The organism is Paenibacillus vulneris (assembly GCF_039543185.1).
GTDB classification, from domain to species: Bacteria; Bacillota; Bacilli; order Paenibacillales; family NBRC-103111; genus Paenibacillus_S; species Paenibacillus_S vulneris.
Genome location: NZ_BAABJG010000021.1, coordinates 115,344 through 173,014, shown reverse-complemented (window position 1 = coordinate 173,014; position 57,671 = coordinate 115,344). Strand labels below are relative to the sequence as shown.

Here is a 57,671-nt window from a genome sequence, read left to right as displayed (position 1 = left end):
CACCCCAGATAGCACCCGCCGGATGTTTCTCATTCCACATCTTGCTGGGTTGATTTGCGGATGATGAGCTGCGAGGGCAGGAGCACCTTGCGTTTGGCGGCAGGAGCCTTGCCTTCAATGCGTTCAATGAGCATCTGCATACCGATGAATCCCATGTCGTAAGCAGGCTGAGCGGCTACCGTCAAAAACGGGTTATAGTCGGGAATAGGCTCCGGATCATCGAAACAGGCTACCGCGATATCCTCGGGTACCCGGAGATTCATTTCCCTTAGAGCCCGCAGGGTATTGACGCCAATGAAATTATTGGCGGCAAGGATAGCCGTAGGACGCCCGGACAGAGTTAAGCTCATCAAGGAACGGACGATATCCGGAAAATTGTCCTGCCGGAAATGAGTTTCAATGATGTCCTCCGGGGCCCACTGAAGCCCGTTCAGAATAAGCGCATCCGTAAACGCCTGGCGCCTCTCGCGGGCGTTCGACGCCGTATCGGGCCCGTTAATAAGGGCGATTTTGCGATGCCCCTGCTCCACGAGATGCGCGACCAGCTTGCGGGTCGTCTCCGCATTATCGCCCATGACGAGGTCGGCGGCTATGCCATCCACATGCCTGTCTGCGAATACGAACGGGACCTTCCGTTTGGCCAGCTTGCGCAGATGGACAAGGGAAGGCTCGCCTGTCGGCGCGATCAGCACTCCATCCACCTGCGCGGATAGCAGCATATCTATATAACGGGACTCTTTATCCGCCTGCTCGTCAGTATTCCCAAGCAGCAGCTGATAACCGAACTGATGCGCCTTATCCTCCGCGCCGCGCGCAATGGTAGTGAAGAAGGGGTTGGAAATATCCGGTATGACAAGAGAGACAATCTTTGTTTCCTTGGAGGTTAGGCTGCGGGCCTGCTTATTGGGAATATAGTCGAGCTCTTGAATGATAGCCTCGACTTTGCGGCGGGTTGCTTCGCTGATCGAAGGGGCATGGTTTATCACCCTCGATACGGTCATGGGAGATACGTTTGCTTTTTTGGCAATGTCATAAATGGTGACCATGGTGCGGAAATTCCTTTCACGAATCTGGCTGTAGTAAAATGTCGACAACGAGCTAAAACGATTGACGCAGATAGCTTGAGCTGTTATGTTAATGTTACCGATAACATAAAAGTATCACAACGAGAGTCCTCATTCAACGTTTCGGCAGCGAATAATAAGCCGCACCCAGGATGAAAAGGACCAGCCGGATTCGGCATTAAAAGGCGAGCTTCATGGAAGCGTATTCATCTGAGATGTAACAGTCAAAGGTTATAGCTAGAAAGCGATGGATTACAAAGGAGGCGTACTTTTCTTTATGAAAGCGATTGTTTGTGAAGAGCCGAATCATTTTGCAATGAAGGAAATCGAGCTGCCCTCGGCAGCCAAGGGAGAAGCCTTGCTTCGCATTCGCCGTGTGGGCATTTGCGGAACGGACTTGCATGCGTACAGGGGGAATCAGCCATATTTCGTTTATCCCCGTATTCTGGGTCATGAGCTGGCGGCGGAGATCGTCGATATTGGAAACAACCCACAGGGGCTAAAGCAAGGGGATCGGGTCACGATTATCCCCTATATGGAATGCGGCACTTGTATCGCCTGCCGAAACGGCAAAACCAATTGCTGTACGTCGATGAGTGTCCTGGGCGTCCATCAAGACGGAGGGATGCGGGAGTACATGACCGTGTCTTCCGACCATCTGCTGGCTGTTGACGGGCTAAGCCTCGATCAGACTGCGATTGTGGAATGCTTCAGCATCGGGGCCCATGCCGTACGCAGGGCAGCCGTTGAGAAGGGAGAATTCGCTCTAGTCATTGGTGCGGGTCCGATCGGTCTGGGCGTTATGAAATTTGCCAAGCTGGCAGGGGCTAAGGTGATTGCTCTGGATATGAATGAGGAGCGGCTAAGCTTCTGCAAAGACTGGGTGGCGGCGGACTATACCGTGAACGTGAAGAACGATCCGGTGAAGGCCATCGAGTCGATTACCGGAGGCGATCTCCCGACTGTGGTGTTCGATGCGACGGGGAATGCCCGTTCCATGGAGGGAGCGATGCAGTACGTGTCCCATGGCGGCAGGCTCGTCTATGTCGGCCTGGTCAAAAGCGATATCTCGTTCAGCGACCCGGAATTCCATAAAAAGGAGATGACGCTCCTGAGCAGCCGCAACGCCAACCGCGTTGATTTCGAGCACGTGATCGAGAGCATGCGCAGCGGTCAGATCGATACGGATGCTTTTATTACCCATCGGGCCTCCTTCGACGGGATGATTGATGCATATGAGAGCTGGCTCAAGCCTGAAACAGGCGTCATCAAGGCGATAGTTGAGCTGTAATAGCCATAGGCATCCTCGCAGGAGGATGCCTAGTTTTGTTTTTCGGGCTCGAAGCGAAGCCCGCGCTTATTACTTATTACTATACACGGACCCCATAATGAGGCGTTACGGCAAAGCCTTGACTGCGCCGGAGCTCATGGCTGGCCAACGGCCTGAGGTGCAGGGCGCCGCCGTAATCGCGATTACTGGTCAGCGCGAGACCCGTTGCGCGGTGCAGGATGCTGCACCAACCGCTGTGTTCGGCGTCATCGACGAGAGTCCATTGCTGTGTGGAGCGGCCGGATGCCTCTCGCAGCCGAACGGTCAGGCACATGTCGGCATCGGAATCCGTCTCTGCCTCAGAGACATCGTCAGCATCCAAATACTTGCCGTTATGCTTATTCCTAATCAGGACAGCTCCATCCTCCAGATCCTCTATAATCCAATGCTGTGCGGCAGAGCCATAAGCCAATTTCCCGGCTGTAACCGTGTCTCCCTGCGATTCGCCGACGGCTGGACTTGCCGAATCATCACCCGAGACTGCCGCCAAATATCGGTGCGACCGGTTCAGGATACGGGAGAAGCTGCCACCTTCGCGGGATGGCACGATGCTGGCTTCCTCCGAAAGCACGCTCACCGCATCCGTCCATTCAAGCTTCATTGACTTGTCGTCCGGAAACCGGAGCGGCAGGAAGACGTAGGAGGAGCCATGATAGTCCGAAGGGTCCCACCGGTCGCCGACATAGAGATAACGCGTTTCCCCTTCTCGGCTAACCGGAAGGATGAAGGTGGGCTGCGTATCGTATGTGGTCGGTCCACCCAGGTCGTAAAGCTGTGACCAGTTGCCGGTCAAGCTGTCCGAATAAGCATACTTGCCTTGATTCGGCTCCCAGCCGGTGCAGCCGGACGAAACCATAAAGTAGACGCCGTTTCGCTTCATGACGGCAGGAGCTTCCCGGTACTGGCCCGGCCACAAGGTTCTGACATGCTCGTCAATCGACAAATAATCGTCGCTCAGACGGTACATGTGCAGGTCGGCATTTTCTCTCGCGGCCGAAATGAAATAGGCGGTCCCGTCATCATCGACGAACAAGGTGCAGTCCCGCGACATGAATCCGCAAGGATTGAAGCTGCCGTGATACGTATATTCCCCGTCAACCGTATCGCAGCTGGCGACAGCACAGCGGGCGGCTGAATAGTCGGAGCCGTTCTCCCAATGCATCCACATGACGTAGCGGTTGGCAGGGGCATGATAAATGACCTTCGGTCTTTCGATATTGGCGCCCCGTCCCGTTGCGGCGTCCGTAACGAGCTCCGGTGCGGTCCGAACATCAATCGGCCGGTAAGGGGAATCCAGGGTAAGCACATCACCGCGGAACTCCCAGTCCCTCAGATTGTTCGAGCGGTAGCAGGATACGCGCTTGCGTCCCTGCCTGTTTTCCCCGAACCAGTAGTAATAGTCTCCGGATTGGAGTAATCCTCCCCCATGGGCATGAATCGGCTGACCGGATGTGTCCCGCCATTGCGTACCGTTGTACAGCATCGTTCTTCCTCCTGTTCTGGATAGGCTTGATACACTTGACGAAGATTATTTGCCTGAACCAATATCGATTTGCCGGATATGGTTTTGGATAGCTTCATCGGCGGCGCGCAGCGTAGTATTCACATCCTGCTCGTCATTCAAGTATTTGGTCACTTGCTCGCTTATCAATTTACTGGCATCGGGATATTTGCTTGTTGACGTATAAGCCGGAATATAGGTGCCTTTAAATATCGCATCCAGATGCTTGCCCTGCAGCACGGGCATATCGGCTCCCAGCTCACGGCGGATGCTGGCATCCTTGAGGACTGACAGCTTCCCGGAGGCTCTCGTCATTTTTTTCTGAATCGCGTCCGACGTTAATATTTCGATCACCTTGAACGCTTCGTCCTTGTGCTTGCTCGTTTTGGTCACGAAGGCGACGTGCTCATCCACCATACCGGCCATATTCGGTTTATCCGGGTAGCTTGGATATTGAGCGATGTCCCAGTTCAAGCCTTTGGCTGCATCCGATTGGAGCAGATTGAAATTGTTGCCCGTCGCAAACATCGCCAAATTGCGGTCCTTCATAAATTGATTCCGCTGGTGAACATTTGGAACCGGTTCGTTCGAAGGGATCGTATGGATCTTCTTGGACAGCTCCAGAATTTGCTTCCAGGACTCATTATTGAAGTTCGACTTGCCGTCCTTGATGGAAGGGAGCGCGATTTGCAGTGCCAGCTTCCCGTATCCTTCGGCCTCCAAGCCCCGATAGCGGACGCCCTGCTCCTCCCGGCTCACGCGCTTGGCCAGCTCGATGGTTTCATCCCATGTCATGCCGTCCTTCGGATAATCGACGCCGAACTTATCAAAAATGTCTTTATTGTAGTAAATGACGTTGAAATTCGAATCATAGGGCAGGGCGACCAGTCCGCTTTTATCATAGCCCCGAATGGTATCCACGTATGTGGCCTCGAAGCGGTTCAGATCCAGGTTATGCTTCTTGATGAGAGGCGTCATATCTTCAACCAGCCCCAGCTCCTGATAATCCGGGATCAGATTGACCCATGTCGCGATAAGGTCCGGCACAGTGCCTGCGGCTACCATTTCCTTAATGTTGTCGCCCTTGAGCATTTCGATTTCGATATGGGGATATTTTTGCCGGAGCGGCTCGACAATAAGCGATTGGAAATCGGCGTCGTTGATTTCAGACCATTTTTGCGCCATCAACAGCTTCACAGGCTCTTGCTTGGCAGGGGCCTGGGTACCCTGATCGGGTGTTGGTGCAGCGGTTTGCCCGCTACCTCCGTTGCTGCAGCCGATAAGAGCACCGATAGCCAGCAATGCTGCCATAGCTGCCGCGTAAGAACGAATTACCATTTTGCAATCCCCCTTTTAGTTTCCTTTTGAAAGCGGTTTAGTGTTATCCTATCACGGGTTTTCGGGGGCCAGCAATTCACAAAAGAATGCTAAAATAACACTTTTGCACTGACACCGCAGCGATATTGAAAAGGGGTCGTACCTACCTGGGCGCGAAAAAATTTACAGAAATAGGCGGCCGACGAAAAGTTCAGCTTCAAGGCGATGTCCTCCACAGACAACGTGGATTCCTGCAGCAGCTTCTTGGCCTTCTCGATCTTCACTTTATTGAGATAGTGCTTCGGGGACATCCCGTACACCTGCTTAAAGCAGTCCGTAATATAATTGCGGTGCACGTGCAAGCGCTCCGACAGCTCCGAAATTTTCAATCCTTCCGCTCCTCCGTATGTCTCCAGCAAATAGGCCGCTTCCGCAGCAATCGTATGCTTCGATTTGGGGGCAGAGGGTTCATCCCGGATATCGGGGATTACAATTTTTTCAATTAAAAAAGCCAAAAATTGCATCATCATGGACTGCACCATCATTTTCTGGGTGAAGGCCGGCTCCTCCAGCGACTTGAACAATTGGATCAGCCGGTTCATGGAATGCCGGATCTCGCTTTGAATTTCGGGTGGCTGCTGCGTGCTGACAATCGGCTGTCTCCTGCGGTGGAACAACGAATGGACCTCCCGGGGCTCCACATCGAAGTGAAAATTGAAAAACCGGCTTTCCTCATGCGCTTGCGGATAGTGCAGCTCGCCGGAATTGACGAGAATAAAATCCCCTGCTCTCAGCTCGTACTCAATCCCGTTAATCCATTCGCTCATGAAACCGGATTCAATATATAAAATTTCAAACATCGGATGTTTATGGTTCGGATATACGGAGCCTTTCTCTGCATTTTTATATAAAATGCTCCAAACATGAAACGATGTAAAAAAACCGGGGAAGTAAAAATGATCCTTCATCTTTTGCACCGCCCTTTTCCAGTAAATGCCTTTGGTTTCAGAGTATCATAACGAATCCGTTGGGTAAATGTCCCTGTGTATGCAAAAAAGTACAATCGAAAAAACGGGCGTAAAACAAAAAAATGCAAGGTAATCAAAAATATACAATTGTTAGCCGGAGGGAGAATCCCTTATGGTTAGGGGGTAGTACAGGCTTGCTGGCAGGACTAGAAGAGAGGATAGGCAGGAGGTGAAATGACATTTTGTAACCGTATACATTTTGTAGCGGTGTGATGGAAACAGGCAGCAGGGGAGATACGGATGAAGCACAACCAAATGATGGAAGTACATTAGGAGGCGAAATAACGGATGAATAAGAAGCTCAATCGGAGATTCAAGAAAACAAGCCATGTACTTGCAGGTGCCATATTATTAGGCGCATTGGCCGCGCCGCTGCAGGCAAGTGCGGCTGCCGGTTCGGCAGGCATACCAGGCGCTTCTTCTATACAAAGGCAAATGGAATACTTAGACCGAGGTCTTGTAGCGGTAAAAACAGACAGCGGTGTGTTCGTCAGCTGGAGGCTGCTCGGCAATGAGCCTGACGGTATTGCTTTCAATCTGTATCGCGACGGGGTGAAGGTCAACCCGTCCCCGATAACGAATAGTACGAATTATCAGGACAATTCCGGCTCAAGTGAATCGAAGTACACGGTCAGAGCTGTTCTGAACGGCAAGGAGCAGCCGGCTTCGGCCGAAGCAGGCGTTTGGGATACGAATTACTTGTCGGTTCCTCTGCAAAAGCCGGCTGACGGCGTCAACCCGGACGGCTCCACCTTTACATACAGTGCTAATGATGCAAGTGTCGGGGATCTGGATGGGGACGGCCAGTATGAAATCGTGCTTAAATGGGACCCGTCCAACTCCAAGGATAACTCGCAGGACGGGGTTACCGGAGAGGTGTTTATTGACGCTTACAAGCTGGATGGCACCTTGTTATGGCGCATTGGTCTCGGGAAAAACATCCGCGCGGGTGCGCATTATACGCAATTTATGGTATACGACCTCGACGGGGACGGCAAAGCGGAGATCGCGTTCAAAACGGCTGACGGAACGACGGATGGAACCGGCAAAGTCATTGGAGATGCGAATGCGGACTATCGCGATCTGACAGGCAGTCGCCCTGGACGTGTGCTATCGGGGCCGGAGTATTTGTCGATATTCGAAGGGAAAACCGGCAAGGAGCTAGTAACGGCGCCTTATGATCCGCCGAGAGGCAAGGTGACGGACTGGGGGGATAATTACGGCAACCGGGTTGACCGTTTCCTTGCATGTATCGCCTATCTGGACGGCAAAAGACCGAGTCTTGTGATGGCACGAGGTTACTATACCAGAACCGTACTTGTTGCGTACAACTGGCGTGACGGGGAGCTGACCAAGCTCTGGACCTTCGACAGCAATGAACCCGGCAATGAGACCTACGCAGGGCAGGGGAATCACAATTTAAGCGTGGCCGATGTTGACGGTGACGGCAAGGATGAGATCATCTACGGGGCCGTGACGATCGACGATAACGGAAAAGGGCTCTACAATACCCGATTAGGTCATGGCGATGCCCTGCATGTCGGTGATTTGGACCCTGGCAGACCGGGACTTGAAGTGTTCAAGGTCAATGAAGACAAAAATTCCCCGTACGGCGCAGCCATGTGGGATGCGGCTACAGGAGAAGTTCTATGGGGTGTCCATACAGGGAAGGATACGGGCCGCGGCATGTCGGCGGACATCGATCCGAACTATGAGGGTGAGGAAGTATGGGCATCGACAGGAGTCGGGTTGTACTCGAACAAAGGGCAGAAAATCAGCAGCTCCACGCCTTCGATCAATTTCGGCATTTGGTGGGACGGTGACCTTCTTCGTGAGCTGTTGGATAACAACCACATCGACAAATGGGATTACAACAATTACAAAACCGTGAATCTGCTGACCGCAACGGAGGCAGCCTCCAATAACGGCACCAAAGCGAATCCGGCTCTGCAGGCTGACTTGTTCGGCGACTGGAGGGAGGAAGCGGTGTGGAGAACGGAGGACAGCACGGCCTTGCATATTTACACAACGACGGATTTGACGGACCATCGGATTTATACGCTGATGCATGATCCGGTCTATCGACTGGGTATTGCATGGCAAAATGTCGCGTACAACCAGCCGCCGCATACCGGGTTCTACCTCGGAGTTGGAATGGAGACACCTCCCGCGCCGAATATGTATGTCGTACTTCCGGCCGAGGTGAAGGTTGAGCCGCAAACCTTGAATCTGAAAAGCCAAGGGGGCCAGAATTCCGTCACCGTATCTATTCAGCTTCCTGCAGGTTATGATGCCTCCGCCATCGATGCTTCGACGGTACAGATGAGCGTCTATGGAAGCAAGCCTATAGCAGCCCAAGCCGCTTCAGGCAATAAAGCTGCGCTCAAATTTGACCGGCAGCAGCTTATCGGGGCGCTTCAGGGACAAAATGGCAATGTGGAGGTTACGATCACAGGGGCATTGAGAAACGGTCATACGTTCCGGGGGACCGATATCATTAAGGTTAATCATTAGTTCATGCTTGTACGAGGGAGAGCAGCTCTGACACAGGGGTTGCTCTCCCTTGCTTTATAAGGAACTTAAGATGCGATTGAGGGTTCCGCATGGAGATGTTTATCCATTTAGGGCAATATGCTACGATAATGTTATCGTTTATGCAAGTGAATAGTACAGCCTTATTCAGCATCCCATAAAAGGAGTGATCGAATTGAAGCCGACTTATACGGATCATGCTGCCTTCCGGTTAGAAGCGGGGCATTTGCCTGCCGGCGAGCCGCTCTATATTCGCGGGGACGTAAGACTAAAGCGGGAGGAGGGCTCCGCCAGCGAGGCACTAAAGCCTGTGTTGCTAATCAGCCACGGCTTTAAAGGCTTCAAGGATTGGGGGTTCTTCCCTTATATTGCGGAAAGGTTCGCCGAAGCCGGTTTCTTCGTGGTGACCTATAATTTCTCGTGCAACGGTGTCAATGAAACGGACTTTGACGAGCTGGACAAATTCGGCGTAAACACATTCTCGCGCGAGCAGCAGGATCTCGATATTGTGCTTAAGGCATTGCTCGGGCGAAAGCTGCCGCTTGCCGAGAAGGCCGATACGGAGCGCATCTATTTGCTCGGCCACAGCCGCGGAGGCGGCGGGGGAATCGTCTTTGCGGCCGAGCATCCCGAGATTCGGGCTCTTGTCACGTGGAACGGAAGCGCCTACGCCGATTTATTCGACGAAGCCTTCAAGGCTCGGGTGCTGGAGGATGGAGTCGGCTATGTGACCAATGCGCGCACGAAGCAGGAGATGCCGATCCGGGCTGAATTTTATGCCGACCTGGAGGCTAACGGGGAACGGTTTGATATCATTCGCCGTCTGGCGGAGCTCACCATTCCGGTGCTGCAGGTGCAGGGGGATCAGGACTCGCCGCGTCTGCTTGCGGGTTTTGAGGCGCTTCGTGCAGGAGCCCCCCAGCATAAGCCAACCGTGATCCAAGGCGGGAACCATACGTTCGGCGCGGTGCATCCGTTCGTCTCCACGACCCCTCATCTCGAGGAGGCCATTCAGGCGACGCTTCAATTTTTGCAGGAAGTAGACTCTAAACGAGTACATAGCTAGAAAATAACCAGGTCCTTCATGGTCATGCATGCTTCATGCCTGACTGTGGAGGATTTTTTTGTGCCAATCGCCTGTTGAAGTGTGTGGTGAGTCGTGATACAATACACACATATTGTATGGTGTGTAACCATACACTTCTAACATTGGAGTGGAACGAATGGACGATTTTAGATGGAAGCCGGATCAAGTGCGAATCGACCCGTCGCGTCCTCTGTATGAACAGTTCGTTGAGCAGCTGCGTGCCGATATAGCGCGCGGCGAATTGGCTCCCGGTACCCGTTTGCCGTCTGTCAGGGAGTTGGCTGCAGGCATTCGCGTCAACCCGACAACGGTAATGAAGACATACCAGGAGCTGGAAAGAGAGCAATTGATCGTAACTTACCGCGGTCAAGGCACTTTCGTTACGAAAGACGAAGCCATCATTCAACAGAGCAAGGAAACGCTTGCTGCTCAAGCCGTACGCAAGCTGCGCGAGGTCGCCGAATCGCTCAACATGACGGTGGAAGAGCTGCTGTTATTAGGAGGATACAAAGGGGGAACAAGAGAATGATCGCTCAAGGCAATGATAATGCGCCGGTCATCGAGTGCCGGCAGGTTAGCGTAACCATAGGGAAAACGAGAGTGCTGCAGGACGCTACGTTTACCCTGGAGAAAGGACGCATAGCCGGTCTGCTCGGTCCTAACGGGGCGGGTAAATCCACTTTACTGAAGGTTTGCTCAGGAATATTGGAGCCAACAGCAGGAACGGTTGCTGTATTCGGGGAAAAGGCAGGCATAGCGACATTAAGAAGCATGGCTGTGCTGCCGGATCGGGGCAAACTCCCCGGATGGCTTACGTCCGGTGAGTGGCTCCAGTATGCCGAATCGATTTATCCGGATTGGGACTCCCTTTACGCCGAACAGCTGACAGAAACATTGAAGCTGGATTTGGCGCTGCGCATTGCTTCCTTGTCCAGGGGAGAGGAAGCCAGATTGCAGCTATTGAGCTGTCTAGCCCGCAAGTCTCCGCTCATCATGCTGGATGAACCGTTCACCGGCGTCGATATGATATCGCGTGAGCGGATAGCATCTACAGTCGTTGGTGATCTGGCGGATGGGGAACGAACCTTCCTTATTGCAACACATGATATTCGCGAGATGGAGCAATTATTTGATACACTGATTTTGATTGATCAAGGGACAATCCGGGCGACAGATGAGGTAGATGCATTAAGAGAGCAGGGACTATCGGTTGAAGCTCGCTATAGGGAAGTGTTCTCATGAAAATCATCAAGCTGCTTGCCGATATGGAAACAAGCCGATTCGGCTCTTTTATGCTTGGAACCCGCAGAAGTAACTACAAATGGATCGGTCTCGGTATGCTGGTCCTGCTAGCTGTCAGCATAGTATTGATGAGAGGCTTTACTACGGTCAATGGCTTGCTGAGCACTGCAGTACTGAATGTTTTCACAGTGATGATCTTTTTTGTCCTGATAGATGGAATCCACCTCTCCACCAAGCAGGAAAGAGCATGGTGGCTTCTGCTTCCTCATCCCCGTCTGACCCTCGTATTGGGCAAAGCGCTGGCATTATGGCGAATAGGGATGCAGCTGTTTTTGTATTTTGTGCTGATACGAATGGCACAATATGCCCTTTTATTAGGACTGCATCAAATAGAGGCTGCCGCATGGACTGACGTGCTATTGACCTTGGGAGCGGGGGCGCTTCTTTTGATTGCAGCCTTGCCGGTGATAGTCAGTCTAGGGATTCTCGTATCGGTATTTCCGTTGTGGTGGGTGCGCAGTCTTGTGATCCTGGTGATGATGTATTTATTTACGCTAAGCCTTATATTTACCTTTATGGCGGGGGACACTGGCTTCGCTTCAACTACTCTTACGCCGTTATCTGTTAGCCGATTTGCCGGCATCGCTTTGTTGATCGGATGGCCCTTTTCCATCCTATGTTTAGGGTTTACCGCGACAGTCGGGATGAGGTATTTGGTGAAAGCAAGCTCTTGGACCGGCAGTGCTGCCGTTAGACGACATCCTGAACGACAGGCAGCCTTGCCAGTAACAAGGTCTAGACCGAGCGTTAGCCGGAACAGCAATCCATTTTGGTCGCTAGTTGCGATGGAGAGACGCAGATATCTCTGGTTCGGGCTGCAAAATCATCGTCAAGGAAAAACTATTGCTGGCGTGTTAATGATGGTTATTGCCTTCATTGCGTACCAAAACGCCGGGGAAGTGTTTGAATTGGTCTCGTTCTTTTCTTTAGTGTTCATTGGCTTTTATATGTTTACGATCATATATTACTTTAATCGGCAAACTGAATTTATGAAAGGGACTGCCTCGTGGTGGGTTGCGATGCCGCATTCACGGCGATTGCTGCTTGGGAGCCGCGCCATGGCTTATTTATCCGTTGTGCTGCCTTACTTGGCGGTTCTGCTGCTAAGTACGGTTATCGGCACGGCTGTGCGACAGTGGATAGACCCGATGCCGAAAGAGGAGCTGAAGGTCGCGCTGAGTTACTTCTCCCACTATGCTTTAGTGTTTATTCCGCTCATCATTTTGTATATTATTGCTTTACAAGGGTTTCCCGCTTTTCTGAAACGCTCCTGGCAGATGATTTTTACGGCGCCGCTATATGGCGGATACATTCTCAGCTTTCAATTGGCCAATGCTGTTATTATGCCGCATCGACTGGATGGGGCAACGTTTCGATCAGGTCCGGCGCCTGATTTTGGTTACCACCTGCTGTTGATTTATGGGATTGCAGTGCCTTATGCCTTATTCTGCTTTTGGCTTGGCTGCAAATATATGAACCGGTACGCGTTAGCCCGGGATACCATTTGGCTCGGCAAGCTGAATAAATAACTAAGACATGCCGACAGCCTTCCACCAAATGACAATACCTGCCAATAACCTGCATGAGATGAAGGGGATATTGGACATCCTAGCCTTAGGTCCAGGGAATTCCCAGCCTGCGGACTATTGAGACGCAAATCCATTATCTGTAATCTATAGATAAAAGATGACGAGACCATGAAGCAGGGAGTTGCTCAATAGATGATCAATATTGGAACGATGGTGCAGGAAAAATTCCTTTTTCTTAATAAATTTATTCAATCCCCTAAAGATGTGGGGAGTATTACCCCCAGCTCGAAATATTTGGCCAGAGCCATGACGCGAAGCATTCCTTGGGATGGAATAGAAGCTGCCGCAGAATTGGGAGCAGGGACCGGTGCGATTACCGAATCTATGAAACAAGTTGCAGGGAAGCATACAAGAATCCTTTTATTTGAAAAGGATACCGCGCTCAGAAACCAGCTGGCCGAAAAATACACGGACATGGCCTGTTATCCGGATGCCTGTCAGATCCGCAAAGCGATGAGCAAGGAAGGAATCGAATCGTTAGACCTGATATTGAGCGGACTGCCTTTCTTTAATTTCCCGCAGCCGATCCGCGATGCCATCCTGCAGGAAGTATTGCTGTCGCTGAAGCCGGGCGGATGGTTCGTGGCCTTCCAGTATTCGCTGCAGATGAAGCAGCAATTAAGCCGCTATTTTGAAGTAGAAAGCATTCGATTCGTCCCTCTGAACCTGCCGCCTGCTTTTGTTTATGTTTGCCGCAAGAGAGGTGCCGGGGAAGATGGGCTATGATACGTTAATCAGCATGATCGGCGACTACGGCTATGCGGCATTATTTTTTGCCTTGTGGCTCGGTATCGTGGGAATGCCGATTCCCGACGAAGTGATCGTAATGACCGGTGGAGCGGCTGCCGCAAGCGGGCTGCTGCATGAGATTCCGGCTTTCTTGTTAACGTATCTCGGCGTTATCTCGGGACTGTCCTTGGGCTATTTTCTGGGCCGCTTTATGGGGACAAGGGTCATTGAAAAATGGAAGCGTCAGAAGAAGATGGAGAGGTACTTGTCCATGTCGGAGAAGCTGGTGGAGAAATACGGCCCCTATGCTCTAGTAGTAAGCTACTTTTTCCCGGTAGTCAGACATGTTACCCCCTATATCGTCGGGATCAATAAGATGGGCTTCCGAAAGTATGCGCTGCTGTCCTACTCCACAGGCTTTGTGTGGACATTGATTTTTTTCGCCGCAGGCAAAATGGCTGGAAATCACGTTGAGCAGGTTGGGCTGCTGATTCACAGCTACGGACTCAAGCTGCTATGGATTCCGATTGCAGCGGCGGGGATCTGGATGGTCTATAAAATAACCCGGGGGAAGCGTTCGAACTTGGATGCCGGGAACTAGTCGGCAAAATAGGAAGGGGCAGAATGCGGATCTAATGCAGCTGCTCTCTTTTGGGTTCGGTGGTAAAAAAAGGGTTGACATCTGACGGCAATGGATTTAGTATACAAATAACCATTAAAACCAACTAAGTATATAGGAATAATAAAAGTATCATTCGCCGGACGGCCGGAGATGAGGCGCTCTTTAAGAGAAGAGCTGCAGCATCTCCTTTTTTTATGTTCTAGGCAAAGGAGGATGGATATGTTCACTAACGGATTCAAGGTGTTTGACATTCATGCGCATCTGCCCTATCCGCTGCCGTTTCTGAAGCGCAGCGAGATTATTAACGAGCATAACGCCAAGCGGTCGGAGCGAATGCGGCTGACGTGGGACTTTCCCCGCAGGGACCAGGAGGAGGAGAGGGAGGCAGGCAAGCCTGTCATTGAGCGTTGGAAGGAGGAGCTCGAAAAGTATGACATCGGGGGCATCAACTTCTTGACCGCATGGAATAACGATAATTTGGCGGAGCAGATTCGGGTCAGTCCCGACCGGTTTACCGGCTTCGCCCACCATTCCATTGAACAGCCGGATGCGGCCGAGGAGTTGAAGAGAGCGGTCGATGAGCTGGGACTAAGAGGCTACAAGCTGTTCGGCCCGCTGGTGCAAGTCGCCTTCGACTCAGCCTCCTTGACACCGGTTTGGACCTTCGCAGCGGAGAGAAGGCTGCCCGTGCTGATTCATTTCGGTATCCTGGGCCATACGGGCGGCATTGTGCATCACCCTAATATCAGCCCGCTATCGATCTTTAATGTAGCCCGGGAATATCCGGAGATTCCGTTCATCATTCCGCATTTCGGCGCCGGCTATTTCCAGGAGCTGCTGCATTTGTGCTGGAGCTGTCCGAACATTTACATCGATACTTCAGGCTCCAATCAATGGATGCGCTGGACCCCATATGAGCTAACCCTGGAGACGCTCTTTCGTAAGACCTATGAGCTGATCGGACCGGAGCGGATCATCTACGGTTCGGATTCCAGCAGCTTTCCAAGAGGCTATGTATACCGCTATTTACAGGATCAGGTCCGGGTTTGCCGGGAATTGAACTGGAGCGAGCGGGATATCGAGAACGTGTTCGGCAACAATGCGAGGCGATTGCTGAATGTTCCAACGAAGCTAACTGAATAGGAGAGAGGAAGGAAGAGCATGAAGAGAAGAAGGAACAGCCAATCCATAGACAGGATGAGAGCCGCTTTGCTGCTATCCGGCTTACTTATCGCTTTATCCGGCTGCTCGGGAGGGGCGGCCCAGCATGCTTCCGGGAAAGGAGACACACCCAAGGACCAGGAAGCAGCCAAATCGTCCGCCGATGCCGCTCAGTCCAAGGACGAGAAAGTGACCATCGAATATTGGCAGTATCAGTACCCGGCCAAGGTCGATTTGATCCATGCGCTCATCGAGGATTTTCAGAAGAAGCATCCTAACATTATTGTAAAGCAAACCAATTTTCCCTATGACCAATATAACGAGAAGGTGGCGGCGCTTGTTCCTGCGGGAAAAGGACCCGATGTCATCAACCTGTACTACGGCTGGCTGCCCAAATATGTCTCCTCGGGGTACTTGCAGCCGCTGCCGGACAGCGCCTTTTCGGAGGCGGCCATTAAGCAGGAGTTTTTCCCCTTCGTGGATACCGCCAAGCTGAACGGCAAATATTACGCCATTCCGACGGCTGTCCGTACCCTCGCGCTTTTTTATAACAAGGAGCTGTTCGCCAAGGCCGGGCTGGATCCCGCCAAACCGCCGGCAACATGGGATGAGCTGGTGGATTACGCCAAGAAGCTGACCCAGAAGGATAAGAACGGCCAGTACGTCATCGAGGGGCTGGCTTGGCAGCCGAACGCGCAGCTGCATCATTGGTACCGGGATGCGCTGGTGTATCAGGCGGGGGGCAAAGACATCAGTGACGATAGACGCAAAATTTTGTGGAACCAATCCCCGGCAGGGCTTGAGGCCTTCAAATATTTGATAGATTTGTCGCTTGTACATAAGGTGGGCACGAACAATTTTTATAATGATGACATTACGGCCTTCAAGGGCGGTCATGCGGCGATGAATATCGACGGTTCGTTCCAGCTCGGCGGCTTGAAAAAGGATGTGCCGGATTTGCCGTACGCGATCGCCCCGCTGCCTGCATATAAGGAGAAAGCGACGCAGGTATCGTTCTGGGCCAATGCCATTACGAAAAACGTGCAGGGCAAAAAGCTTGAAGCCGCCGCGGAGTGGCTGAAATATTTGACAAGCAAGGAAGTGCAGGAGCAATGGGTGGAGAAGGTCGGTGAGCTTCCGGCCAAGAAGGAGGTCGCTTTGCAGGAGAAATATGCCAAGGATGAGAAGCTGGGGCCGTTCATTCAACAGCTTGGCGTGGCACATGCCCATTTCTTCGTTGATGAGAAGCTGGAGCGGGACTACTTCACAGAGGCGGTCGATCAGGTCGTGCTGAACAAGGTGCCTTACGAGAAAGCTTTCGAGGAGCTTGTATCGAAGACGCAGAAGCTGTATGACGATTATTGGGCGAAGCAGGATAAGAAATGAGGCGGGAGTCAGGGGGAGTGTCTATGGAACAAGTAAATAAGCTTGCACTCCGTAAAAAGCCAATTTCCTTTAAAAGCGGGCTCAGCTATAAAAAGCAGCGCTATCTGTTTATTTACAGCTGCCTTCTGCTGCCCCTTCTTTTTTTTGTCATCGTACGTATTCTTCCTATTGCCTATGCATTCAACATTGGCTTCCGGGAGTGGGATTTATTGTCGGAGGAGAAGCCCTTCGTCGGATTCGACAACTATGCAGCGCTCTTTCAGGATACGAAGTTCATCAGGTCGCTCGGCAATACGTTCGTATATGTTCTGATCGGCGTGCCGGGGCAGTTGATCGCCGGTTTGGCGGTTGCGCTCCTTCTTCATAAGCTCCATGTATCCAGAGGCTTGTACCGGACCCTTTACTTTATCCCCTATATCACCAGTGTAGTGGCGGTAAGCTGGGTGTTTCGCTGGATTTTTATGAAAAACGGAGTTATCAATGCGCTGCTCCTGAAGCTGGGTCTCGAGCCGCAGCTATTCCTGGGCTCTCCGTCTCAAGCGATCTTTATTGTTATTGCCGCAATGATATGGCAGAGCATCGGGTTTCAGATGATTGTCTTTTTGAGCGGGCTGGAGAATATCCCGACCTTGTATTACGATGCAGCTTCCATCGACGGAGCGAACCGCTGGCAAAGGTTTCGTTATATTACCTTACCGCTGCTCAACCCGGTTCTAGTGTTCTCCGTCATTATTGCCAGCATCAGCTATCTGCAATCGTTCACCCAGGTGTTGAATATGACCTTGGGAGGTCCGCTGAACTCGACGGTTTCCCTGGTATTGTATATCTACGATATGGCCTTTAAGCATTTCAATATGGGAGAGGCGGCTGCGGCGACCGTGGTGCTGTTTGTCATTATTTTATTGCTGTCTCTGCTGCAGATGAAGATATTAAGCAGCAAAACAGAGTATTAGGCCCTAGGGGGTGAAGGCAGTGAAGGTTACAGGAAACGCCGGTGGAACGAACAAGAGGCGCCGGTTCGGGGCTACTATAGTTCTGCTTCATATCGTACTCATCATCGGAGCTGCGGGAATGGTATTTCCTTTTGTGTGGATGATCGCCACCTCCTTGAAGCTGCCGAAGGACGTATTCTCCTTGCAGCTGATTCCGGAGACGATGACCCTTGATAATTATGCGGCCTTGTTCGTCCAATCCCCGTTCGCCGATTGGATGCTGAACAGCCTGATCGTAGCCTGCATAACGACGGCAAGCGTGGCGCTGTTTGATACGGTAGCAGGCTATATTCTGGCCCGATTTTCATTTCACGGCAAGCAGGTTATCTTTATCGCCATCTTAAGCACGATGATGGTGCCTACGGAGATGCTGATCATCCCCTGGTATATCGCCTCTGTTCAACTGGATTGGGTAGATACGTATACGGGGATTTTGTTTCCCGGGATCATGTCGGCTTTCGGCATTTTCCTGATGAAGCAATTTATGGAGCAGGTTCCTCAAGAGCTGCTGGACGCAGCCAGAGTCGATGGTTTGAATGAATGGAGCATCATGGTGCGTATTGCGGTGCCTCTTGTTCGTCCCGCGCTGGCTGCATTAGGAATACTTACTTTTTTATCCAGCTGGAACGCTTTTATTTGGCCGCTTATTGTGACCCAGTCGCCCGAACGATTAACCATTCCGGTGGGCATATCCTTCTTCTCGAGCGAACAGAAGGACAGCAGCGGCTGGGCGATGATTATGACAGGAGCAAGTGTCTCGGTGCTTCCGCTAATCGCCGTATTCCTGTTGTTTCAAAAGCATATTATCCGCGGCATTGCATTAACGGGACTGAAATAGGTTCTTCACCACTTGGCGGGTACTTATATGAATTTGGCCTCTTTACAAATAGCCGGATATAGTAGTAAAGTCATGGAGATGCGGTTGGTGCTATAGGAAAACAAGTACTATTTTGCCAGCTTGTATGCTACAATGGATGTAGTTTGGCTATATAATCACCATGACAAATCGATAATGGCAAACTTGCCGAAAGGCAGGGACGCAAAGCCACAGGCCTAAAGGAGCATTCCTATGGCGGCTGGGTTACCGAAAACGGCGCATAGGTTCTAAGTTTTGCAAAAACAAGACTGCCCAATTTCGGGCAGTTTTTTTTAATTCTTATAACTTTCTTTGTAAAGGGGCTGTATCATGTGCAAGCAAACTTCGTGAACCCGTTCTTAACTTCATCACTTCATGTCATTGAAACGCTGATCCAAATTAAACCCATTGTCGGGCAGCTTAGTATGAGAACGATCCAATACACGGAGGATTACGTTTGGCTCAAAATCGGGATTCTAGGCCAGCTGCAAAAGGATATTATTTTTGGTATTCCCGAGACGGTTGCTTTACGGATGGTATCCGGGATGATGGGCGGTTACCCCCTCACGCATTTTGATGAGATGTGCCAGAGCGCGGTCGGCGAGCTGGGGAATATGATTAGCGGAAATGCCAGCACCTTGCTGTTTCAGCAGGGGATCGAAGTCGATATTACACCGCCGAGCCTCATTAATGGAGCTGCAAACCATTGGGGTGGCGAAGTGTTCAGTATTCCTCTTAGTCTGGAATCCATCGGAGAATTTCATATTTATATTTCCGCATAATAATGTATACTATTCCTATGAGACAAAATGTATATAAAGTCCTATAGTTTTGAGCATTGGACTTCCGATCTCTTTATGATATGTTATGTAATATCACACTCCTATATATAGGCGGGTTTTCTTTTATGGATGCAGAGCCTTTGTTAAAGCATGTAAGGGATAAGAAGTCACAGGTTATTGAGCAGTGGCAGAAGCTGATGGAGGAGCAGATTTTACGCGGGTATAATGTATCCAATATGATGCGCAGGGGCGACATCTATTTTGATTATATTACCGATCTTCATATTCCCCCGGAGCAGCATCCGATTCGGCAATTGGTTGACGATTGGTGCGGAAGGTTCGAGGAATTGGGGCTTCAAATTATTGATATTATTCAATGCTCTCACTCATGGCGCCGCGCCTTGCTGGATGTACTCGGAGATTCGCTGCCGGCAACCTTGTATCACCAAATTTGTCTTCGAATCGACGATTTCGAGGGAATCCTATGCAAGCATTATTGGCAGATTACATTGGCTTCAATGATAGAAAAAGATACGGCTATTCACCAGCTTCACGACGACCTGATGAATCTGATCGGGAAAATGGCCGCCAGCATGGCGCACGAAATTCGCAACCCTTTAACTTCTATTAAAGGGTTTATTAAACTGCTTCGTTCTAATATCCATTCTCTGCCAAAAGAGAAGATAGACTCCTATTTGGAGTTCATAGAGGATGAATGCAACAATATGCATATGCAGGTGACCGGATTTCTCAGCTTCTCCAAGAAGCCTATGGTGGAAGAAGAGAAGGAGCCGATCTCCGTCAAGCAGATGCTGGAATACAACCTGTCGTTGCTGCGCCCTCGACTAATTAATGAAAATGTCAATCTGTGCGTTAAAATTCCGGAGCATATGACCCTTCGCGTTCAGAGGCTGGGAATCCAACAGGTGCTGAACAATTTGATTAATAATGGTATCGATGCGCTCTCTCAAGCGAAGTATGATAAAAAAATGAAGATATCCGCCTTCGAGGACCAGCGTAAAGCCTATATTCACATTACGAATAACGGTCCTCCTATTCCGGCGGAGCTCGCCAAGTCGCTGTTTGTTCCATTTGTTACCAACAAAACGAATGGAACGGGTTTAGGTCTTACGATTTGCAAGCAAATTATGCATAAAAATGACGGGGAGATCTCGTTCTCCAGCACGGATAAGGAAACTGTATTTATGCTGACCTTTCCCAAGTCGGCTTCCTGAATAACTGAATCCATAATAGAGGAACTGCAAGCGATTAAGCTTGCGGTTTTTTTGTATGCACATATACCTGCAATAACTTACCAACGGTTAAATAAGGAGCCGGGAGGGGTTTGTTCATGCTCCGTTCATATTCGTGGTGTACTTTAATCGAAGAAATCGAATGTGCCCTGTCGTCATTCGTCCGGGCATAACGTGGATGCCGACGCTGATAAAGCAAAGCTCAGTACCGCTTACGAAGAAAGCTTTGCTCCGCAAAGCTCTTAGGAGGGGAACCCAATGAACAAACTGACCAGCTTCTCCATGAAAAATGTAGCTGCGGTGTTCATCATGATAGCCATATTGATGGGCGGAGGCTTGTACTCAGCATCTACATTGAAAGTGGAGAACATGCCGGACGTATCCTTTCCGGTAGTCTTAATTTCCACCACCTACCAAGGTCCGCCTAAGGATGTGATGGAAGAGGTCACGAAGCCTATAGAGGATAAGGTGGCCAATATCGAGGATCTTGATTCGCTGACGTCTACCTCAAGCGATAACGTATCCACTATCATCGTCCAATTCAAGCAAAATGTAGACACGGATAAGAAGAAGCAGGACTTGGAAAGTCTGGTGCAGGAAGTGAAGCTCCCTGCGACGGCAGATAGACCCAAGGTATCCACCTTCGGCTTTGCTTCGATACCTGCCTATTACTTGGCGATCAATGCCGACAACGGCATGAGCCAGACCGAGCTGGATCAGCTCTATGAGGACAAAATCAAGCCAGGCTTTGAAGCGATGCCAGGCATTGACCATCTGGACTCCATCGGCGCTAGAGAAACGACCATGGATATTCAGCTGGATGCGGATGCATTGAACAGCTTTGGCTTGACCCCGGCGCAAGTGACGGCCTCGCTGCGCAGCGCTTTGTCCAACGGGCCAATCGGCTCCGTCGAGTTTGACGGCAACACGAAGATGGCGCGGGTCACCGGCAATCTCGACAGCCTGTTTGGCTTGGAGCAGATGGAGCTGACCACAGGCAGCGGCAGCACGATTACGCTGAAGGAGATCGCCAAGATTAAGGCGGTAACCGAATCTACCTTTAACGCCCGCCTGGATGGGAAGCCGGCTATCGGCGTTCATTTGTACAAGACGAAGAGCGCGAATGCCGTTGATTTCTCCAACGATACGGACAAGCTGATCGCAGAGTGGCAGCAATCGATGCCTGGCGTGACCTTCAAAGCCGTATACAACAGTGCGGACGAAGTCAAAGAATCCGTAACCGGCATGCTGAAGGAAGGCATATCCGGGGCGCTGCTCGCCTCCTTGATGATTCTGTTGTTCCTGCGAAATGTTCGTATGACGTTGATCGTTCTAGTATCCATCCCGTTGTCCATATTAATCACCTTGCTCGCGATGTCTCAGCTTAATATTACTCTTAACATCATGACGCTTGGCGGTATGTTTATAGCGGTCGGGCGTGTCGTCGACGATAGTATCGTGGTCATCGAGAACATATATGCCGCGCTGCAAAAAGCGCATGAGCGCAACGAATCGGTAATCAAGCTTGCAACCAAGCAAGTGTCTATGGCTATCACATCATCCACGCTGGCAACCGTCGGGGTATTTGCTCCGATCGGGATGGTAAGCGGCATAGCCGGTGAATTTTTCAGACCATTTGCCATTACGCTCGCCTGCGCCCTGCTTGCATCCCTTCTGGTGGCGCTGACGGTGATCCCGATGATGGCCAAGCTGCTGGTGATCCGCGGCGGAAGCATCAAGCATCATGATGAGAACAAGCGTGGTCCGGTCCAAGCTTTTTATGAAAAAGTGTTGAAATGGAGCCTGACCCACCGGATCAAAACGCTGGTTATCTCAGGCCTTTTGCTGGTCGTCACATTGGCGGCCGTCATGCCTAATTTGGCCGTCAGCTTTATGCCGAACAGTCAGGCAGAACGCCAAATGTATTTTCAAATCAAGCTGCCTTACGAGACTTCCTTTGAGAGCAACGACCAGCAGACGAAGCAGATTGAAGCGATGCTGCGAGAAGCCAAGGACAGCTCGGGCGAACCGCTTTTCACCTATGTTGAGGCCTTGGTTGGCTACGGCGGCAAAACCGATCAGGTAGCTTATGAATCCGAGGTGTATACCGAGGTGAATGAGAAGGCCGACCCGGACAAAGTGAAGGATGATTACAAAACGTTAATTCTGAACGAGCTGCCAAAAGGCTCGGAGGTAACTCCTAAGACATTGGCGGGCGGTGGCGGCGGCGTTTCCTCGACCGACTTCTCCTACTCCCTGAAGGGAGATGATCAGAAGCAGCTGGAGAACGCATCAGCTATCGTGAAAGAGAAAATGAAGGAATTCCCTGAGCTGACGGAAGTGGAAGACAGCTTGAGCGATTCGAAGACGGAAGTCGAAATCAATGTCGATCAGCAAAAAGCTCGTACGTTCGGCTTGAGCGCTTCGACGATACGCGATACGGCACGCAGCTGGATTCAAAAGGATCAGCTCGGCGATCTTCATTTTGACAACTTGCTGTACAAAACAACGGTCGAGCTAGCCAAAGAGGATAAAAATTCGCTTGATAAAATCGGGAAAATCCCTTTGAAGGCTTCGAACGGAAATACGGTCTATTTGAATGAAGTAGCTAAAATTACGGAAAAGCAGGCTCCTGCTTCCTTACAGCGCGATAGTCGTGTTCAGGTTGTGACGATTACCGCCAAAATCAATGATGTGAACAAATCCGGCGTCAGCAACAAGGTATCTGCCGCGTTGAATGCAACGGAACTGCCTGACGGCGTATCCCGCGAGGTCAAAGGGGTAACCGCCGATATTCAGGAAAGCTTCTCACAGTTGTTCGTAGCAATGGGTGCCGCTGTGTGTATCGTGTATCTGGTCATGGTGCTTGCCTTCGGTAACGCCGGTGCGCCGTTTGCGATTCTGTTCTCGCTTCCTTTTGCCGCCATCGGGGGGTTAATAGCGTTATTGTTGACGGGAGAGTCGTTGAATATTACATCCTTGATCGGCTTTATGATGCTGATCGGCATCGTAGTTACCAATGCCATAGTGCTCATCGACCGCGCACAGCAGTTAAGAGATGAAGGCTACACGGTCCGTCACGCGTTGGTAGAAGCCGGCATGGTGCGGTTAAGACCGATCATTATGACGGCGGGTGCTACCGTCGTTGCGTTGATTCCATTGGCTCTTGGTCTGACCAAAGGCACCTTGATTTCCAAAGGCTTGGCTGTCGTGGTCATCGGCGGGCTGACGACTTCAACGATACTGACTCTGGTTGTCGTACCGGTCGTGTATGAGCTGATTGAAGCCATCAAGAGTAAAGTCGGACAATGGCTGCACCGTAAGCAAAAACCTAATGAAACTATGGACATGTAAGGGGAGAGGATAGGATGAATCAGCGGAAAAGAAAAAGTCAGTACCGGCGCTTGTCGATGACGGCAGGATCGTTTCTTCTTGTCGCTGCGTTGGCTGCCGGCTGCGCATCACCCAAAACAACGGACACGGTGGCGTCAACGCAATCGGATACCAAATCCGTCAAGGTAGCAGCCGTCACTAAGCAAAGCATGGGGGATCCGAAGGAGCAAATAGCGGATGTCGTTGCGGCTTCACAGGTGGACGTTAGCCCCAAAGTGGACGGCCAGGTGCTGCAGGTACTGAAAAAACGGGGCGATGTGGTTCAGCAAGGGGAGGTGATCTTTAAGCTGGACACCAAGGATGCGATCCTTCAAAAGCAAAAAAGCGTGGTAGCTCTGAAAAGTGCGGAGGATGCTTTGCAAAAAACATCGGAGGACCTGAACAACAGCCGTACCGAGCTTCAAAACTCGATCACGAAGGCACAGCAGCAGCTGGATAATGTGACGAAGGATTACAATAAAATGCATAACGATTATGATGCGGGACTTGTAACGAAGCATCAGCTCGAGCAGAGCGAAATGCAGGTGAACAATGCCCAGCTTGATTTGCAAAATTTGCAGAACAAGTTAGATGCGATGGATAAAACGAATGGACTGGCCAGCGCTCAGTCGCAGGTAGATTCGGCAAGAATCAGTATCCAGGACATTGATAACACGCTGGACAATTATGAAGTAAAAGCTCCGACCAGCGGTGTATTGACGGATTTGAGCATTGAAGTGGGCCAAACCTTAGCACGCGGCAGCAAGGTAGGGCAAGTTCAGCAAATCGACCCGATTAAAATTAAGGCCGACTTAAGCGAGACGGCAGCCCAGCTGGCAAGAGGCAAGCAGGAGCTGAGCTTCTATAGCGCGGATAACCCGGGCCGGATCTTGAAGGGCCGTGTCACTTATTTGGCTGATGTGATGAATTCGCAGACGAAGTCATTTCCTTTGGAGCTGGAAGTGTCAAATACGGACGGGTATTTGAAGCCAGGTACCCGCGTCCAGGTTCAGCTGACCACGCAGGAGGAGCAGCAGGTGATTGCTGTGCCTAGCCTGAGCATTGTACGTGAAGGCAGCGACGCCTTTGTATTTTTGCTCAAAGGAGGACAGGCAGTTAAAACTCCTGTGAAGCTGGGGCGCATTAACGAGACGTACCAGGAAGTGCTGGAAGGCGTGAAGGCTGGCGATGAGCTGATCGTTTCCGGGCAGCATCAGCTTAAGGATGGACAGAAGATTACAGCCGTTAAAGAACAGACTACAGATATGAAAAAGGATACGGCGAACGAACCGGCAAAAACAACGACACCGTAAGGAATGCTAAAAAAGGAGGTTTTTCTCAATATGAAAACCAATTGGAAAACGGCTATGGCAGCAGCTGTGCTGTCCTTAACGCTAGTGGCCTCAGCCATTCCGGTAATGGCCGACGATGCGGTGCCGAGCGCTTCGATAAGCACTCTCTCCTATGCTTTGAATGATTCGATAACCGCATCGGTGAAGCGTGTTGCCGTTAATCGAACGACGGGTGGCTTGCAAATCGGCGCTGTTGTCAGATTGACGAATAACGGGAACGGTATGCTGCGTGTTCCCGATTATGAAATTCGCGTGAAGACGAAGGAAGGAATCGAATACAAGCTGCAGCCTAGCGCATCCAACATGAAATCCATTATGGCTAAGGAGAGCGGGGAGCTGTCCTACATGGTAACCGTGGATCGTCCTGATGATATCGAAGTCACGGACCTCTCCTTTGTTGAGGTAGACGAATATACCTATCCTAAGACGGAAAAGGTGCTGCTGTCGGTCCCTGTAGCATTGAATGTCTGGTATGGAACTAAGGGGCAGCTGACAGATCCTTATGCCAATATGGCTTGGGGACAGCCGTTTCAAATTCCGGGTTCAAGCTCTCCGATTCGCTATACACCGGTAGAACTGACCAAGCAGAACGATGCGAACGGCTTCTCCTATTTAGTTACCCTGATGGCCGAAAATCCGGGTACAGGCAATGAGACTGTCTCGAATTTCCGTATGGACGGCAAGACACCGGACAAGTTGTACACCGGGAAGAAGGTTGAGCAGGAACCCGTTACTCTCGCACCCGGCGAAAAGAAATATGTCCATTTCGCCATAACGTCGGATAAGGACATCAATCTGATCGGCTTGATGCTGATGACCACGGAGGGATTCGTTCCTGCGGGCGGTCAAGCTGGACAAGGAGCAGGGACCGCCGGAGCGGGCTCAGGTACAGGAGCGAGTGCCGGTACTGCTGCAGGTCCGGTAACGACCTCTGCGACAGGGTCCGGATTTGATGTTGGCCGTCTGGTCATTGCAGCACCGACTCCAGAGCAGATGAATAACACGGCTAACTATACTATGGGCACGCCTATCGCTTTGGATCCGATGAATCATCTGGTTGATTCCAAAACGGAGGTTTCCTTAGTCGAGCTGCATTTGCATGATAATGACGGACAAGGCTTCAAATCGGTCGTCGCCAAATTCAAGGTTTCGAATAAAGGCGATATGACGGTTGCCTTCCCGCAATTCCAGGCGCAGCTTGTCGGCGGGGACGGAGCAAGCTATGCCGGTACGAGACAGACAACTACGGCAGCCGAAATCATGCCGAACCTGGGTTACGTGGTCAGCTATTCCTTTATGATCCCTGCTTCAGAGAAAGGGGACAATCTGACCATGAAGCTGTTGGATAACCAAACCGCGGCGCCGTACAGCAGCACGATTGCCAACTTTAGCGCTCCGGTACAGAAAGAGGCGGACGATTCGGTTATGTCCTTGTATCCGTTTAATGCGAAGCTGGACAACTGGACGATACAGGCCTACACCAATCCCGGCGGCAACGGCCTCGGCCTGTCCTACTCCTATAATTTGAAGCTCTGGCTGACCATTGACCGCCTTGAGGATGTTGTTGTCGACCAAAACTTCTCCAAAATGAAGTTCGAAATTGTAGATAGCGCAGGCCGTATTCTTGGCTCGCAGACGGCTTCCTTAACGGGAGAAAACAAATTGGTCAGCGGCGAACAGATGATTCAATTCAGCAATATCAAGACAGACCAGTTCAGCTATCCGCTAACCCTCCATATTTATGAAGCAATCGATACGCCGAATGGAGAAGCAACCCGTTTGGTTAAGAGCGTGACGCAATAATTCCGATAGCGGGCTGTAACATTGGCTGCAGGGCAAGGAGCCTAGGTAAGAAATTATGACAATGGTTTAAGGTTGCATATGTTTCTCAACAGACGCCATTGGACCGATAAGGTCCAATGGTTTTTTGCCATTCTAGAGTTTACCAATCTCCCTCCGTAATCAACGGCAACAAACATCATAGCAGGAAGTCAGAAGGTACATAAACAAAAGTACGTGCCCAAAAGGATAAAAAGGGGCGACTTAGGCGAAAATGGATAAAAAATAGTGAAAGAGGATGCTCAGTGGACCTGTTTCAATTTTTATCCAGAAAAATGTTCAATTCGAGCCGGCGCGGACAGCAGATGAATGAAACGCCGATCAATGAGGAGCAGCCGCGTCTATTATCTCCGGAATTGGCCGTGAATCAGGATGTCATCACTTCTTTGTACGAGGATTGCACGGACATTATTCTTCATCCCTTTAAAATTGGGGAAGCCACGGATGCTTTACTGGTTTACATAGATAACTTGTCGGATACCGATCTTTTGGATCAGCAGGTGCTGTCCCCGTTGATGCAGGCAAGTCCAACAGGAATAACAAGAGCGGAGCTGAAGAACCGCATTCAGGTGTCCGCTTCTCAGGAAATAACTACATACGACGATGCTATCAAAAGCATTTCGAGAGGGGATCCGGTTCTGTTCATTGACAAGATGAACATCGCCATGTCCTTAGGCTTAGGCAAGTGGGAGAAGCGTTCCATTGAAGAGCCTATAGCGGAATCTGTTGTAAGAGGGCCGCGTCTCGGGTTCACAGAAACATTGGGCGTGAACACGTCCATGCTAAGGAGAAGCATTCGCAGCCCCTCTCTGAAAATGAAATCTCTCACGGTAGGACGGTACAGCCAGACGGAAGTGGTAGTCACCTATATCAAAGGAATTGCCGATCCTGCTCTGATCGAAGAAGTGTGTCAGCGGCTGCATCGGATAGATATTGATGGCATCTTGGATAGCGCTTATATCGAGGAGCTAATTACGGATAATCCGTATACGCCTTTTCCTACCATGCTGTCTACGGAACGCCCGGATGTAGTCAGTGCCAACTTATTGGAGGGACGCGTAGGTATCATTGTGGACGGATCGCCGTTTGTTCTGCTGGCTCCGGTCACTATGTTCTCCTTGCTTCAATCGCCCGAAGATTATTACCAAACCTATTGGGCGGGTTCTATGATCCGATGGCTCCGCTATTTATTTTTTTTAGTTGCGCTTACGATTCCATCGGCTTATGTCGCCATATTGACGTATCATCAGGAGATGATACCGACGACGCTCCTGCTCAGTGTCGCCAAATCACGGGAAGAAATTCCTTTCCCCGCACTGGTTGAAGCGCTGCTGATGGAAGTGACCTTTGAGGCGCTGCGCGAAGCGGGTCTGCGCCTGCCCAAACAGGTCGGTGCCGCCGTAAGTATCGTAGGGGCGCTGGTTATTGGTCAGGCTGCCATCTCGGCAGGACTGGTGTCCTCTCCCATGGTCATGGTCGTAGCCTTTACTGGAGTGGCTTCCTTTACCTTCCCGCGTTATACGCTGGGGGTTACCGTCAGGCTGCTTCGCTTCCCGCTTATGTTTCTTGCAGGCTTTCTGGGTCTGCTTGGTTTGATGCTCGGCATTATTACGATTGTTATTCATTTGTGTACGCTGCGTTCATTCGGGGTCATCTATTTGTCGACCGTAGCACCTTTGAAAAAAAGGGCTCTCAAAGACGTATTGTTTAGAAATCCGCTTTGGACAAGGGATATGCGGCCGCACCTTAGCGAATATTACAATGAACGCCGGCAGTCGCCTCATTTGAAACCGCGGCCTCCAAAGTCCTAATGCAATCGAACTTAGAGCATCCATGTGAAAGGGCAGGATACGATGGGCATACTCACTCGCTGTATTACGGCAATAAGCGGCTTCGTTATGGTTCTGCTGCTTACCGGCTGCTGGGACCGGGTCGAAGTGAATGACTTGACGCTGGTTATGGCCGCAGGGCTGGATAAAAAAGGTGATAAAATATCGCTTTCCGTCCAGGTATTCGTTCCTCAGCCTTCCGGCGGTGGGGGTGGTGGCGGTGGCGGTGGCGGTGGAGGAGGCGAATCCGGCAAGGGAACGAGCGGCGCTACCGCCCAGACTATCGTCAGAGCGGCGGAGGGAGTGACGCTGGCGGATGCCATGTCCAAGCTGCAGGAGGGATTCCCGCGCCGTATTTTTTGGGGGCATTGTGAAATATTTATTTTTGGCGAGGAGCTTGCCAAGGACGGGTTTAGAGACAACATCGATTTTATTATGAGGGAGTCCGGTCCGCGGGAGAGAGCGGATGTCTTCGTCAGCAAAGGCGATGCCAAAAGTATTTTGCGGTTAATCCCTCCCATTGAACGGAGCTCCGCCGAGGTGCTTCGGGAGATGGCCAAGCTTCAAACCGGAATGAAGGTAACCGTGAAGGATTTTGCCGAGATGCTGAACGGAGATGCGGGCGCAGCCGCACTGCCTTGGGTTGAGTCTCTTCCGCCCGAGGCTGGTAAAGAGTCCCAAAATACGGTAGGCTTTATCAACGGAACGGCTATTATCAGAGGGGATAAAATGGTCGGCCGGTTGAACGATAAGCTGACACGGGGACTTTTATGGCTGAGAAATGAGGTCGAATCCTCCATCGTGACGATAGAACCTAAGGAGTCCGCGGGGCACGTATCCATGAAGCTTCTGCGCAGCAGCACCAATCTGGTTCCTCACATTGAGGGAGATCAGTGGAGCGTAACGGTTATAATCAAGACGGAGGACGATGTGATCCAGAATACGACGAATCTGGATTTAAGTGATCCGGTTGTGACCAAGAAATTGGAGAAGGAGCTGGCTGAGGATATTGAGGAGCGAATCAAAGCGGCTCTCGTACGGCCGCAAAAACAGCTGAACGCGGATATTTTTAACTTTGCCGAAGCCTTTCGACGCAAGTATCCGAAGGAATGGCATCAGGTCAAGGACCGGTGGGGGGAAGTATTCCCGTCAGTTAAAGTAAACATCGAGGCTTCCGCCAAAATCCTCCGGACCGGAATGGCGACGATAGATTCCAAGAAACAAAATAAAGAGGTGGAGCAATAATGGGCTGGGGCTCTGCGGTTTTCGCTACCGTCGTCACCTTACTGATGGTTTTATACGAGTGGCCAAGAATGAAGCAGCATACCAGAAGGGAAAAAGCAGCGTTTATCGTCATTACATTGACAGGCTGGATATTAGCGGTTCTTCTCGTCTTATTCCCGGACATGAAGGGACCGACGCAGTGGGTGGATGCTTTGTACAAGCCGCTCGGCAAGCTGCTGGAGCCTTAATGCTTCGGGTCGCTGTATATGAAAATAGGAACCTGTTGGGGTTCCTGAGTTGGTTGAAAAACCTATGGAGATGAACTATTGCCAATATACTCCGATGGGGTATACCCCTCCATCCAGGCTTCCGAAGCAGGCTTTGCTACGCAAAGTCCCTAGCTATTGAAACCCGTGAAAGGTGATTAGATTTGGCGGTATTTTCCCGGGTTTCAAAGGCGGACGTAAACTCCTTCGAGGCATACCCCACCTCCCTATGCAGCATAGTTCACGCAAAACTAGGTTTTTCAACACTATCAAGGTTCCTTTTTCCGCTTGGTTATGTGCTATGTCCCAAAGCTTAGATTTTTCATTTCCTCAGGACGCATCGCCTTCAATTGCTTCTCATACAGGTCGCGGTACAGCCCGCCTTGCTGAAGCAGCTGCTGATGCGTGCCGCTCTCCACGATTTCTCCCTGATCAAAGACGAGAATTTGATCCGCTCTTACTACAGTGGCTAACCGGTGGGCGATAATGAAGGTGGTTCGGTCCTTCATTAAATGCTCCAGCGCTTCGGTCACAAGCGCCTCGGATTCCGCGTCCAGCGCAGAGGTTGCCTCATCCAATATCAGGATGCGAGGATTTTTGAGCAGCGCCCGTGCAATGGCGATACGCTGCTTTTGACCGCCCGACAGACGAACTCCCCGTTCTCCGACAACCGTATCATAGCCAAGCTCCATATCGCTGATAAAGCCGTGGGCATTTGCCGCGCGGGCCGCTTGAATAACCTGCTTTTTGTCTGCCTTCGGGTTGCCGTAGGCAATGTTATCGAAGATAGTTCCGGAGAACAGCATATTATCCTGCAGCACGATAGCGATATGTTTACGCACATCATATACGTCGTAGTCCTTAAGGTCGACGCCGTCCAAGTACACGGTGCCTTCATCCGGATCATAGAACCGGGGAATGAGATTGATCAAGGTCGATTTTCCGGCTCCGCTTGGCCCTACGAGCGCGATGACTTCGCCCGGACGGGCGGTAAAGCTGATATGCTGTAGGGCAATGCGTTGCTCGGTCACCATGGGAGGCGGGTCAGGCCTTGTTTTTGGCGGAATAATATAAAATTTTTTGGGTGGCTCGGCCATATCCACGAGATCCGGGTCCGACGATTTACCGGGCTCTTTTTTTATGTCCGGACGCTCGGTAACGTAGGTGAAGGAAACATTTTTGAATACAATGCCGCCCTTGCAATGCTTGAGGGGAACCGGGTTCTCTTTAACTTTGATTTCCGGCTCGATATCGAACACCTCGAAGATGCGCTCGATATTGCTCATGGAATTTTGTATCGTGACATTGGCTTCGGCGAACCGCTGGATAGGACCGTACAGCTGGCTCAAATAGGCTTGAAACGCGATAAGCGATCCTATGGATAATTGTCCCTTCAACACGAGCAGGCCGCCGGTGAACCAGATAATGATGCCTCCCGTTTGGGTAAACGTCTGGCTGAGCCGTCCTAACGAATTTCCGAGGAGCTGCGCTTTGTTGGCGTGGTTAATATGATTTTTGGCCTGCTTTTCGAACCGCTCCATCTCCGTTTGTTCCTGATTGAACGATTGAACGACCTTCATGCCGGAGATTTTTTCGACCAGAACCCCGTTAATACGCTCCATCTGTCTGTGGACAGAGCGCCAGGAGAGACGTATCCGGACATTGAGATTGGTGAAGGTCAAGTAATAGAGCGGCAGCAGCCACAGGGACAATAAGGCAAGCTTCCAATGCAGGCTGAACAGCATAAAGCCGGCAAACAGGACGAGGAACATATCGATGATCAGATTGATAACCCCGCCGTTGACCAGGTTTTGCGCTCCGTTGACGTCATTCATAATTCTCGAGACGATACTGCCGACCTGCCTGTTATCATAAAAGCGCTGCGACAGCTTCTGCATATGTTCGTACAGCTGGTGACGAATATCATAAACCATCCGGTTACCAAGCCGGAAGGTGATCGTATTTCGCAAAAAATTGATCCAAATGCCGAACGCATACACGATGGCCAGAAAAGTCACGGCATTGGTCAAATTCCAGAAGCCTTCCTTTTGGGGAAGCACGTCGTCAATCAATATTTTGGTCATCCAAGGGCCGATCATCGGCACGGCAAATTGAAAAATACCGAGGACCAATATGAGCAAGAGGGTGAGACGGTAAGGCTTTAAGAAGGTTAAATACCGTTGAACAAGCTTCTTTTTTTCAGCGGACTGATTTGGATTTTGATCGGACGCATTCATGCCAATCCTCCCTGCTTCTGTCGTAAATTTCCAACAAATTAGACATTAACATAGTCGGAATGAAATAAAAATGAATGATTCCTTCAATAAACATGGACTATTTTGCTCTGTGAAGCGGCTCTTTCTTCTATTAAAAATGAATCCGCCAGGAGACAAAAAGTTCCTCCTCTAACTAATTATTCACACCATCTTCACACGGAATTCATTACAATAGTTTCTAAGATTAAGTAAATTTGCACGTGGAGGCGGTAATATGGCGAGAATTCTGATCAATCATCTCTATAAGCGATACGGTAAGGACAAACAACCGGTCGTGAAGGATTTCCATCTGGAAATCAAGGATAAAGAGTTTCTGGTCTTCGTAGGTCCATCCGGGTGCGGGAAGTCTACCACGCTCAGGATGATTGCCGGCTTGGAGGATATCTCCGAAGGAGAAATCTATATCGGCGATACATTGGTTAACGATCTGCCGCCGAAGGACAGAGATATTGCTATGGTGTTCCAGAACTATGCGCTGTATCCGAACATGAGCGTTTACGAGAATATCGCATTCGGTCTTCGTCTGCGCAAGCTGCCTAAGCATGAAATCGATTTGGCCGTTAAGCGTGCGGCCCGGGTACTCGAAATCGAGCAGTACTTGAACCGTAAGCCAAGACAGCTGTCCGGCGGACAGCGGCAAAGGGTTGCTCTCGGACGCGCCATCGTACGGAATCCGCAAGTGTTCTTGATGGATGAGCCTCTGTCCAACCTTGACGCCAAGCTTCGCGTACAGATGAGAACAGAGATTATCAAGCTTCACAAATCGCTGGGCGTAACGATGATTTATGTAACGCACGATCAGATCGAAGCGATGACTATGGGTGACCGAATCGTGGTTATGAAATCGGGGATCATCCAGCAGGTGGATACGCCGGAGGTCATTTATACGAATCCTGCCAATACGTTCGTCGCCAGCTTTATCGGATCGCCTCCAATGAACTTTATTGACGGCCGCATTCAAGAGAATGCCCAAGGCAAGTTGGAGTTTCATACTCAGCGCTTCTCATTGGCTATTCCAGAAGGGAAAGCGCATTCATTAATCAAGAACAAGCAGGTCAACAAAGTGGTTACCCTTGGCATCAGGCCGGAGAATATCAGCTTGGAGGAAATGGTGTTTCAGGCTTATCCTAACGCGATCATTCCGGGCATTCATAAGCTTAGTGAATTGATGGGCGCGGACAGATTCCTTCATCTCGATATCGGGCAGGAACGGATGCTTATCGTAAGGGTTAACCCGCGGTATCACTATGATGAGGAAGATAAGATCCAGGTAGCGGTCGATATGTCGAAAGCGCTGTTCTTCTACAGTGAGACCGGCGAGCGGATCATGGATTAATATACGGCGTAAGGGAAAGGAGTGACTGAATTGCAAGCTGTAAAATGGAAACGCATACGAAATCGCTTTGTTGCTGTGCTGCTGATCGGGTCGTTGGGTTTGACTTGTACGGCGTTCCCGATTTTGCCGCAGCAAACGGCGCGGGCGGCCGATACGGCTGCCAAACCGGATGCGGCTAAGCCGGCCCAGCAGGGGAACCAGCAGCGTCAAGCCATCAAGGCAAACGAGTTCGAGCCTTATTATGCCAACGTCTTAAAGGGCTGGAAAGATAAAGGGATCAAGGATGGGGCGGCTCCTATCGAGATCAACGCAAGCAAAATGTCCAAAAAGTCGGATGAATCGGTAGCGACGGTAGGAAGCTATGAAGGCAAAAGCAACGTGCTTCTATGGAACAGTCCAAAGGAAAGCTGGATCGAATATCAGGTGGATGTGCCTAACGATGGCCTGTATGAGCTTCACGTATCCTATCGTCCCTTCACGGGCAACGGCCTACGCAGGCCGATCAGCTGGGATGTAAAGCTCGACGGAGCGCATCCGTTCAGAGAAGCTTCTTCCATTACCTTGTACCGGGAGTGGAAGGATGCCCGTCCAATCAAGAAGGATATTGACGGTAACGACATCCGGCCCAAATCGGAGGATATTTCCGGCTGGTCCGTGAAACCGTTGAGGGATGCGGGTGGCGCATACTCCGAACCGCTGCAATGGTACTTCAGTAAAGGGTCGCATACGATCCGCCTGCAGGGCTTCGAGCCGATCGCTCTGGAATCGATCAAGCTGGTTCCGCAAACCAAGCTGAAATCGTACAAGGATGTCAGCGCAGCCTATCCGCAAGCCAAGCCGGTTCAAGCGGAGGCGGTAACGCTGCAGGCCGAGGACGTGAAATCGAAGAACGATTCGGCGATTCAGTTGGTGTCCGATACGGATCAAAGATCGGTTCCGCTGGCGAAAGGCAAAATTACGTTTAACAGCATCGGTGGGAAAAAGTGGTATGACCAGAACCAGGAAATCACATGGACTCTTGATGTTCCTGAATCGGGGAAATATAAACTGGGCATGCGCGCTCTGCAAAACACCATCTCGCAAAAGGCTTCCTTTAGGCGTATAGCCATAGACGGCAAGGTTCCGTTCGAGGAAATGCTCGCTTATCGCTTCTCCTACGATACAGGCTGGAAAGGGGTTACCTTATCCGACGATGAAGGAAAGCCGTACGAGTTTTACCTGGAAAAAGGGACGCATACGTTGACGATGTCCGTGACGCATGCACCGTTCAAGCCGGTCATCATCGGTATTGAGGAAATTACGGATATTTTACAGGGAATCGACCAGGATCTGAAGTCGCTGACAGGAGGTCAGGACGACAAGAACCGGACCTGGAAAATCGCTCAGGATATGCCCGATCTGCCGAAGCGCTTGACGGTTGTCGTCGACTTGCTTAAGAAGCTGTCCGAACAGATGCAGCAAGTAAACGGGCGCAAAGACAATGTCAGCGAGAGCATGAACACCTCCATCAAGGATATTGAGGAGCTGCTGACCAAAGTCGATGATATCCCGTATCACAGGGATACGATCAGCACGACGAATGAAAAAATAAGCAAGTTCATCGAAACGCTGGTCCAACAGCCGCTTCAGCTCGATGAAGTGTATTTTGCGCCGGTAGAGAAGAGCTTTCCTTCGATGGAAGCATCCTTCTTCACAAAGATGAAGGGGATGGTAGTCAACTTCTTCTACTCGTTCCAAACGAAAAACAGATTGAGCGATATCGACGATAACGTACTGAACGTATGGGTGCAACGCGGTCGCGACTACGTAACCCAGCTGCAGGAGCTATCGGACGAGACGTTCACACCGGAAACCGGCATTCAGGTCAAAGTCAACCTGCTTCCGAATGCTCAGCTGCTCGTCTTGGCGAATGCGGCAGGCATCCAGCCGGATATCGCACTGGGCTTAACGCAGGACCTGCCAGTTGATTACGCGATTCGGAACAGTATCTATGATATCTCGCAATTCCCGGATTTCAAGGATCTTTACAAAAACTACAGCCCGGGTTCATGGCTGCCTTTCTACTATAATAAAGGCTACTATGCGGTGCCTGAAACACAATCCTTCCATGTGCTGTACTACCGCAAAGATATTTTGAGCCGTCTCGGCTTGTCGATACCGAACACATGGAACGACGTGTACGATATGCTGCCGACGCTGCAGCAAAACTATATGAACTTCTATATGCCGCCTACGGAATATATGACGTTCGTATACCAGAACAATGCGGAGTTTTTTGATAAAGAGGGCTCCAAGACCGCGTTGGACAGACCGGAAGGCTTCAAAGCCTTCAAGCAGTGGACCGACTTGTTCAATATTTACGCGATGGACCGTTCTGTGACCAGCTTCCTGCAGCACTTCCGCAAAGGCGACATGCCGATCGGATTTGCAGATTATAACATGTACATTCAATTGTCCGCAGCGGCTCCTGAATTGAATGGAGCTTGGGGGATCGCCCAAATTCCGGGTACCCAGCAGCCGGATGGATCCATTTCCCGCTGGTCGGGCGGCGGTCAGACGGCCGGTGTCATTTTCAACAAATCGAAAAAGAAAGACCAAGCGTGGAAATTTATGAAGTGGTGGGCATCCGCCGATACCCAAGAACGTTACGGCTCCGATTTGGAAGCCTTTAACGGAGTAGCCTTCCGCTGGAATACAGCCAATGTCGAGGCCTTCTCCAAGCTTCCTTGGAAGAGAGAGGATGCTAACGTCATCCTGGAGCAGTGGAGATGGTACAAGGATATGCCGAACCTGCCGGGCGGATATTTCGTAGGTCGTGAAATCAATAATGCATGGAACCGGGCCGTTGTAGACGGAACGAATTACCGAAGCTCTCTGGAAACCACCGTAATGGACATTAACCGGGAGCTAAGGCGTAAGCAGCAGGAATTCGGTTTTATCGACGAGAATGGCAATGTCATCCGAACGATGGATCTACCGGTCGTCGATAAGCCTTGGGATGGGGTGAATCCGTATGTTAAGTAACCAAGCAAGCCTATCAACGAAAACGGCCGCTCCGGTCAAACTGACATGGACGGATAAGATGAAGGCTCTTCTGTCCGAGATGTGGGAGTACCGCTTGTCATACTTGTTTATTGCACCGTTTATGCTCTGCTTTCTCGCCTTTATCGTCATACCGGTAGTGGCGGCGATTGCTCTAAGCTTTACTTACTTTAATGCTATCGAGCCTCCGCGTTTTATCGGCTGGACGAACTTTCAGAACTTAATATCCCAGGACTTGACGTTCCTGAAGTACGCTCTTCCGAACACGTTCAAGTTCGCTATTATCGTTGGACCCGGCGGCTATATTCTTGCCTTCCTGCTGGCTTGGCTCATTACGCAGCTGCCTGCGGGCTTGCGCAAATGGTTCGCCCTTGCGATGTACACTCCTTCATTGACGATGGGGATTGCGATGTCCATCGTATGGCTGCCGCTTCTATCCGGCGACCGTTTGGGTTACTTGAACAGTTTATTGCTGCAAATCGGGTTTATCGATGAGCCTATCCTGTGGGTTACCGATAAAGCTTACCTGATGAATTCCATGATCGTGGTTACCTTATGGTCCAGTATGGGTGTAGGCTTCTTGGCCATGATGGCCGGTATTCTGAACGTCAACCCGGAATTATATGAAGCTGGGCGCATAGACGGCATGAGCAGCAGACTCCAGGAAATCTGGTACATTACCATTCCTTCCATGAAACCGCAAATGCTGTTCGGAGCGGTCATGGCTATCGTAACCACCTTTAAGGCCGGAGCGATAGGTGTGGAGCTGTCGGGACAAACACCGACTCCGCAGTATGCGGGACATTTGATCATTAACCATATCGATGACTATGGATTTATTCGATTTGAAATGGGTTATGCCGCTGCGATTTCCGTATTCCTGCTAATTCTGATGTATTTGTCGAATAAACTTAGCATGGGATTGTTCGGCTCTAAGGAGGATGAATAATGCAAAACGCAGCCGTTTGGTGGAAGAAGGTGGTTCCATGGAGAAAGAAATCCAAGCTGCACTCCATGGACACGTTTCAAAAAGTACTTGTATTTCTGCTCGTGGTGTTCTCGATATTCATGCTGCTTCCGCTCATCTACATCTTTAACCATGCGCTGAAGCCGTATCAGGAGCTGTTCATATATCCGCCGAATATCTTTGTTCGGGAGCCGTCTTTCCAGAACTTCGTCGAGCTGTTCCTGGTAGCCTCCAGTTCGACAGTGCCGGTTACACGTTATTTGTTTAACAGCCTTGTGATTTCGGGCGGAGCCGTCGTTTGCGTGACCATTGTCAGCGCATTGTGCGCATACCCGATCTCCAAGCACAAGTTTCCGGGTCATAAAGCGGTATTCGCTACGATCATTCTGACGCTGATGTTCGCACCGGAAGCTGTGCAGATTCCGCGGTATCTGGTAGCCAGCAATCTCGGCATTATGAACTCGTACTGGGGGCATATCCTGCCTATTCTGGCGATGCCTGTCGGGGTTTTCCTGCTCAAGCAGTTTATTGATCAGCTGCCGAACGAGCTGCTCGAGGCGGCCAGAATTGACGGAGCAACCGAGATTCATATTTTCTTGAAAATCGTCATTCCGATTTGTATGCCTGCGGTGGCGACGGTTGCGATTCTGACGTTCCAAAGCTCCTGGGGCAATACAGAGACTTCGACGCTTTTCATGCAGGACGACGAAATGAAGAACTTCCCGTTCTTCCTGTCCACGTTAACCAATAACCTGGCCAACAACGTTGCGAGACAAGGCGCGGCAGCAGCCGCAGCCATGGTTATGTTCATACCGAACCTGATCATCTTCCTGATATTCCAAGGTAAAGTTATCGCTACGATGGCTCATTCCGGGATCAAATAATAGAGAAAGGAGGAAGAACCATGTTAGTCAAAACACGATGGCGCCGGCCGCTGTTCCTTCTTCTGGCCTTCACCCTGTTCGCCTCGGTCATGATGCCTATGACCGCGTTTGCCTGGGTGCCTTACGATACGAACTATAAGGACGGATTCGGCCAGCTGGTCTGGACCCAATCGGCCTATACACCGGTTGAAGTGCTGGGCAGGGAAATTTATGTTCCGGATCCCAAGGATCCTGCCAAGCAGGTATTTTCCCCGCTTGTACAGCCCAAAGGGATCTTTATCGATACCAAGGACAACATCTATATCGCCGATACGGGAAATAACCGGATCGTGCATCTGGATGAGAACGGGAACTTTAAGCGGATTATCGATGTGAAGGAAAACCCGCTCAAGAAGCCCGAAGGCGTATTTATCGATAAAAACGGAGATATTTACGTTGCTGACACAGGCAACAAACGCGTTTTGCGGTTAGACAGCAACGGCAAGATGATCCGCGAATTCAAGCGTCCGGATTCGAAGTTTTTGCCTGAATCGTTCAAATACGATCCGATCAAGGTTGCCGTCGATAAGCGCGGTTTCCTGTATATCGCTACATTGGGCGGCTACCAGGGCTTGCTGCAGCTGGACCCGGAAGGCAATTTCCAAAGCTTCTTCGGAGCTAACAAAACAGAGTTTTCCGTTATGGACGCATTGAAACGGATGCTGTACACACGCGAAATGTATTTGCGGGAAATCAGTAAGCTGCCGGGCTCTGTCAGCAGCGTAACGATCGACCAGAACGGCTTTATTTATACGGTTACGAAAGAAGTGACGAACGGTCAGATCAAGAAGCTGAATATCGCGGGCAAAGATTTGCTGGCAACGAAGAACGACACGTCGGCTACCGGAGACGCAGTCAAAACGTTCGGGGAAGTTCGTTTTCCGAGCAGAGATAAGCTGACGCCGAAGCTGAATGACTTGACGGTTGACCGTAACGGTAACATTACGGCCATCGATTCCACGTTAAAATACGTCAACCAATATGATGCGAACGGAAATCTGTTGTTTTTCTGGTCGGGAGACACCACCGCTTCTTCCTCCAAGCTTGGAGTAGTCAAGACGCCATCGGCCATTGCCTCCAACTCGAAGAACCATCTGTATATTCTGGATGAGGAAAACAACGTCGTACAGGTGTTCCGTTTGTCGGAATTCGGTGAACTGGTTCATAAAGCGAACCAATTGACGCAGGAAGGCCGCTATGAGGAAAGCGAGAAGCCTTGGCAGGAAGTACTGCGCCTTAACGCCTACTATACTCCGGCGATGCTGGGCCTTGCCAAAGCCGCCTATAAGAAAGGCGACTTTGAGCGCGCAGAGAAATTGTTCTACGATGCAGGGCAGATTCAAGGCTACTCGGATTCATTCTGGCAAATCCGGCTCATGTGGTTCCAAAGAAACTTCGGTCTGTTAATGAACATCGTCATTATTTTCGGAGTAGGGTACTTGCTGTTTGAACGTCTTACGCGCAAGAGTGAGTTCCGTAAAAAATGGCGGAACCGCCAAAGAACGAAGATTCCTTTGCTCGTTCAGCTGAAGCATGCATTTTATATTCTGAAGCATCCGATCGACGGCTTCAGCGCGATTCGTTACGAAGGCAAAGGCGGATTCGCGAGCAGCACCATCATGCTGCTGCTGGCGCTGGTATCGTTCTGTATTTACAGAGCTTTTACCAACTTCACATTTAATCCGTCCGTAGTATTGGACATTAATCTGATTACGGTGTTCATCCAGTTTATGGTGTTATGGGTAGGCTGGATCGTATCCAACTACTTGATAAGCACGATCTATCGCGGGGAAGGCCGGTTCCGGGACGTTGCCTTCGGCAGCACGTATGCTTTGTTCCCGATTGCTCTGGTTGGATTGCCATTAACCTTGCTTTCCAATGTCATGACATTAAGCGAAAGCGCGATCTATTCCTTCCTGCAGATTGCTATGATGATATGGGTCGGCCTGCTGATGTTCTGGAAGGTGCAATCCATGCAAAACTACAGCGTGGGTGAAACGGTTATGAACATTTTCCTATCGCTCGTAACTATGACGATTCTCGGTGTCTTAATCTTCATCACATTCGGACTAAGCAGTGAAATGAAAGACTTCTTCTATTCGATCTATCAGGAGGTGACGATCCGATGAGACGTAAACGTACAAAAGTAGTCCTCTCCGCGACACTGGCCGCTACGCTGAGCTTATCTCTATTTGCAACGCAGGCGGTCCAGACGATTAATGCGGCGGATCCACCGGCTGCCGGATCGGGGAACGCAGGGGACAATGCCGCCAAGCCTGATGCCAACGCGCAAGCTCCTGCGGCTAATACAGCTGCTCCGACACAGGCTCCGGCAACGGCTCCGGTCGATGTGAACAAAGTGAAGGCGGAGCTGCCGAACGACGCGAACTTCAAGCTCGCCGCACAGAGCGACAAGCTGAAGCTCCTCGTGGACAGCACGACCGGGCACTTCCAGGTAGAAGATAAGCGAAATGGGGAAATTTGGCGCTCCTATCCGAATGTGGATCTATGGCCTCAAGAAACAATTACAGGAACGTGGAGAAATAATCTCCGTTCTCCCATCATGGTTGAATATATCGATGCCGCGAACTTCAAGTCGCAGCCCAAAATGACCAGTCTTATCGAAGATAAAGGCGTGCTCGAAGGCTTCCAGACGACGGCGACAGGCTTCAAGGTCACGTTCAACTTCAAAACCTCCGGCTTTAAAATTCCGGTGGAAGTGAACATAAAGGATGATTACGTAGAGACCAAAATCATCGACAGCGGCATTGAGGAAGGCAAGCTCAGTCTCTTGAACCTGAAGCTGTACCCGATGTTCGGCGCGGAGCCTTCCGTCGGCCAAGACGGCTACATGGTCGTTCCAGACGGTTCCGGTGCATTGATCCGTTTCAAAACGAAACAGATCAACGATAAATCGATTTATCGCGAGAATATGTACGGCAGCGATATTTCATTTTATGCGGAAAGAACGGCCCGTCAGCAAGCGAAGATGCCCGTATACGGCATGAAATCCGGCGACAAGGCATTCGTAGCGATCATGACCGGCGGAGAAGAATACTCCAAAGTATTCGGTTCCCCTTCCGGCGCATTCGGCCAATCCAACTGGATTACGGCAGAATGGCAGTATCGGATCAAGTTTTTCCAAAATACGAGCAAAAAAGGAAATGCGGGCTTCTTTACCTACAGTAAAGAAAGATTTACCTCCGATCAGCGCAGCACCCGTTATTACTTACTCGATAAAACCAATGCGGACTATGTCGGCATGGCCTCCAAATACCGCGAATATTTAATGAAGGAACAAGGCGTTAAGCCGCTTCAGGCTGCGTCGAACAAGATTCCGATGTTCGTGGATATCGTTGGAGCAGACGTGAAAAAAGGGATGCTGTGGGATAAATATTTGCTCGGAACTTCAACCTCTCAAGCGATGGAAATGGTGAAAAGGCTGTACGGTCTTGGCATTGAAAATATGTCCATTCAATACTTGGGCTGGCAGAAGGGCGGTTACAGCTCCTTCGGCGGATTGTTCCCGGTAGATAAGCGGCTGGGCGGCAATGAAGGCATGAAGCAGTTCATCCAATTCGCACATTCCTTGAAGGTGCCGGTCTACTTGACCGCTAACTACACCTACAACAATAACGATAGAGACGGATTCAATGCGAGATATGACGGGATGCGTAACCTTGCAGGCAAGCTGATGGATTTCGAAATGTTTGCAAGCCGGGATACGATTACCCAGATGAGTCCGAAGTTCTCGGCCCAGTCGCTCTCCAAGGACATGAGCCAGTTTAAGGAATTGGGTGCGGACGGCATTTATTTTGAAGACGGCATCGGCCGGTACTTGAACAGTGATTTCAATACCCGTGCACCGTCTACGAGAACGGAAACGATGCATACGCAGCAGGAGATGCTTAAGGAGACGAAAGAGACGCTGGGCGGAGTAAGCGTAGAAAGAGCCAATATGTATACGCTGAAGGACATTAGCCATATTCACCGCATAGCGGATGACTATTCGTATGACCTGTTCATCGACGAATCCATTCCGTTCCTGCAAATCGCGCTGCATGGCCTTGTCACCTATTCTTCCGGCTGGTCTAACCTGCGGGATCAGTACAAGACCGAGATGCTTCGCAGTATCGAATACGGCGCAAGCCCATCGTTCATTTTCACTTATGCGCCGTCTGAGGATATGAAAGGGGCTTACTCCGTTTACTACTACAGCATGAATGTTCATGACTGGGAATCGACCGCTGTAGAGGAATACCAGCGCTACAATAAAGCTTTGGGCGACGTACAGACCAAATTTATTGTCGGCCACAAAACCATTGCTCCGAACGTGAAGGAAGTTACCTACGACGGAGGGAAGAAAGTGGTTATCAACTACAATTCAACACCGTATAGCGACGGCAAGGTAACGATACCGGCTCAAGACTTTATCGTAGTTCAAGGAGGCGCTGGCCAATGAATCGCAAATTGAGATTGAGCTCCGCCACCCTACGTAAAGTGGAAGGTTCTTTATTCATCGCACCATGGGTTATCGGATTTCTGGGCTTTATCGCATTTCCACTGGTATATTCGTTCTACATGAGCTTTAACCGCGTTAAAATTACGGCCGGCGGCGTGGAGTATTCGCCGGTCGGCTTCCAGTACTACCGCGAGATTTTGTTTGCGGATGGCGGCCTCTTGTACAATGACTTGCTGCCGTTTTTGCGTCAAGCGTTAATGATGATTCCGGTTATCGTAGTTTTCTCGCTGCTTGTAGCGATTTTACTGAATCAGAAGTTTATCGGACGCTCGTTTTTCAGGGTCATTTTCTTCCTGCCTGTCATATTCTCCACCGGACAAATTATCCAGGAGTTTATTACTCAGGGGGAAGGAACGTTGTCCTTCGTTCAAGAATTCGAGCTGGGCAGCTACATCAACACCTATTTGCCGAAAGCCTGGGCGGCTCCGCTTAACTCTATCATTAACTCGTTCGTTCTCATCCTGTGGTATTCCGGTGTGCAAATCTTGATTTTCCTGGCAGGTCGTCAGACTATCTCGACCTCGGTATATGAGGCAGCCCGGATTGATGGAGCCGACCCTTGGGAAACGTTCTGGAAAATTACGCTTCCTGGCTTGACACCATTTATTTTGCTGAACTTGATTTATACGGTAGTCGATTTGTTCACGTTCCCGTCCAACCCGATCATATCCAAGGTCAACACGACCAACTACGGTTTGTCTAGTGCTCTGGCATGGATTTACTTTATGATCGTATTGCTCTTCCTGGGTATTGTCCTGCTCATCTTCTCCAGAGTGACCAAATCCTCAAGCGGAGCCAAATAGAAAGGAGGCGAGACGGAATGCAAAAAGTAATAAAAGATATCAAGAACGTGCGCTTCGATTCTCATTCGGTCAGGTCATGGCTGACAGCGGCCAAAAACCTGCTGATAGGCAAGGAAGCCGATAAAGGCTTAATATTCAGGCTGTTCATGTACCTGATTTTGATTGACGTGGCCTTTATCTATGTGAAGCCGATCATTTATATGATCACGACCATGATTAAGGACTCCGCCAACCTGCTGGATCCGGCTGTTATTTGGGTTCCGAGGTCCTTCTTTACAGGCCATCTGCAGGAAGCGTTCCGGCTGTTGAAGTATTCCAACGCTTTCTTTATCAGTATGACGGTGTCGCTTAGCGTTGCAGTGCTGCAAGTCATTTCATGCGCTATTGCGGGATATGCCTTTGCCAGATTGGATTTTCCGCTTAAAAAATTCTGGTTCGTATGTCTCATCTTTACGTTCGTCATGCCGCCTCAGGTGACCATTTTGCCATCCATTCTGCTGTTCAAAGACTTCGGATGGATCAATACGTACCTGCCGCTCATCGTGCCTGCCATATTCGGGCATGGCTTGAAAGGCGCGCTCTTTGTCATCATCTACCGCCAGTTCTTCAGCACGCTTCCTAAGGAGCTTGAGGAGGCAGCCAAAATGGACGGTGCGAATGTATTCAGAGTGTTTTTCCGGGTTATGCTGCCGATCTCGACTTCGGCGATCATCGTCGTATTCTTGTTCTCCTTCGTTTGGAACTGGAACGATTTCTATTTCCCTACGATGTATATGTTCGGGGCAAAAGAGGTTCCGCTGTCCATCAGCTTGTCGCGTCTGGCTGCATCCTTAACAGCCGAAGCGGAGCAGGCCGGTCCAAGTATTTTTGCGGAGCCGATCAAGATGGCCGCATCGTTCTTGATCATTATGCCGGTCTTGGTAGTCTACACGTTCACTCAGCGCTGGTTCGTAGAAGGCGTAGAGCGTACGGGTCTTGTAGAATAGTAAGAAGTAGGAAGCCTGCTGCGAGCAGGCTTTTTTCTTTCACCTATCCTAAGCCGATGGTCTGACGCGTCATTATTTCCCGGGAAACAAGGGGGATAGCCATGCTTCGGATAGCAGGTACACAGTGCGATGAAACGACTATGACCAGCTCTGCGTGAAAGCAAAAAGCCTGAGAAATTCAGGCTTTTTTGCTTGTCTAATTCTAATTTGGCAAGTAATATGTAGAAATAGGGGGTATTTTGAATGCATATATTACTTGTGGAGGACGAGCTCAAAATCCGCGAAGTAGTCACCGCATATTTGAAGAATGAAGGATGGGAAGTCGATTGCACGGCAAACGGCTTGGAGGCCGTTCAATTGTTCGAGAACGGTTCTTATGATCTGGTTATTTTGGATCTTATGCTGGAGGGCCTGTCGGGAGAAGAGGTATGCCAGCAAATCCGCGCCAAATCGGTCGTACCTATCATCATGCTGACTTCCAAGTCGAGGGAGAGCGATACAATTGCAGGATTAAATCTGGGAGCCGATGACTATATAGCGAAGCCTTTCCGGGTTAAAGAAGTTATTGCCCGCATTCATGCTCTTCGACGCCGCATTCATGCTTACAAAGCCGATGCCGTCAAGCAAAACGTATTGACCTTCGATAGAGGCCAGTTAGTCGTAGACTTGGAAGCGAACACCCTGCTGGTACGCGGCGTACATGCGAATTTGACAACGACGGAATTCAAGCTGTTAACGGTGTTTACGAGCAAGCCGGGCAAGATTTGGTCGCGCAGCGATCTTTCTTATCATGTGCTTGGCTATCGTTTTCAGGGAGACAGCCGTTCCATCGATACCCACGTCAAAAATTTGCGCAAAAAAATCGAGGAAGACACCAAGGAGCCCCGGTATATTCTTACCATGGTAGGCTCAGGCTATAAATTTGCCGCAGAATCGGATACGAAGGAAACAACTTGAGATGATTAAAGTATTTCGCAAAATGGAAGTGATCTTGTTTTTAACGCTTCAAAGCTGCTTCATCTTGATTATATCGGTGGTGGCTTACGGCTATAATTTTAATTGGCAGGATGTCTTCACGCACTATCAGGAGGATCAGTTAAAAGTAAACGCTTTCAAATTAATAGACGATATGCGCAACGATAATTTGTCGGTAGGGCCATATACGGAGGAGCAGAAGTCTTGGCTGAACCGGAGGGCCACATTATACGGCATTCTCGTCCGTTACGGAGAGGACAAGCATACGGTCTGGTTTGATATGTTCTCGCGTGTACAAAACCAAAAGGATCTTATCATCCAGGAGTATCCGGTGGTTGCCAAGGGAGAGACCCGCGGCATTCTGCAAGTAGGATATTTAAAGACATTGAATCAGATCGATCCGAATGTCATCGCCTATCAAAAAATGATGGAAACCCGTTCCGGAATCTTGTACGGTGTCATTATCCTGATCTCCGTGCTGGTCAGCTTTGTCGTTGCCCGTCTGCTGTCCGCACATTTGCAAAGACTGCAGGAAACGGCGAATAAAATCCGTCTGGGCAATTGGGAGGTACAGGCGGCCGTCAAAGGTCCGGAGGAGGTCCGGAGGCTTGCTTTAACGTTAAACGAGCTCTCCAGGGAGCTGAAGAAGCAGGAGGATTGGCGCCATCATCTTATGGAGGATTTGACCCACGAGCTTCGAACGCCGCTGACATCCATGCTCTCCCAGCTGGAAGCGATGATTGACGGGATCTATGAAGTGGATCTGGAATGGCTGGAGCAAATCTATGACGAGCTGATCCGGCTTACCCGCCTGATGAATGATATGGAACGCTTATCCGAGGCGGAGGCCGCCCGGTTTACGATAAACATTCGGCGAATTAATATCGTACAGCTGACCCAGAACGTCTACCGCAATTTTCAGCAGATGGCCAAGAGCAAGGGCGTCAAGCTGCAATTTGTCCCTACCAATGCTCCTTGCTACGCCGAAATCGACCGCGATAAGATGATACAGGTCATTTCGAACATTGTATCCAATGCGATTAAGTATACGGACGAAGGCGGAAAGGTCACGCTTGGGGTTGATTGGACGATCGATTCTACTATTATCTATTGTGAGGATACGGGTATTGGAATCAGCGAGGCGGATTTGCCTTATGTATTTAACCGGCTGTACAGGGTCGATAAGTCCAGGTCCCGCTTTAGCGGAGGGGTCGGTCTTGGCTTAAGTATCGTTAAAGCGTTAGTAGAGGCTCACGAGGGCAAGATTGAGGTGACAAGCACCTTGGGACAAGGCTCCAAATTTATGGTTACGATCCCGAATGTGTACAAGTCGCTGGAGCAGCAATTATCATAACAGCCTATGCTGGAAGGAGGCAGACGGATTGAGCTTTTACGGTCAAAATGTACTTCCCGCCGTTCGGAAAATGCGGGATCTTGAGCTGCTGTTGAAGAGCCGGTTCCAATACCTGGTTCTGCTCGACATTCATATTTCCCAGCTGGCCAGTATTGTGCAGCTTGCAAGATCGCATCAAAAGAAGATGCTGATCCATGCCGATTTGATTCAGGGGTTGAAGAATGATGAGTACGCGGTGGAATTTTTATGCCAGTCGGTCAAGCCGGCCGGCATAATATCCACTAAAAGCGCTGCCATAGCGACAGCCAAAAAAAATAAAGTGCTGGCGATTCAGCGGCATTTTTTGCTGGATACGACGGCACTGGAGATGACCTATAAAATTACGGAGAAGGTTCAGCCGGATTACATTGAAGTGCTTCCGGGCATTATGCCTCATATTATTTCGGAGATGAAGGAGGAGCTGGGGATTCCGATCCTGGCAGGCGGACTGATCCGCACGGTGGAGGATGTGGAGATGGCCTTGAAGGCGGGGGCGGTCGCCGTGACGACCTCCCGCAAGGAAATATGGAGACAATATGAAGCCCAGGGATAATTACTTGGGGTCTGCGGTAATAGGATTGACAGCATCTTCCCGCCGCTTCTCGAGGACTTGGCTGTGCTGCTCGATCTCTGCCTCGCTCCAGCCGAACAAGTCGGCCATATATGCGATAACCGGCTGCTTCCATTGATGAACGGAGGCAATGTCGAAGTACATGGCGCCGGTCCGGCGGATGAAGAAATCGGATGGGGTAGACACCATCTCCGCTTCAATTCCATAGATCAGCATGGCCAGCCACAGAGCAGGCATACCGTACTTGTCAGCTTCCTCCTGATGCTCCCGGTACAGCTCGAACAGGCGGTCTGCATTGGACCCGTAACGTGTAACCAGCAGGGTCGCTTCACGTTCATTCAGCCCGAATTTGGCAGCCTGCTGTACTTTGGTTTTGATAAAGGAGGCATAGCCTTGAGATCCGCCTACATCCCCGCCCGACAGCTTGACCTTGTCTGTGGTGCAGCCAGGGAAAGGGGAATGTCCTTGCTGCTCCAACTGGTTGGCAACCAGGTTGACGATCCGCTCGGCCATTTTGCGGTAACCGGTCAGCTTGCCGCCTGCGATAGTGATCAGCCCAGACGGAGCGATGAAGATCTCGTCCTTGCGTGAAAGCTCGGACGGTGATTTGCCGTCCTCATGTATCAGCGGACGCAAGCCTGACCAGCTGGATTCTACATCCTTGGGCTCCAGCTTGAGGGTAGGGAACATAAAGTTGGCGGCCTTCAAGATGTAATCTCTGTCCTCAACAGTCATGCGCGGACGGGCAATGTCGCCGGTATAGTTCGTATCGGTAGTCCCTATATAGGTTTTGCCGTCGCGCGGAATGGCGAACACCATACGTCCGTCCGGCGTATCGAAATAGATCGCTTGCTTCAGAGGGAACCTTTTGCCGTCAACAACGAGATGGACGCCCTTGGTTAGATGCAGCCGTTTGCCTTGCTTCGAGCCGTCGATTTCTCTGATCGTGTCTACCCACGGACCGGCTGCATTGACAATCTTTTTCGCTCGGATGTCGAAGGCTTGACCGGTCAATTGATCGACGGCGCGGACTCCGACTATTTGACCCTGATCGTAGATCAAATCCTCCGCTTTTGCGTAATTCAGCGCGTGAACCCCGCGGCGAACCGCTTCCTTCATCGTCTCGATGGTCAATCTGGCATCATCGGTCCGGTATTCTACGTAATAGCCCCCGCCTTTTAATTTATCCTTCCGCAGCAGCGGCTCCATATTCAAGGTTTTGTCCTTATTCAGCATGATACGGCGCTCCTGCTTGCGTACGCCCGCCAAATAATCGTATACAAGCAAACCGACAGAGGTTGCCAGCTTCCCATAGGTACCGCCCTCAATAATCGGCAGCAGCATCCATTCCGGTGTCGTCACATGCGGCGCATTCTCGTATACAATCGCGCGTTCTTTTCCTACCTCGGCCACCAGCTTGAATTCGAGCTGCTTCAAGTAACGAAGCCCGCCGTGGATCAGCTTCGTGGAGCGGCTTGAGGTCCCGGCACCGAAATCCTGCATTTCGATAAGACCTGTCGACATGCCTCTGGTTTGGGCGTCCAGCGCGATTCCCGCCCCCGTAATGCCTCCGCCAATAACTAGCAAATCCAATGTCTGATTAGAGAGCCGTTCTATATGATCAGCACGGTGCGCTCCAGAAAAATTCGTCGTCATCTGTATCATCCTTTTCGTCATGTTGGGTTGTGTAAACAACAAAAAAGACCGCTAACACGTCCCTGCAGAAGCCCAATTAGCTTCGGCAAGGTATGTTGCGGTCTACTCTTATTCTCTGACCAAATGTATTAACTTGTTCAATTGCTGCTTAATTAACCGTATCATAACATGAGAATGACGATGAAGCAATAGTTATTGACAGAGAAAATGGGTTTGTGTTAGATTTCAACATGAAAACGGTTTACAAGTTTGTTCATGTACGACAAGGAGGAAGGCCGATGAAGAAGTCCCGTTATGTCGTTGCTATAGATCAAGGAACTACGAGCTGCAGAGCCATCGTTTTTGACCGTCAAGGGACGATTGTGCATACGGCGCAAAAGGAATTCACGCAATATTTTCCCCAATCCGGATGGGTTGAGCATGATGCGAACGAAATTTGGAATACCCAGCTGGAGGTGCTGCGCCAGGCAGTGCAATCGATTGCCGTTGATGAAATCGCTGCCATAGGGATTACGAATCAAAGGGAAACTACCGTGGTATGGGATAAAATAACGGGAGAACCGCTCCACCGGGCTATTGTTTGGCAGTGCCGCCGCACCAGCGGCTTGTGCGATGAGCTGAAGCAGCAGGGCTGGGAGGACAAGATCAGGCAGAAGACGGGCCTAGTGCTGGATGCCTATTTTTCGGGCACGAAGCTGAAATGGGTTCTTGATAACCATCCGCATATTAGAGAGAAAGCTGAACGGGGAGAAGCCTTGTTCGGCACTATCGACTCCTGGCTCATCTGGAAGCTGACGGAGGGAGCCGTGCATGTGACCGATGTCTCGAATGCATCGAGAACGATGCTGCTGAATATTCATACCGTGCAATGGGATGAGGAAATTTTAAAGGAATTCAACATTCCGGCTGCGATGCTTCCGGAGGTTCGGGCATCAAGCGAAGTCTACGGGTACACGACGCTGCTTGCCGAGGACATCCGCGTTCCTATCGCGGGGGCAGCCGGGGATCAGCAGGCCGCTTTATTCGGGCAGGGCTGCTTTAAAGAGGGAATGGCCAAAAATACTTATGGCACAGGGTGCTTTGTTCTGAAGCAGACAGGGGCCAGACCGGTTATGTCCCGAAAGGGACTTATCACCACAATTGCCTGGAAGATGAATGGCGAGGTCTGCTACGCACTGGAGGGCAGCGTATTTAATGCGGGAACGGTCATTCAATGGCTGCGCGACGGCTTGGGACTCATTCAGGATGCCGCGGAAACCGAAGCGTTGGCCTTGTCCGTCGAAAATACGGAGGGAGTCTACTTCGTGCCTGCCTTCACAGGGCTCGGGACACCGTATTGGGAGCCGGATGCCCGGGGGATGATCACTGGCTTGACCCGGGGTGCCGGCAAAGCCCATCTGGTAAGAGCAGCCCTCGAATCCATAGCCTATCAGAGCGCAGAGGTGCTGCAGGTTATGGAGGAGGAGTCGGGCATTCATTTGACCGAGCTGCGCGTTGACGGCGGCGCAGTCAAAAACAACTTCCTGATGCAGTTTCAGGCCGATATGCTGGGCGTTCCCGTCGCCCGCCCCAAGGTGATCGAAACGACGGCCCTGGGAGCGGCATGTCTGGCCGGGCTAGCCGTCGGCTTCTGGCAGGATACGGCGGAGCTTGTGCAGATGAACGGATTTGATCGTACGTTTACCCCGCAATCTGCGGGCGACGCACTACGAGAGCACAGGCTGGAAGGCTGGAAGCAGGCGGTTTCGTATCAAATCAAGGCAAACTAGCATTTGGGTTACAGCTCTAATTGTATACTTTATCCATCCACATCGAATTCAAAGGAAACCGCTTGTAGGCCCGACCCTTCGAGATGGACCTCTTTAGTAATCCGGTAATGGCCTTTCTTCAGTTGATTTAGCGGAACATCTTGATCATGGACCCCGCCGGGCTCCATCATGATTCCAAGATCTACGAAGGCAATAGTCATAGGATAGGGTGTCCATTCGCCATGCTTATGGATTTCTATTTTATAACCGACGCCAAAAGAAATGAGGGAGGAGCTTTCATTTTTTAAGTGAAGGCTCATCGTCTCGCTGCTTCGAAATTGCGCTTTATCCGCGTACAGCTTGGCAGCAGGCGGACCGCTGGGAGTTGTCATTTTCGCAGTATTCGCAATATCCGGAAGTTCATTATGGTTCTTGCTTGCATTGGAGCTCATGCCGGTTTGAACGGTATGGACTATGCTCCATAGGATTACGCATTCAGCTATGACGAACAGTGCAGCCATAGGGATAGCAACGGATTTTTTCATAAGGACCCTCCTTTTTCCTTATATGACGACAAATGGATTGCAATTGTTTCAGCGATTTTGCTTAAGCAGCAGCACAAAAAAGCCCGTTCTCCGACGAGGGAGACGGGTCTTTTGCTTAGGAGGGCCAATATGTACTTCAAGTTTATAGAGGGACGATCTGGCGCTCTTTTTGCTTGTAGTATACCCATTCGGTAAAGCCGATTTCTTTGAGCCGCTTGCTCACCAATTCCCAATCGTCGCCGACACGTTCCGGCTTGTGTGCGTCGGAACCGAAGGTAACTCTTACGCCATAATGGCAGGCGCGCTCAAGAACAGCATCGATAGGGTACCAGCCGCCGCAGTCCTTCGTTTTGCCGGAGGTGTTGATTTCAATAGCAATGTCCTGTTCTGCGATAATTTGCAATGTTTTGTCCACGGCATCCGTAGGAATATCGGAGAAGGCAGGGTAGAAGCCGCGCATGGCATCGATATGGCCGAGAATCTGGAACATGCCGCTGCGAGCGGATTGCTGAATCAGGTCATAGTAAAGCTCTTTTTGCTCGACTTTTTGCCGGTCGGTCAAACCGTTCCAACGCTTTTTATTGAAGATGCTGACGCCGCCCGACAGATGGACGGAACCGATAATATAGTCGAAAGGATATTGCTCATACACCTTGCGGTACACGTCCGCGTGCTCAGGGAAAAAGTCGGATTCGACACCCAGCAGAACGTCGATTTTTCCGGCATACTCCTGCTTCAGCTTCAGCACCTCGTCTACATAACGGCTGAACTCGCTTTTAGCCATCGCAATGCCGGGCTGCTCCTGCTCCACGTCGCTTGCAAAGTAGGGTGAATGGTCCGATATGCCGATAACGGACAGTCCGTGCCGTATGCCCGCCTCGATATAGTCGCGGATTGTGCCGAGGGCATGGCCGCAACGTTCATGATGCGTATGCAAATCAAATTTCATATCAAGTCACTCCGATCCTATAAATTGAATTTCCTGCATGCCTTTCAAATCCTCTAAAAATTGATGGAGCGCCGAGCTTAAGTAACGTCCGGATTTATAGACGACCCCGACGGGGTGGCTGCTTTCAAGCTCATTGACCTTTATCATCTTCAGCGTGCCGAGACGCAGCTCGGTGGCAATGGATAGCTTGGAAATAATCGCGGCGCCCAGATTCAGCTCCACCATTCGCTTGACTTCCTCACTGCTGGACAGTTCCATCACGATTTGAGGGGTAATGTTCAGATGCTTGAAAATTTGATCGACGAATCGCCGCCCGGCCGTTTCCGGAGACAGCATTATGAGAGGAATATCTCTCAGCTTCTCCATCGGAATATGCTGGAAGCGGCTTAACGGATGTGCGGGTGAAACCACCAGCTCAAACGTGTCGTAATACAGCACGGAGCTTTCCAACGCCGGATGCTTCTCGAACAAATAGGTGATGCCGATATCGATGGACCCATTTTCCACGCTGTGCATAATTTGCGAGGAGGTCATTGAGTGAATCGTCGTTTTGATCAGCGGAAACTGATTCTGAAAGTAAGACAGCACCCGCGGCAATATTTGTATCGCTATCGAGGTTGTCGTTCCCAAGTGGATATGACCTTGAGGCGTTGAATTCAGATCGGCTAAACGCTGTTTCAAATCTTCAACGGTCTGCAGAATGATTTCCGCATGCTCCAAAAATACCCGTCCGCTATCGGTGAGCGTCACGGGCTGATTACGGTCGATCAGTACGGTTTTAAATTCGTCCTCCAGGCTTTTGATCTGTGCGGAGACAGCCGGCTGTGTCAAGTTCAATACTTCTCCCGCTTTGCGAAAGCTCATCGTTTTGGAAATGGTAAGCAGTGTTTCTAGTTGGTTTAAGTTCAATGCCGGAACCTCCTCTCCAAAAGGGGTTTATTGCTTCCCAGTTAGCTTCGTCAAAATAGATAAATTTTATCATCTTTACAAAAAATATAAAATCCGTTTCTTGAAAGCTATTTTCATTATATGACACTTGCTCCGGCTGAGCAAACAAAAAGTACTTCGTTCCCGAATGATTTACTACATAAACTATAAGGGATATCTGGGACGGCGGCTTGGGAAAAACGATTGTTTCCGGACTAAAAAAAGAGCTGAGGCTGTGACCTGCACCCAACGTTAGACTTACCTAACCAATGGAGATGCCGTTCACTGCTAAGCTCTTTTTCTATGGCTTCCGCTAGGCTTGGCCTAATCTGTCCATCAAATCTGTCAAGGTATCGCATACCCAATCCGGTTGAACTCCTGTCTTCGCCAGCTGCTCCTCCAGCGTATTCCGGTTAATAAGGCCGGTAAGCACCAGCGCCGTTCGGCACTGAGCCGCGATGCCTCCTTGAATGTCGGTCAACAGATTATCCCCGACAACCCAAATCTGCTCCGGCGGCAAATTCAGCTTGCGTATGGCATAGTTCATAATGATAGGGGAAGGCTTGCCGATGACGACAGGCTCCGTCTGGCTGGCTCTCTCGATAGAGGCGCCGATGGAGCCTGCGCCGGGGCGGAGCTCATTGTTCCAGGGAAGCAGATGGTCCGGGTTGGTCATAATGAAGCCGGCGCCCGACCGTATCAGGCTGACGGCTCTCGCCATCTTCTCGTAATTGAAGCTGCGGTCGATGCCCTGAACCACATAGTCCGCAGGACCATCAGTTACCGGCTCGAAGCCGGCGTCCTGCATCGCTAGCTCCAATCCCGCTTCACCGATCAGATACATGCGGTTGCCTTGGTTTTGCTCCTGCATGTACATCGCGGCAGCCTGGGAGGAAGTAAGCACCTCCTCGGGTTTCGCGTCTATGCCGACTCGTCCTAGATGGGCAGCGACCTGCTCAGGGGGTCTTGAGGAATTATTCGTCACGTATACATAGGGATGTCCCTCTTGCTTCAGCCATCGGATGAAATCGGCAGCTTCAGGGATCGGTGTATCTCCGTGGTACAGTGTACCATCCAAATCCAATAAAAATCCGGGCACTTGCTGGTCCTCCTCTTCTGTATCACAGTTGTCAGATGATCGAGTTCATTGTAGCAAAAGCGGTCCTATCCCGCCACTTTTTCCGTTCGGATGGATGCCATTGCTTGTGATATACTGTGATTAATGATTGGCAAGCTGATTGCCTTAGTTATTCTTAAGCCCTTCCGGAGGTCCAGATGAATTCTTATGTGAAATCGTGGATTGAATTAGTAAGCAGCTGCCGTAATGAAGCGGAAGCGGCGCCCATGAAGCAGTATATGCGCAATCAGTTCGATTTTTTGGGTATACGGGGCCCGAAGCGGGTAGAGCTGTTTAAGGAATGGGTGCATCGTAACGGGCTCCCCCCGTTAGAGGAGCTTCCGGAAGTCGTTACATCATTGTGGAGCATGCCGGAACGGGAGTATCAGTATACGGCGATTGATCTTTTGGTCAAAATGCAAAGGAAGCTGGAAAAAGAGCATATCGACTTATTGGAATGGCTGATCGTCCACAAATCATGGTGGGATACGGTAGATGGGATCGCTCCTAATGGAGCGGGATATTTATTTCAAAAGCATCCGGAGCTGATCGCGAGCTATGCTGACCGCTGGATTGAATCCGATCCTATTTGGCTGCAAAGATCGGCCATTCTTTTTCAATTAAAATATAAGAGCCGAACGCAGGAGTCCTTACTGTTCCGGTACATACAGCGCCGGTCCGATTCGGATGAATTTTTCATTCAGAAGGCTATCGGCTGGGCATTACGCGAATATTCCAAGACGAATCCCGAGGCGGTCAGAGATTTTATCCAAAGCCATGAGTTGAAGCCGCTTAGTCGGCGTGAAGGGATGAAGCATCTGGACAAGCTGGGAAATATACAATCAAAAGAAAGGGAGGGGTAAGCATGCTGGCCGAACTGCGTAAGGCGGATCACGGGTTTATCGCTCAATTCGAACGGCATTACAAGCATTCGATTGAGGAGGTATGGGCTTATTTGACGGAGAATGAAAAGCTGAACCAATGGTTCCCTGAGCTTGAGGTGGAAGAGCTGCGTCAGGGTGGGCTTATCAGGTTCAACATGCCGGATGGGACCCAGCTGGATATGATGATCCTCGATATGAAGTCTTTGTCTGCTCTGGAATACACGTGGGGAGAGGACCGTGTGCGCTTTGAGCTGGCTGCCGAGCCGGGAGGCTGTCTTCTTTATCTGAAGGAGACGATTCAGGCTGTCACCCCGCATACGCCTAAGGATCTGGCCGGATGGCATGTCTGCCTCGACGTTATCGCAGCGTTATTGAACGATACGGTCATGGATCGCAAGCGCGAGTGGGAACGAATGTATGAACAATACATTCAGGCCGTGGAGAAGACGGTAGGCAGCTTATAGAATCAATCGCGGGCTATCGAACCTTCCTGGGAACGGTAGCTCCTTTTCATTTACGGATAAGCAGGTCTTTACTGCAGCAATCTACCGAAGTCTTTAATTTTCACATGTGCGTGTACGGTAATTTCTGCATTAGAGATGATCTCTCGACGAGGAAGTTTCAACCATTCGGTAAAAGAAATTAAGTTTCTCGCATACTGTCCGATACCTATGGAGTCAACCCGGTTCTTTTGCATGATGCTTAGTAGTTCCAAGCTCTTTTTTTCCACCAAACGAACCATCAAAGCTTCCAGCTTTTTCTGATCCTCCTCCTTTTTCATGTTTAATTCACCTGAATATTCTAACAAGGACCCTATAATATTGAGGTCTATGGCAACCTTCAGCTTGTTTCTGTTCAATAATGTGTCCGGGGAGGATAAGATTCGTATTTTTCTATCGCTGGACACGTATAGTAATGCAGCATCTTCATGTTTATTGGGATCAATCTCACTTAGATTCATATAAATATTTCCTGCACCAATATCCTCATGAAGCAAAGCGAAATACATTTTATCTTCCGGCTGTACTTTGGCTACATATTGATCGTCCCGGAACAGCGCGACCCCATTAATGATGATGCTTGTTTTGTTTTCTTTGATTAGGGAAGCTACGGGATCAGTGCCGTCATCTTGAATATCCCTAACAAAAGAATACAGGTTGGTGTAAGGAATGTCGTTAACCTTCGCTTCCGTTCGGATAAGATCATCAATATATTCCCCGACCGTCTGGCCTTGGGGGTATTTTTTCGTTAACAATTTATTGGCCTCTCCTTCTACTACGACGACATGAACGCGATTGCCGAAGGAAGGGTCTCGGACGAGTGCGTCAATATGCTTCCAAATGCCTTTCTTTGCGAACTTATCGCCAAATAATACCTGCCGCACTTGTCCGTTCACAATCTTTCGATTGTTTTGCCTATCAAAAATCATTCTTGCTTCCCTGCTGCTTCTTGCTTCCGTTGAGTAGATGAGGGTTTCTTTTTCATTTGCTCTCGGGAGGCTAATCGTCAATCTTATGGAATTGCCATTTTTGTTGTCGTTCGCGGCATCATAGGCAATAGACCGTACAAAGCCCGTCTTCTCGAGAATTTTTTCGTCCGAGCACCCAACCAGGATCAAGAAAACGATGACGATACCCC

The 57,671-nt window shown here is 50.3% G+C and carries 45 protein-coding genes and 1 riboswitch (1 of these 46 only partly in view); of the genes, 34 read left to right on the top strand and 11 right to left on the bottom strand.

From position 1 onward, the window contains the following. Window positions 1–29: 29 nt before the first annotated feature. A complete protein-coding gene (locus ABEA66_RS19150) occupies window positions 30–1,046 on the bottom strand; it encodes a LacI family DNA-binding transcriptional regulator (protein WP_345589881.1) in 1,017 nt (338 codons plus the stop codon). A gap of 295 nt (window positions 1,047–1,341) precedes the next feature. Here ABEA66_RS19150 and ABEA66_RS19145 point away from each other — a divergent pair, with 295 nt between their 5' ends. Beyond that, window positions 1,342–2,355 (top strand): zinc-binding alcohol dehydrogenase family protein, encoded by a 1,014-nt coding sequence (locus tag ABEA66_RS19145; RefSeq protein WP_345589879.1) that lies wholly within the window; start codon window positions 1,342–1,344, stop codon window positions 2,353–2,355. Between the two features lie 79 nt (window positions 2,356–2,434). On the opposite strand, the gene ABEA66_RS19140 is transcribed toward ABEA66_RS19145, so the two are convergent. The 3 genes from ABEA66_RS19140 to ABEA66_RS19130 all read right to left on the bottom strand — a co-directional run bounded on the left by ABEA66_RS19140 (window position 2,435) and on the right by ABEA66_RS19130 (window position 6,180). Beyond that, window positions 2,435–3,877, bottom strand: coding sequence for a family 43 glycosylhydrolase (locus ABEA66_RS19140; RefSeq protein WP_345589877.1), 1,443 nt, complete (start codon window positions 3,875–3,877; stop codon window positions 2,435–2,437). A gap of 45 nt (window positions 3,878–3,922) precedes the next feature. Continuing rightward, a complete protein-coding gene (locus ABEA66_RS19135) occupies window positions 3,923–5,233 on the bottom strand; it encodes an ABC transporter substrate-binding protein (RefSeq protein WP_192704050.1) in 1,311 nt (436 codons plus the stop codon). 89 nt (window positions 5,234–5,322) lie between these two features. Further along, complete coding sequence (locus ABEA66_RS19130) at window positions 5,323–6,180, bottom strand: helix-turn-helix transcriptional regulator (protein WP_345589875.1); 858 nt, start codon at window positions 6,178–6,180, stop codon at window positions 5,323–5,325. 348 nt (window positions 6,181–6,528) lie between these two features. On the opposite strand from ABEA66_RS19130, the gene ABEA66_RS19125 reads away from it, so the two are divergent. The 19 genes from ABEA66_RS19125 to ABEA66_RS19035 all read left to right on the top strand — a co-directional run bounded on the left by ABEA66_RS19125 (window position 6,529) and on the right by ABEA66_RS19035 (window position 30,395). Further along, entirely contained in the window at window positions 6,529–8,754 is a 2,226-nt protein-coding gene (locus ABEA66_RS19125; RefSeq protein WP_345589873.1) for a rhamnogalacturonan lyase, read from the top strand. A 193-nt stretch (window positions 8,755–8,947) separates the two neighbouring features. Then, entirely contained in the window at window positions 8,948–9,838 is an 891-nt protein-coding gene (locus ABEA66_RS19120; RefSeq protein WP_345589871.1) for an alpha/beta hydrolase, read from the top strand. A 157-nt stretch (window positions 9,839–9,995) separates the two neighbouring features. Further along, window positions 9,996–10,388, top strand: coding sequence for a GntR family transcriptional regulator (locus ABEA66_RS19115; RefSeq protein WP_079909807.1), 393 nt, complete (start codon window positions 9,996–9,998; stop codon window positions 10,386–10,388). After that, window positions 10,385–11,101, top strand: coding sequence for an ABC transporter ATP-binding protein (locus ABEA66_RS19110; RefSeq protein WP_345589868.1), 717 nt, complete (start codon window positions 10,385–10,387; stop codon window positions 11,099–11,101). Before ABEA66_RS19115 ends, ABEA66_RS19110 begins: the two co-directional genes overlap by 4 nt. Continuing rightward, window positions 11,098–12,690, top strand: a complete 1,593-nt coding sequence (locus ABEA66_RS19105) for a hypothetical protein (protein ID WP_345589866.1) — start codon at window positions 11,098–11,100, stop codon at window positions 12,688–12,690. The genes ABEA66_RS19110 and ABEA66_RS19105 overlap by 4 nt, the downstream gene beginning before the upstream one ends. Before the next feature lie 192 nt (window positions 12,691–12,882). Next, window positions 12,883–13,476, top strand: coding sequence for a class I SAM-dependent methyltransferase (locus tag ABEA66_RS19100; protein ID WP_345589864.1), 594 nt, complete (start codon window positions 12,883–12,885; stop codon window positions 13,474–13,476). After that, on the top strand, window positions 13,466–14,080 hold the full coding sequence (locus ABEA66_RS19095) for a DedA family protein (protein WP_345589862.1): 615 nt from the start codon (window positions 13,466–13,468) through the stop codon (window positions 14,078–14,080). Before ABEA66_RS19100 ends, ABEA66_RS19095 begins: the two co-directional genes overlap by 11 nt. A 240-nt stretch (window positions 14,081–14,320) precedes the next feature. Then, complete coding sequence (locus ABEA66_RS19090; RefSeq protein ID WP_345589860.1) at window positions 14,321–15,244, top strand: amidohydrolase family protein; 924 nt, start codon at window positions 14,321–14,323, stop codon at window positions 15,242–15,244. Window positions 15,245–15,262: 18 nt separating this feature from the next. After that, complete coding sequence (locus ABEA66_RS19085) at window positions 15,263–16,648, top strand: sugar ABC transporter substrate-binding protein (protein ID WP_345589858.1); 1,386 nt, start codon at window positions 15,263–15,265, stop codon at window positions 16,646–16,648. 23 nt (window positions 16,649–16,671) lie between these two features. After that, window positions 16,672–17,601 (top strand): carbohydrate ABC transporter permease, encoded by a 930-nt coding sequence (locus ABEA66_RS19080; protein WP_345589856.1) that lies wholly within the window; start codon window positions 16,672–16,674, stop codon window positions 17,599–17,601. 19 nt (window positions 17,602–17,620) lie between these two features. Continuing rightward, window positions 17,621–18,478 (top strand): carbohydrate ABC transporter permease, encoded by an 858-nt coding sequence (locus tag ABEA66_RS19075; RefSeq protein WP_345589854.1) that lies wholly within the window; start codon window positions 17,621–17,623, stop codon window positions 18,476–18,478. A gap of 166 nt (window positions 18,479–18,644) precedes the next feature. Then, window positions 18,645–18,729: riboswitch (cyclic di-GMP riboswitch) on the top strand. A gap of 99 nt (window positions 18,730–18,828) precedes the next feature. Continuing rightward, window positions 18,829–19,278, top strand: coding sequence for a chemotaxis protein CheX (locus ABEA66_RS19070; RefSeq protein ID WP_345589850.1), 450 nt, complete (start codon window positions 18,829–18,831; stop codon window positions 19,276–19,278). Window positions 19,279–19,403: 125 nt separating this feature from the next. After that, window positions 19,404–20,513, top strand: a complete 1,110-nt coding sequence (locus ABEA66_RS19065) for a sensor histidine kinase (protein WP_345589848.1) — start codon at window positions 19,404–19,406, stop codon at window positions 20,511–20,513. A 276-nt stretch (window positions 20,514–20,789) separates the two neighbouring features. After that, window positions 20,790–23,885 carry an efflux RND transporter permease subunit gene (locus ABEA66_RS19060; protein ID WP_345589846.1) on the top strand — a complete coding sequence of 1,032 codons (3,096 nt, stop codon included), beginning with the start codon at window positions 20,790–20,792 and terminating at the stop codon, window positions 23,883–23,885. A gap of 14 nt (window positions 23,886–23,899) precedes the next feature. Further along, a complete protein-coding gene (locus tag ABEA66_RS19055) occupies window positions 23,900–25,216 on the top strand; it encodes an efflux RND transporter periplasmic adaptor subunit (RefSeq protein WP_345589844.1) in 1,317 nt (438 codons plus the stop codon). 30 nt (window positions 25,217–25,246) lie between these two features. After that, the gene (locus tag ABEA66_RS19050; RefSeq protein ID WP_079909819.1) at window positions 25,247–27,058 is read left to right on the top strand and encodes a hypothetical protein; all 1,812 of its coding nucleotides are present in this window, start codon (window positions 25,247–25,249) and stop codon (window positions 27,056–27,058) included. Between the two features lie 341 nt (window positions 27,059–27,399). Then, window positions 27,400–28,905: a spore germination protein gene (locus ABEA66_RS19045; RefSeq protein ID WP_345590097.1), complete on the top strand. Its 1,506-nt coding sequence runs from the start codon at window positions 27,400–27,402 to the stop codon at window positions 28,903–28,905. Between the two features lie 42 nt (window positions 28,906–28,947). Further along, window positions 28,948–30,168, top strand: coding sequence for a Ger(x)C family spore germination protein (locus ABEA66_RS19040; protein WP_345589841.1), 1,221 nt, complete (start codon window positions 28,948–28,950; stop codon window positions 30,166–30,168). Continuing rightward, window positions 30,168–30,395: a hypothetical protein gene (locus tag ABEA66_RS19035; RefSeq protein WP_345589839.1), complete on the top strand. Its 228-nt coding sequence runs from the start codon at window positions 30,168–30,170 to the stop codon at window positions 30,393–30,395. Before ABEA66_RS19040 ends, ABEA66_RS19035 begins: the two co-directional genes overlap by 1 nt. Before the next feature lie 317 nt (window positions 30,396–30,712). Here the strand turns inward: ABEA66_RS19035 and ABEA66_RS19030 are convergent, their stop codons facing one another. Beyond that, window positions 30,713–32,650, bottom strand: a complete 1,938-nt coding sequence (locus tag ABEA66_RS19030) for an ABC transporter ATP-binding protein (RefSeq protein WP_345589837.1) — start codon at window positions 32,648–32,650, stop codon at window positions 30,713–30,715. A 253-nt stretch (window positions 32,651–32,903) separates the two neighbouring features. On the opposite strand from ABEA66_RS19030, the gene ABEA66_RS19025 reads away from it, so the two are divergent. The 11 genes from ABEA66_RS19025 (at window position 32,904) to ABEA66_RS18975 (ending at window position 48,189) form a co-directional block, all read left to right on the top strand. Further along, complete coding sequence (locus ABEA66_RS19025) at window positions 32,904–34,025, top strand: ABC transporter ATP-binding protein (protein ID WP_345589835.1); 1,122 nt, start codon at window positions 32,904–32,906, stop codon at window positions 34,023–34,025. A gap of 21 nt (window positions 34,026–34,046) precedes the next feature. Beyond that, window positions 34,047–37,049, top strand: a complete 3,003-nt coding sequence (locus tag ABEA66_RS19020) for an extracellular solute-binding protein (protein WP_377768390.1) — start codon at window positions 34,047–34,049, stop codon at window positions 37,047–37,049. 58 nt (window positions 37,050–37,107) lie between these two features. Continuing rightward, window positions 37,108–38,016, top strand: coding sequence for a carbohydrate ABC transporter permease (locus ABEA66_RS19015; protein ID WP_377741362.1), 909 nt, complete (start codon window positions 37,108–37,110; stop codon window positions 38,014–38,016). Further along, entirely contained in the window at window positions 38,016–38,918 is a 903-nt protein-coding gene (locus ABEA66_RS19010; RefSeq protein ID WP_079909825.1) for a carbohydrate ABC transporter permease, read from the top strand. Before ABEA66_RS19015 ends, ABEA66_RS19010 begins: the two co-directional genes overlap by 1 nt. 20 nt (window positions 38,919–38,938) lie before the next feature. Further along, window positions 38,939–41,086 carry an SMP-30/gluconolactonase/LRE family protein gene (locus ABEA66_RS19005; RefSeq protein ID WP_345589830.1) on the top strand — a complete coding sequence of 716 codons (2,148 nt, stop codon included), beginning with the start codon at window positions 38,939–38,941 and terminating at the stop codon, window positions 41,084–41,086. Continuing rightward, complete coding sequence (locus ABEA66_RS19000; RefSeq protein ID WP_345589828.1) at window positions 41,083–43,419, top strand: DUF5696 domain-containing protein; 2,337 nt, start codon at window positions 41,083–41,085, stop codon at window positions 43,417–43,419. Before ABEA66_RS19005 ends, ABEA66_RS19000 begins: the two co-directional genes overlap by 4 nt. After that, on the top strand, window positions 43,416–44,282 hold the full coding sequence (locus ABEA66_RS18995; protein ID WP_079909828.1) for a carbohydrate ABC transporter permease: 867 nt from the start codon (window positions 43,416–43,418) through the stop codon (window positions 44,280–44,282). The genes ABEA66_RS19000 and ABEA66_RS18995 overlap by 4 nt, the downstream gene beginning before the upstream one ends. 17 nt (window positions 44,283–44,299) lie before the next feature. Further along, the gene (locus ABEA66_RS18990) at window positions 44,300–45,268 is read left to right on the top strand and encodes a carbohydrate ABC transporter permease (RefSeq protein WP_079909829.1); all 969 of its coding nucleotides are present in this window, start codon (window positions 44,300–44,302) and stop codon (window positions 45,266–45,268) included. Between the two features lie 243 nt (window positions 45,269–45,511). Beyond that, window positions 45,512–46,225 carry a response regulator transcription factor gene (locus tag ABEA66_RS18985; protein ID WP_079909830.1) on the top strand — a complete coding sequence of 238 codons (714 nt, stop codon included), beginning with the start codon at window positions 45,512–45,514 and terminating at the stop codon, window positions 46,223–46,225. A gap of 1 nt (window position 46,226) precedes the next feature. Then, window positions 46,227–47,597, top strand: a complete 1,371-nt coding sequence (locus ABEA66_RS18980; RefSeq protein WP_345589824.1) for a sensor histidine kinase — start codon at window positions 46,227–46,229, stop codon at window positions 47,595–47,597. 28 nt (window positions 47,598–47,625) lie between these two features. Continuing rightward, on the top strand, window positions 47,626–48,189 hold the full coding sequence (locus ABEA66_RS18975) for a glycerol-3-phosphate responsive antiterminator (protein ID WP_345589822.1): 564 nt from the start codon (window positions 47,626–47,628) through the stop codon (window positions 48,187–48,189). Here the strand turns inward: ABEA66_RS18975 and ABEA66_RS18970 are convergent, their stop codons facing one another. Beyond that, the gene (locus ABEA66_RS18970) at window positions 48,190–49,863 is read right to left on the bottom strand and encodes a glycerol-3-phosphate dehydrogenase/oxidase (RefSeq protein ID WP_345589819.1); all 1,674 of its coding nucleotides are present in this window, start codon (window positions 49,861–49,863) and stop codon (window positions 48,190–48,192) included. It abuts the gene before it with no gap. Window positions 49,864–50,141: 278 nt separating this feature from the next. Here ABEA66_RS18970 and glpK point away from each other — a divergent pair, with 278 nt between their 5' ends. Then, window positions 50,142–51,632, top strand: a complete 1,491-nt coding sequence (gene glpK / locus ABEA66_RS18965; RefSeq protein ID WP_345589817.1) for a glycerol kinase GlpK — start codon at window positions 50,142–50,144, stop codon at window positions 51,630–51,632. 29 nt (window positions 51,633–51,661) lie between these two features. On the opposite strand, the gene ABEA66_RS18960 is transcribed toward glpK, so the two are convergent. From ABEA66_RS18960 to ABEA66_RS18945, 4 genes are all read right to left on the bottom strand, one after another. Continuing rightward, window positions 51,662–52,156, bottom strand: coding sequence for an immunoglobulin-like domain-containing protein (locus ABEA66_RS18960; RefSeq protein WP_345589814.1), 495 nt, complete (start codon window positions 52,154–52,156; stop codon window positions 51,662–51,664). A gap of 142 nt (window positions 52,157–52,298) precedes the next feature. Next, entirely contained in the window at window positions 52,299–53,105 is an 807-nt protein-coding gene (locus ABEA66_RS18955) for a histidinol-phosphatase (RefSeq protein WP_192704073.1), read from the bottom strand. Window positions 53,106–53,111: 6 nt separating this feature from the next. Continuing rightward, entirely contained in the window at window positions 53,112–54,014 is a 903-nt protein-coding gene (locus ABEA66_RS18950; protein WP_079909837.1) for a LysR family transcriptional regulator, read from the bottom strand. A 331-nt stretch (window positions 54,015–54,345) separates the two neighbouring features. Next, window positions 54,346–55,131: an HAD-IIA family hydrolase gene (locus tag ABEA66_RS18945; protein WP_345589811.1), complete on the bottom strand. Its 786-nt coding sequence runs from the start codon at window positions 55,129–55,131 to the stop codon at window positions 54,346–54,348. Between the two features lie 176 nt (window positions 55,132–55,307). Here ABEA66_RS18945 and ABEA66_RS18940 point away from each other — a divergent pair, with 176 nt between their 5' ends. Continuing rightward, the gene (locus ABEA66_RS18940; RefSeq protein ID WP_345589809.1) at window positions 55,308–56,012 is read left to right on the top strand and encodes a DNA alkylation repair protein; all 705 of its coding nucleotides are present in this window, start codon (window positions 55,308–55,310) and stop codon (window positions 56,010–56,012) included. Window positions 56,013–56,014: 2 nt separating this feature from the next. Continuing rightward, on the top strand, window positions 56,015–56,497 hold the full coding sequence (locus ABEA66_RS18935) for an SRPBCC family protein (protein ID WP_345589807.1): 483 nt from the start codon (window positions 56,015–56,017) through the stop codon (window positions 56,495–56,497). Window positions 56,498–56,565: 68 nt separating this feature from the next. Here the strand turns inward: ABEA66_RS18935 and ABEA66_RS18930 are convergent, their stop codons facing one another. Beyond that, window positions 56,566–57,671, bottom strand: the 3' portion of a protein-coding gene (locus tag ABEA66_RS18930) for a Ger(x)C family spore germination protein (protein WP_345589805.1). Its footprint extends 13 nt past the window's final position; only the last 1,106 of its 1,119 coding nucleotides appear in the window; its start codon lies beyond the right edge, outside the window — the gene reads right to left on this strand; it ends in the stop codon at window positions 56,566–56,568.

Bases quoted from the DNA above. Each gene is read 5' to 3' on its own strand.
- ABEA66_RS19055 (WP_345589844.1), top strand. From the start codon at position 23,900: ATGAATCAGCGGAAAAGAAAAAGTCAGTACCGGCGCTTGTCGATGACG.
- ABEA66_RS19050 (WP_079909819.1), top strand. From the start codon at position 25,247: ATGAAAACCAATTGGAAAACGGCTATGGCAGCAGCTGTGCTGTCCTTA.
- ABEA66_RS18970 (WP_345589819.1), bottom strand. From the start codon at position 49,863: ATGACGACGAATTTTTCTGGAGCGCACCGTGCTGATCATATAGAACGG.
- ABEA66_RS19090 (WP_345589860.1), top strand. From the start codon at position 14,321: ATGTTCACTAACGGATTCAAGGTGTTTGACATTCATGCGCATCTGCCC.
- ABEA66_RS19025 (WP_345589835.1), top strand. From the start codon at position 32,904: ATGGCGAGAATTCTGATCAATCATCTCTATAAGCGATACGGTAAGGAC.
- ABEA66_RS18990 (WP_079909829.1), top strand. From the start codon at position 44,300: ATGCAAAAAGTAATAAAAGATATCAAGAACGTGCGCTTCGATTCTCAT.
- ABEA66_RS18980 (WP_345589824.1), top strand. From the start codon at position 46,227: ATGATTAAAGTATTTCGCAAAATGGAAGTGATCTTGTTTTTAACGCTT.
- ABEA66_RS19060 (WP_345589846.1), top strand. From the start codon at position 20,790: ATGAACAAACTGACCAGCTTCTCCATGAAAAATGTAGCTGCGGTGTTC.
- ABEA66_RS18935 (WP_345589807.1), top strand. From the start codon at position 56,015: ATGCTGGCCGAACTGCGTAAGGCGGATCACGGGTTTATCGCTCAATTC.
- ABEA66_RS19035 (WP_345589839.1), top strand. From the start codon at position 30,168: ATGGGCTGGGGCTCTGCGGTTTTCGCTACCGTCGTCACCTTACTGATG.
- ABEA66_RS19105 (WP_345589866.1), top strand. From the start codon at position 11,098: ATGAAAATCATCAAGCTGCTTGCCGATATGGAAACAAGCCGATTCGGC.
- ABEA66_RS19140 (WP_345589877.1), bottom strand. From the start codon at position 3,877: ATGCTGTACAACGGTACGCAATGGCGGGACACATCCGGTCAGCCGATT.
- ABEA66_RS19145 (WP_345589879.1), top strand. From the start codon at position 1,342: ATGAAAGCGATTGTTTGTGAAGAGCCGAATCATTTTGCAATGAAGGAA.
- ABEA66_RS19045 (WP_345590097.1), top strand. From the start codon at position 27,400: ATGAATGAAACGCCGATCAATGAGGAGCAGCCGCGTCTATTATCTCCG.
- ABEA66_RS19015 (WP_377741362.1), top strand. From the start codon at position 37,108: ATGAAGGCTCTTCTGTCCGAGATGTGGGAGTACCGCTTGTCATACTTG.
- ABEA66_RS19150 (WP_345589881.1), bottom strand. From the start codon at position 1,046: ATGGTCACCATTTATGACATTGCCAAAAAAGCAAACGTATCTCCCATG.
- ABEA66_RS19110 (WP_345589868.1), top strand. From the start codon at position 10,385: ATGATCGCTCAAGGCAATGATAATGCGCCGGTCATCGAGTGCCGGCAG.
- ABEA66_RS18995 (WP_079909828.1), top strand. From the start codon at position 43,416: ATGAATCGCAAATTGAGATTGAGCTCCGCCACCCTACGTAAAGTGGAA.
- ABEA66_RS19080 (WP_345589856.1), top strand. From the start codon at position 16,672: ATGGAACAAGTAAATAAGCTTGCACTCCGTAAAAAGCCAATTTCCTTT.
- ABEA66_RS19085 (WP_345589858.1), top strand. From the start codon at position 15,263: ATGAAGAGAAGAAGGAACAGCCAATCCATAGACAGGATGAGAGCCGCT.
- ABEA66_RS19040 (WP_345589841.1), top strand. From the start codon at position 28,948: ATGGGCATACTCACTCGCTGTATTACGGCAATAAGCGGCTTCGTTATG.
- ABEA66_RS19115 (WP_079909807.1), top strand. From the start codon at position 9,996: ATGGACGATTTTAGATGGAAGCCGGATCAAGTGCGAATCGACCCGTCG.
- glpK (WP_345589817.1), top strand. From the start codon at position 50,142: ATGAAGAAGTCCCGTTATGTCGTTGCTATAGATCAAGGAACTACGAGC.
- ABEA66_RS19095 (WP_345589862.1), top strand. From the start codon at position 13,466: ATGGGCTATGATACGTTAATCAGCATGATCGGCGACTACGGCTATGCG.
- ABEA66_RS18960 (WP_345589814.1), bottom strand. From the start codon at position 52,156: ATGAAAAAATCCGTTGCTATCCCTATGGCTGCACTGTTCGTCATAGCT.
- ABEA66_RS18940 (WP_345589809.1), top strand. From the start codon at position 55,308: ATGAATTCTTATGTGAAATCGTGGATTGAATTAGTAAGCAGCTGCCGT.
- ABEA66_RS18955 (WP_192704073.1), bottom strand. From the start codon at position 53,105: ATGAAATTTGATTTGCATACGCATCATGAACGTTGCGGCCATGCCCTC.
- ABEA66_RS19000 (WP_345589828.1), top strand. From the start codon at position 41,083: ATGAGACGTAAACGTACAAAAGTAGTCCTCTCCGCGACACTGGCCGCT.
- ABEA66_RS19135 (WP_192704050.1), bottom strand. From the start codon at position 5,233: ATGGTAATTCGTTCTTACGCGGCAGCTATGGCAGCATTGCTGGCTATC.
- ABEA66_RS18985 (WP_079909830.1), top strand. From the start codon at position 45,512: ATGCATATATTACTTGTGGAGGACGAGCTCAAAATCCGCGAAGTAGTC.
- ABEA66_RS19065 (WP_345589848.1), top strand. From the start codon at position 19,404: ATGGATGCAGAGCCTTTGTTAAAGCATGTAAGGGATAAGAAGTCACAG.
- ABEA66_RS19005 (WP_345589830.1), top strand. From the start codon at position 38,939: ATGTTAGTCAAAACACGATGGCGCCGGCCGCTGTTCCTTCTTCTGGCC.
- ABEA66_RS19100 (WP_345589864.1), top strand. From the start codon at position 12,883: ATGATCAATATTGGAACGATGGTGCAGGAAAAATTCCTTTTTCTTAAT.
- ABEA66_RS19010 (WP_079909825.1), top strand. From the start codon at position 38,016: ATGCAAAACGCAGCCGTTTGGTGGAAGAAGGTGGTTCCATGGAGAAAG.
- ABEA66_RS19130 (WP_345589875.1), bottom strand. From the start codon at position 6,180: ATGAAGGATCATTTTTACTTCCCCGGTTTTTTTACATCGTTTCATGTT.
- ABEA66_RS19030 (WP_345589837.1), bottom strand. From the start codon at position 32,650: ATGAATGCGTCCGATCAAAATCCAAATCAGTCCGCTGAAAAAAAGAAG.
- ABEA66_RS19125 (WP_345589873.1), top strand. From the start codon at position 6,529: ATGAATAAGAAGCTCAATCGGAGATTCAAGAAAACAAGCCATGTACTT.